Source organism: Erythrobacter sp. (assembly GCF_038133525.1).
Taxonomy (GTDB): domain Bacteria; phylum Pseudomonadota; class Alphaproteobacteria; order Sphingomonadales; family Sphingomonadaceae; genus Qipengyuania.
This window is the reverse complement of record NZ_JAYPTL010000019.1, coordinates 1-54,622: the sequence shown is the minus strand read 5'-3', so window position 1 is coordinate 54,622 and position 54,622 is coordinate 1. Positions and strand designations below refer to the sequence as shown.

At 62.4% G+C, this 54,622-nt stretch carries 60 protein-coding genes and 1 tRNA gene (1 of these 61 cut by a window edge); 19 read left to right on the top strand and 42 right to left on the bottom strand.

Annotated elements, in window-relative coordinates; genetic code table 11:
- The 8 genes in view from AAFM29_RS06940 to AAFM29_RS06905 are tightly spaced (at most 37 nt apart) and all read right to left on the bottom strand, a layout consistent with a single transcriptional unit that may run on beyond the window.
- Positions 1-849 carry the 5' portion of a glycerophosphodiester phosphodiesterase family protein gene (locus AAFM29_RS06940; protein WP_341712074.1) on the bottom strand. It extends 204 nt beyond the left edge of the window, so the window shows 849 of its 1,053 coding nt (coding positions 1-849); the start codon lies at positions 847-849; the stop codon falls past the left edge of the window.
- Entirely contained in the window at positions 846-1,772 is a 927-nt protein-coding gene (locus AAFM29_RS06935) for a bifunctional riboflavin kinase/FAD synthetase (protein WP_341712073.1), read from the bottom strand. The genes AAFM29_RS06940 and AAFM29_RS06935 overlap by 4 nt, the downstream gene beginning before the upstream one ends.
- Complete coding sequence (locus AAFM29_RS06930; protein ID WP_341712072.1) at positions 1,769-2,950, bottom strand: dipeptidase; 1,182 nt, start codon at positions 2,948-2,950, stop codon at positions 1,769-1,771. The genes AAFM29_RS06935 and AAFM29_RS06930 overlap by 4 nt, the downstream gene beginning before the upstream one ends.
- Complete coding sequence (locus AAFM29_RS06925) at positions 2,947-3,426, bottom strand: dihydrofolate reductase (RefSeq protein WP_341712080.1); 480 nt, start codon at positions 3,424-3,426, stop codon at positions 2,947-2,949. Before AAFM29_RS06925 ends, AAFM29_RS06930 begins: the two co-directional genes overlap by 4 nt.
- Positions 3,427-3,442: 16 nt before the next feature.
- Entirely contained in the window at positions 3,443-4,498 is a 1,056-nt protein-coding gene (locus tag AAFM29_RS06920) for a 5-(carboxyamino)imidazole ribonucleotide synthase (protein WP_341712071.1), read from the bottom strand.
- The gene (gene purE, locus AAFM29_RS06915) at positions 4,498-4,980 is read right to left on the bottom strand and encodes a 5-(carboxyamino)imidazole ribonucleotide mutase (protein WP_341712070.1); all 483 of its coding nucleotides are present in this window, start codon (positions 4,978-4,980) and stop codon (positions 4,498-4,500) included. The genes AAFM29_RS06920 and purE overlap by 1 nt, the downstream gene beginning before the upstream one ends.
- Position 4,981: 1 nt before the next feature.
- Positions 4,982-5,668: a 2,3-diphosphoglycerate-dependent phosphoglycerate mutase gene (gene gpmA / locus AAFM29_RS06910; protein WP_341712069.1), complete on the bottom strand. Its 687-nt coding sequence runs from the start codon at positions 5,666-5,668 to the stop codon at positions 4,982-4,984.
- Positions 5,669-5,705: 37 nt separating this feature from the next.
- Positions 5,706-5,849, bottom strand: a complete 144-nt coding sequence (locus AAFM29_RS06905) for a hypothetical protein (protein WP_341712068.1) — start codon at positions 5,847-5,849, stop codon at positions 5,706-5,708.
- A gap of 112 nt (positions 5,850-5,961) precedes the next feature.
- On the opposite strand from AAFM29_RS06905, the gene AAFM29_RS06900 reads away from it, so the two are divergent.
- The 3 genes from AAFM29_RS06900 to AAFM29_RS06890 all read left to right on the top strand — a co-directional run bounded on the left by AAFM29_RS06900 (position 5,962) and on the right by AAFM29_RS06890 (position 8,654).
- Positions 5,962-6,036: transfer RNA gene (locus AAFM29_RS06900), tRNA-Thr, on the top strand.
- 80 nt (positions 6,037-6,116) lie between these two features.
- Entirely contained in the window at positions 6,117-7,643 is a 1,527-nt protein-coding gene (locus AAFM29_RS06895; protein ID WP_341712067.1) for a tyrosine-type recombinase/integrase, read from the top strand.
- Between the two features lie 84 nt (positions 7,644-7,727).
- Positions 7,728-8,654, top strand: a complete 927-nt coding sequence (locus AAFM29_RS06890) for an STM4504/CBY_0614 family protein (RefSeq protein WP_341712066.1) — start codon at positions 7,728-7,730, stop codon at positions 8,652-8,654.
- A gap of 4 nt (positions 8,655-8,658) precedes the next feature.
- Here AAFM29_RS06890 and AAFM29_RS06885 read toward each other — a convergent pair whose 3' ends face one another.
- Together AAFM29_RS06885 and AAFM29_RS06880 are read right to left on the bottom strand one after the other, a co-directional pair.
- Positions 8,659-9,348 carry a recombinase family protein gene (locus tag AAFM29_RS06885; RefSeq protein ID WP_341712065.1) on the bottom strand — a complete coding sequence of 230 codons (690 nt, stop codon included), beginning with the start codon at positions 9,346-9,348 and terminating at the stop codon, positions 8,659-8,661.
- Positions 9,349-9,855: 507 nt separating this feature from the next.
- Positions 9,856-10,152, bottom strand: a complete 297-nt coding sequence (locus AAFM29_RS06880) for a hypothetical protein (protein ID WP_341712064.1) — start codon at positions 10,150-10,152, stop codon at positions 9,856-9,858.
- Between the two features lie 206 nt (positions 10,153-10,358).
- Here AAFM29_RS06880 and AAFM29_RS06875 point away from each other — a divergent pair, with 206 nt between their 5' ends.
- Positions 10,359-10,565, top strand: a complete 207-nt coding sequence (locus AAFM29_RS06875; protein WP_341712063.1) for a hypothetical protein — start codon at positions 10,359-10,361, stop codon at positions 10,563-10,565.
- 121 nt (positions 10,566-10,686) lie between these two features.
- Here AAFM29_RS06875 and AAFM29_RS06870 read toward each other — a convergent pair whose 3' ends face one another.
- From AAFM29_RS06870 to AAFM29_RS06850, 5 genes are all read right to left on the bottom strand, one after another.
- Entirely contained in the window at positions 10,687-11,148 is a 462-nt protein-coding gene (locus AAFM29_RS06870; protein ID WP_341712062.1) for a hypothetical protein, read from the bottom strand.
- 224 nt (positions 11,149-11,372) lie between these two features.
- Entirely contained in the window at positions 11,373-11,702 is a 330-nt protein-coding gene (locus tag AAFM29_RS06865; protein WP_341712061.1) for a hypothetical protein, read from the bottom strand.
- On the bottom strand, positions 11,657-11,929 hold the full coding sequence (locus tag AAFM29_RS06860) for a hypothetical protein (RefSeq protein WP_341712060.1): 273 nt from the start codon (positions 11,927-11,929) through the stop codon (positions 11,657-11,659). The genes AAFM29_RS06865 and AAFM29_RS06860 overlap by 46 nt, the downstream gene beginning before the upstream one ends.
- A 44-nt stretch (positions 11,930-11,973) precedes the next feature.
- A complete protein-coding gene (locus tag AAFM29_RS06855; RefSeq protein ID WP_341712059.1) occupies positions 11,974-12,762 on the bottom strand; it encodes a hypothetical protein in 789 nt (262 codons plus the stop codon).
- A 644-nt stretch (positions 12,763-13,406) separates the two neighbouring features.
- Positions 13,407-14,726 (bottom strand): hemolysin family protein, encoded by a 1,320-nt coding sequence (locus AAFM29_RS06850; protein WP_341712058.1) that lies wholly within the window; start codon positions 14,724-14,726, stop codon positions 13,407-13,409.
- Positions 14,727-14,912: 186 nt separating this feature from the next.
- Between AAFM29_RS06850 and AAFM29_RS06845 the strand changes: the two genes are divergently transcribed.
- Positions 14,913-15,611 (top strand): OmpA family protein, encoded by a 699-nt coding sequence (locus AAFM29_RS06845; RefSeq protein ID WP_341712057.1) that lies wholly within the window; start codon positions 14,913-14,915, stop codon positions 15,609-15,611.
- A gap of 62 nt (positions 15,612-15,673) precedes the next feature.
- Here AAFM29_RS06845 and AAFM29_RS06840 read toward each other — a convergent pair whose 3' ends face one another.
- Entirely contained in the window at positions 15,674-16,453 is a 780-nt protein-coding gene (locus AAFM29_RS06840; RefSeq protein ID WP_341712056.1) for a 3'(2'),5'-bisphosphate nucleotidase CysQ, read from the bottom strand.
- A gap of 120 nt (positions 16,454-16,573) precedes the next feature.
- Here AAFM29_RS06840 and sucC point away from each other — a divergent pair, with 120 nt between their 5' ends.
- From sucC to AAFM29_RS06825, 3 genes are all read left to right on the top strand, one after another.
- On the top strand, positions 16,574-17,773 hold the full coding sequence (gene sucC / locus AAFM29_RS06835; RefSeq protein WP_341712055.1) for an ADP-forming succinate--CoA ligase subunit beta: 1,200 nt from the start codon (positions 16,574-16,576) through the stop codon (positions 17,771-17,773).
- A gap of 191 nt (positions 17,774-17,964) precedes the next feature.
- Entirely contained in the window at positions 17,965-18,711 is a 747-nt protein-coding gene (locus AAFM29_RS06830) for an electron transfer flavoprotein subunit beta/FixA family protein (protein WP_341712054.1), read from the top strand.
- 28 nt (positions 18,712-18,739) lie between these two features.
- Complete coding sequence (locus AAFM29_RS06825) at positions 18,740-19,669, top strand: electron transfer flavoprotein subunit alpha/FixB family protein (protein ID WP_341712053.1); 930 nt, start codon at positions 18,740-18,742, stop codon at positions 19,667-19,669.
- A 58-nt stretch (positions 19,670-19,727) separates the two neighbouring features.
- On the opposite strand, the gene AAFM29_RS06820 is transcribed toward AAFM29_RS06825, so the two are convergent.
- The 6 genes from AAFM29_RS06820 to AAFM29_RS06795 all read right to left on the bottom strand — a co-directional run bounded on the left by AAFM29_RS06820 (position 19,728) and on the right by AAFM29_RS06795 (position 26,992).
- Positions 19,728-20,936, bottom strand: a complete 1,209-nt coding sequence (locus AAFM29_RS06820; RefSeq protein ID WP_341712079.1) for a DUF445 domain-containing protein — start codon at positions 20,934-20,936, stop codon at positions 19,728-19,730.
- Positions 20,937-21,001: 65 nt separating this feature from the next.
- The gene (locus tag AAFM29_RS06815) at positions 21,002-24,463 is read right to left on the bottom strand and encodes an efflux RND transporter permease subunit (RefSeq protein ID WP_341712052.1); all 3,462 of its coding nucleotides are present in this window, start codon (positions 24,461-24,463) and stop codon (positions 21,002-21,004) included.
- Positions 24,464-24,477: 14 nt separating this feature from the next.
- The gene (locus tag AAFM29_RS06810; RefSeq protein ID WP_341712051.1) at positions 24,478-25,671 is read right to left on the bottom strand and encodes an efflux RND transporter periplasmic adaptor subunit; all 1,194 of its coding nucleotides are present in this window, start codon (positions 25,669-25,671) and stop codon (positions 24,478-24,480) included.
- A 249-nt stretch (positions 25,672-25,920) separates the two neighbouring features.
- Positions 25,921-26,187: a GlsB/YeaQ/YmgE family stress response membrane protein gene (locus AAFM29_RS06805; protein WP_341712050.1), complete on the bottom strand. Its 267-nt coding sequence runs from the start codon at positions 26,185-26,187 to the stop codon at positions 25,921-25,923.
- 137 nt (positions 26,188-26,324) lie between these two features.
- The gene (locus AAFM29_RS06800; protein WP_341712049.1) at positions 26,325-26,624 is read right to left on the bottom strand and encodes a DUF1153 domain-containing protein; all 300 of its coding nucleotides are present in this window, start codon (positions 26,622-26,624) and stop codon (positions 26,325-26,327) included.
- Positions 26,621-26,992, bottom strand: a complete 372-nt coding sequence (locus AAFM29_RS06795; RefSeq protein WP_341712048.1) for a hypothetical protein — start codon at positions 26,990-26,992, stop codon at positions 26,621-26,623. The genes AAFM29_RS06800 and AAFM29_RS06795 overlap by 4 nt, the downstream gene beginning before the upstream one ends.
- A gap of 26 nt (positions 26,993-27,018) precedes the next feature.
- Between AAFM29_RS06795 and mnmA the strand changes: the two genes are divergently transcribed.
- The 3 genes from mnmA (at position 27,019) to AAFM29_RS06780 (ending at position 30,240) form a co-directional block, all read left to right on the top strand.
- The gene (mnmA, locus tag AAFM29_RS06790; protein WP_341712047.1) at positions 27,019-28,173 is read left to right on the top strand and encodes a tRNA 2-thiouridine(34) synthase MnmA; all 1,155 of its coding nucleotides are present in this window, start codon (positions 27,019-27,021) and stop codon (positions 28,171-28,173) included.
- A gap of 82 nt (positions 28,174-28,255) precedes the next feature.
- Positions 28,256-29,302, top strand: coding sequence for a GDP-mannose 4,6-dehydratase (gmd, locus tag AAFM29_RS06785; RefSeq protein ID WP_341712046.1), 1,047 nt, complete (start codon positions 28,256-28,258; stop codon positions 29,300-29,302).
- A gap of 2 nt (positions 29,303-29,304) precedes the next feature.
- Entirely contained in the window at positions 29,305-30,240 is a 936-nt protein-coding gene (locus AAFM29_RS06780) for a GDP-L-fucose synthase (protein WP_341712045.1), read from the top strand.
- On the opposite strand, the gene AAFM29_RS06775 is transcribed toward AAFM29_RS06780, so the two are convergent.
- The gene (locus AAFM29_RS06775) at positions 30,237-30,581 is read right to left on the bottom strand and encodes a hypothetical protein (RefSeq protein WP_341712044.1); all 345 of its coding nucleotides are present in this window, start codon (positions 30,579-30,581) and stop codon (positions 30,237-30,239) included. The two genes, AAFM29_RS06780 and AAFM29_RS06775, sit on opposite strands and share 4 nt — an antisense overlap.
- A gap of 29 nt (positions 30,582-30,610) precedes the next feature.
- Between AAFM29_RS06775 and AAFM29_RS06770 the strand changes: the two genes are divergently transcribed.
- The gene (locus tag AAFM29_RS06770) at positions 30,611-31,741 is read left to right on the top strand and encodes a serine hydrolase (protein ID WP_341712043.1); all 1,131 of its coding nucleotides are present in this window, start codon (positions 30,611-30,613) and stop codon (positions 31,739-31,741) included.
- Here the strand turns inward: AAFM29_RS06770 and AAFM29_RS06765 are convergent.
- The 3 genes from AAFM29_RS06765 to pdxH are packed head-to-tail and all read right to left on the bottom strand — an operon-like array spanning position 31,738 to position 34,066.
- On the bottom strand, positions 31,738-32,535 hold the full coding sequence (locus tag AAFM29_RS06765) for a PhzF family phenazine biosynthesis protein (protein ID WP_341712042.1): 798 nt from the start codon (positions 32,533-32,535) through the stop codon (positions 31,738-31,740). The genes AAFM29_RS06770 and AAFM29_RS06765 overlap by 4 nt on opposite strands.
- The gene (locus AAFM29_RS06760; RefSeq protein WP_371830720.1) at positions 32,532-33,407 is read right to left on the bottom strand and encodes a cation diffusion facilitator family transporter; all 876 of its coding nucleotides are present in this window, start codon (positions 33,405-33,407) and stop codon (positions 32,532-32,534) included. Before AAFM29_RS06760 ends, AAFM29_RS06765 begins: the two co-directional genes overlap by 4 nt.
- 50 nt (positions 33,408-33,457) lie before the next feature.
- Positions 33,458-34,066, bottom strand: a complete 609-nt coding sequence (pdxH, locus tag AAFM29_RS06755; protein ID WP_341712040.1) for a pyridoxamine 5'-phosphate oxidase — start codon at positions 34,064-34,066, stop codon at positions 33,458-33,460.
- Positions 34,067-34,256: 190 nt separating this feature from the next.
- On the opposite strand from pdxH, the gene AAFM29_RS06750 reads away from it, so the two are divergent.
- The 3 genes from AAFM29_RS06750 to fabI are packed head-to-tail and all read left to right on the top strand — an operon-like array spanning position 34,257 to position 37,043.
- Entirely contained in the window at positions 34,257-35,210 is a 954-nt protein-coding gene (locus AAFM29_RS06750; protein ID WP_341712039.1) for a DnaJ C-terminal domain-containing protein, read from the top strand.
- A 4-nt stretch (positions 35,211-35,214) separates the two neighbouring features.
- Positions 35,215-36,237 (top strand): YihY/virulence factor BrkB family protein, encoded by a 1,023-nt coding sequence (locus AAFM29_RS06745; protein ID WP_341712038.1) that lies wholly within the window; start codon positions 35,215-35,217, stop codon positions 36,235-36,237.
- On the top strand, positions 36,234-37,043 hold the full coding sequence (gene fabI / locus AAFM29_RS06740) for an enoyl-ACP reductase FabI (protein ID WP_341712037.1): 810 nt from the start codon (positions 36,234-36,236) through the stop codon (positions 37,041-37,043). Before AAFM29_RS06745 ends, fabI begins: the two co-directional genes overlap by 4 nt.
- A gap of 3 nt (positions 37,044-37,046) precedes the next feature.
- On the opposite strand, the gene wecC is transcribed toward fabI, so the two are convergent.
- From wecC to AAFM29_RS06690, 10 genes are all read right to left on the bottom strand, one after another.
- A complete protein-coding gene (gene wecC / locus AAFM29_RS06735; protein ID WP_341712036.1) occupies positions 37,047-38,312 on the bottom strand; it encodes a UDP-N-acetyl-D-mannosamine dehydrogenase in 1,266 nt (421 codons plus the stop codon).
- 71 nt (positions 38,313-38,383) lie between these two features.
- Positions 38,384-39,505: a non-hydrolyzing UDP-N-acetylglucosamine 2-epimerase gene (gene wecB / locus AAFM29_RS06730; RefSeq protein ID WP_341712035.1), complete on the bottom strand. Its 1,122-nt coding sequence runs from the start codon at positions 39,503-39,505 to the stop codon at positions 38,384-38,386.
- 47 nt (positions 39,506-39,552) lie between these two features.
- A complete protein-coding gene (locus AAFM29_RS06725) occupies positions 39,553-40,119 on the bottom strand; it encodes a hypothetical protein (protein WP_341712034.1) in 567 nt (188 codons plus the stop codon).
- Positions 40,120-40,205: 86 nt separating this feature from the next.
- A complete protein-coding gene (locus AAFM29_RS06720) occupies positions 40,206-40,733 on the bottom strand; it encodes a demethoxyubiquinone hydroxylase family protein (protein WP_341712033.1) in 528 nt (175 codons plus the stop codon).
- On the bottom strand, positions 40,730-41,206 hold the full coding sequence (locus AAFM29_RS06715) for a disulfide bond formation protein B (protein ID WP_341712032.1): 477 nt from the start codon (positions 41,204-41,206) through the stop codon (positions 40,730-40,732). The genes AAFM29_RS06720 and AAFM29_RS06715 overlap by 4 nt, the downstream gene beginning before the upstream one ends.
- Before the next feature lie 16 nt (positions 41,207-41,222).
- Entirely contained in the window at positions 41,223-42,563 is a 1,341-nt protein-coding gene (locus AAFM29_RS06710) for a S41 family peptidase (RefSeq protein ID WP_341712031.1), read from the bottom strand.
- Positions 42,564-42,666: 103 nt separating this feature from the next.
- Complete coding sequence (locus tag AAFM29_RS06705; RefSeq protein WP_341712030.1) at positions 42,667-43,890, bottom strand: peptidoglycan DD-metalloendopeptidase family protein; 1,224 nt, start codon at positions 43,888-43,890, stop codon at positions 42,667-42,669.
- Between the two features lie 18 nt (positions 43,891-43,908).
- Positions 43,909-44,331 carry a 23S rRNA (pseudouridine(1915)-N(3))-methyltransferase RlmH gene (locus AAFM29_RS06700; protein ID WP_341712029.1) on the bottom strand — a complete coding sequence of 141 codons (423 nt, stop codon included), beginning with the start codon at positions 44,329-44,331 and terminating at the stop codon, positions 43,909-43,911.
- 95 nt (positions 44,332-44,426) lie between these two features.
- Entirely contained in the window at positions 44,427-44,846 is a 420-nt protein-coding gene (gene rsfS, locus AAFM29_RS06695) for a ribosome silencing factor (protein ID WP_341712028.1), read from the bottom strand.
- 57 nt (positions 44,847-44,903) lie between these two features.
- Complete coding sequence (locus AAFM29_RS06690; RefSeq protein WP_341712027.1) at positions 44,904-45,569, bottom strand: nicotinate-nucleotide adenylyltransferase; 666 nt, start codon at positions 45,567-45,569, stop codon at positions 44,904-44,906.
- A 324-nt stretch (positions 45,570-45,893) separates the two neighbouring features.
- Here AAFM29_RS06690 and AAFM29_RS06685 point away from each other — a divergent pair, with 324 nt between their 5' ends.
- Both AAFM29_RS06685 and AAFM29_RS06680 read left to right on the top strand, forming a co-directional pair.
- Positions 45,894-46,979 (top strand): M23 family metallopeptidase, encoded by a 1,086-nt coding sequence (locus AAFM29_RS06685; protein WP_341712078.1) that lies wholly within the window; start codon positions 45,894-45,896, stop codon positions 46,977-46,979.
- Positions 46,980-46,992: 13 nt separating this feature from the next.
- On the top strand, positions 46,993-47,382 hold the full coding sequence (locus AAFM29_RS06680) for a polymer-forming cytoskeletal protein (RefSeq protein WP_341712026.1): 390 nt from the start codon (positions 46,993-46,995) through the stop codon (positions 47,380-47,382).
- Positions 47,383-47,449: 67 nt separating this feature from the next.
- Here the strand turns inward: AAFM29_RS06680 and AAFM29_RS06675 are convergent, their stop codons facing one another.
- From AAFM29_RS06675 to AAFM29_RS06650, 6 genes are all read right to left on the bottom strand, one after another.
- Complete coding sequence (locus tag AAFM29_RS06675) at positions 47,450-49,159, bottom strand: long-chain fatty acid--CoA ligase (protein ID WP_341712025.1); 1,710 nt, start codon at positions 49,157-49,159, stop codon at positions 47,450-47,452.
- A 92-nt stretch (positions 49,160-49,251) separates the two neighbouring features.
- Complete coding sequence (locus AAFM29_RS06670; RefSeq protein WP_341712024.1) at positions 49,252-49,959, bottom strand: DUF1013 domain-containing protein; 708 nt, start codon at positions 49,957-49,959, stop codon at positions 49,252-49,254.
- 103 nt (positions 49,960-50,062) lie between these two features.
- Positions 50,063-51,124: a glycosyltransferase family 1 protein gene (locus tag AAFM29_RS06665; protein ID WP_341712077.1), complete on the bottom strand. Its 1,062-nt coding sequence runs from the start codon at positions 51,122-51,124 to the stop codon at positions 50,063-50,065.
- A gap of 11 nt (positions 51,125-51,135) precedes the next feature.
- On the bottom strand, positions 51,136-52,026 hold the full coding sequence (locus tag AAFM29_RS06660; protein ID WP_341712023.1) for a UDP-2,3-diacylglucosamine diphosphatase: 891 nt from the start codon (positions 52,024-52,026) through the stop codon (positions 51,136-51,138).
- A gap of 101 nt (positions 52,027-52,127) precedes the next feature.
- A complete protein-coding gene (locus tag AAFM29_RS06655; protein ID WP_341712022.1) occupies positions 52,128-52,742 on the bottom strand; it encodes a glutathione S-transferase family protein in 615 nt (204 codons plus the stop codon).
- On the bottom strand, positions 52,735-53,721 hold the full coding sequence (locus AAFM29_RS06650) for an NAD(P)H-quinone oxidoreductase (protein WP_341712076.1): 987 nt from the start codon (positions 53,719-53,721) through the stop codon (positions 52,735-52,737). Before AAFM29_RS06650 ends, AAFM29_RS06655 begins: the two co-directional genes overlap by 8 nt.
- Before the next feature lie 133 nt (positions 53,722-53,854).
- Here AAFM29_RS06650 and AAFM29_RS06645 point away from each other — a divergent pair, with 133 nt between their 5' ends.
- On the top strand, positions 53,855-54,055 hold the full coding sequence (locus AAFM29_RS06645; protein ID WP_341712021.1) for a DUF1192 domain-containing protein: 201 nt from the start codon (positions 53,855-53,857) through the stop codon (positions 54,053-54,055).
- 129 nt (positions 54,056-54,184) lie between these two features.
- Positions 54,185-54,622: Clp protease N-terminal domain-containing protein (locus AAFM29_RS06640; protein ID WP_341712020.1), on the top strand; the 438-nt coding region annotated here is incomplete at its 3' end.

Here is a 54,622-nt window from a genome sequence, read left to right as displayed (position 1 = left end):
CCCAAGCACGATGATCCGCGCTCCATGCTCCTCCATCCTGGCAATCATGCGGTTGGGCCAGCCCCAAAAAGCCCACTGGTAGTTGAGCGGAACGAAGACCGTGCCGTTCGCGCATGCCTCGGGGAAATATCCGCTCCAGCCGAGCGCGAGATAGGCCTTGGTGCAAGCCTTGCCCTCCTCGATACTGAACGCCCACGCATCGGGCGCGAGTTCGCGCATGCGGTCGACCGGACCCTGGCCGCCATAGAAGGCATCGCCGCGCGGGCCCAGATTGCGACCTGCCGCTGTGAGAGCCGCGAACAGAAGGTCTGCCTCTTCCTGATCCTTGCTCTTGAAATTGAACAGGATTCGCGCACGGCCCGCCGCCGCCAGCGCTTCTTCCAACGATGGGATCGCCCCGACGCCCTTACCACGGAAGGGGAAGGTCTTCCCGCCATCGGCAGTGTAGCCATACCCTGCGTCGAGCGCCTTGAGCTCGGCGAGGGTGAAATCGCGCGTGTTGCCGGTGCCATTGGTTCGGCAATCGACCGTCCAATCGTGGAAGACGGCAATCCTGCCGTCCTTCGTCGGCGCGATGTCGAGCTCGATCATGGTTGCGCCGAGCTTGGCCGCGCGCGCGATCGAGGGGACCGTGTTCTCCAGATAGTCGTGGATCGGTGGTTCAATTCGCGTGGCGGTGCAATCGTCCCGCCCTAGCCCCGACTTGTCATATTGCTGATACAGCGCGCGGTGAGCGATCAGCTTGACCGCGCCCTTGGGCTGCGGTGCCAGCCAGCTGGCATTGAGCACGGTCAGCGCGAGGAACCCCACCGCCGCCGCGGTGGCGAGGCGCAACAGCCATTTCTTCATGCAAGCAGCTCTCTCGCCCTGTCGCAGTCGCGCGCCATCTGTTCGATCAGCGCATCGAGCGAATCGAACTTCGCTTCGCCGCGCAGGAAGTGATGGAAGGCGACCTCGATCTCCTGCCCGTAGAGATTGCCGGAGAAGTCGAAGAAATAGGGTTCGAGCAGCTCCTTGGGCGGGTCGAACTGCGGCCGCACGCCGATATTGGCTGCGCCCTTGAGTACCTGGCCGGTGGCGAGGATCCGGCCGGTCACCGCATAGATCCCATATCGGGGACGCAGATAATGTTCGACCGGAAGGTTGGCGGTTCGATAGCCAATTTCGCGCCCGCGCTTGTCGCCGTGCTGGACCACCCCGCGGATGGCGAAGGGTCGGGTAAGCAGCCGCGCCGCTTCCTGCGGATCGCCCGCGACGAGAGCGTCGCGCACACGGCTGGACGAGACAGGCTGACCGCCGTCCATGACCGGGGCGACAGCGCGTGCTTCGATCCCGACCTCGCGGCCGAGCTCGACCAGCTTCTCGAAATTGCCGCCGCGCGCCTTGCCGAAGGTGAAGTCCTCACCTGTCACCACGCCCGCCACGCCGAGGTGTTCGGCGAGCAGGCGCTTGACGAAATCCTCCGCCGTGGTGCCCGCCAGTTCGCCGTCGAAATGGAACACCAGCATCGCGGTGGCCCCGGCGGCGAGGTAGAGTTCCTGCCGCTGTTCGAGCGTCGTCAGGCGGAATGGTGCGGCATCGGGCTTGAAGTGGCGCACCGGGTGGGGATCGAAGGTGGCGATGATCGCCGGGCGACCCTCGGCGCGGGCCCAGCGGATCGCTTCGCCCGCCACCGCCTGGTGGCCCAGGTGGAAACCATCGAAATTGCCCAGCGCGACGATCGCGCCGCGCAGGCTCTCCGGCAGGGGATCGCGGTGATCGAGGAACCTCATTGCGGCGTCCCTTGCGGCACCAGCCCCGCGCGGATCACCCGCAGTGCATTGCCGCCCATCGCCGCGCGGATCTCTTCGGGCGAGAAGCCTTCGTCAATCAGCGCCTGCGTCACCTGGACCAGCTGCGATGCATCGAAGCGCACCGTCGTCGCCCCGTCATAGTCGCTACCAAGCGCCACATGTTCGATCCCCACGAGATCGCGCACATGCTTCATCGCCTTGGCCGCAGCGCGCGGGCTGGTATCGCAGATGGCGGCGTCCCAGTAGCCGATCCCCACCACCCCGCCCGTGGCGGCAACACCGCGGATCTCTTCGTCGGTGAGGTTACGGTTGACCTTGCATGTCGCCTGCACCCCGCCGTGGCTCGATACGACCGGACGCTGTGCCATGGCGAGGATGTCGGCGACGCATTTGTGGCTGCAATGCGCGATATCGACGATCATGCCCATCCGCTCCATCCGCCGGACCGCCTCGCGCCCCTTGTCGGTCAGCCCGCCCTTCTCCAGCCCGTGCATCGAACCGGCGAGGTCGTTGTCGAAGAAATGCGTCAGCCCCGCCATGCGCATCCCCGCACCATAGAGCGTGTCGAGATTGTCGAGATTGCCTTCGAGGCTTTGCAGGCCCTCTGCGCTGAACAGCGCGCCGACCGGCTTGACCGCATCCTCCCGCGCTTTCAGCAGCCTGTCGACATCCGCCGGAGTCCAGACCTGGTACATCTCGAAGCGCGCGGTCTCGATCGCTGTTTCCAGCTTTTTCGCGTGCCACAGCGAACGTTCGAGCAGGCTGGTCCAGGTCCGCATCGGCTGGAGCTGGGCGAAGGCCAGCAGGGTTATGTTGTCGGTGTCGGCGCCATTGGCATCGTAGTTCTGGCCTTTGGGCGTCTTGGTCACGCTGGAGAAGACCTGCAGCGCGACATTGCCTTCGCGCAGGCGCGGAAGATCCATGTGGCCGCGATCCGAGCGCTCGAGCAGGTCGCGCTTCCACAGCAACGTGTCCGAGTGCAAATCGACGATCTCGAGCGTCGCATGCAACGCCTCCGCCTCGTCCGAAACCTCGATCAGCGGTTGTCCGTCGATCTTGTTCATGTCGCGCTCGATCATGCCGGGCGCGAACAGGAAGAAGCCGAAGATTGCCGCGAGTAACACGCCGCCCAGGCCGATCAGGATCTTGCGTTTCATCGTGTTCGCTCAAGCGTCAGGAAACTGTGGGCAGGCGCCTCACCCTGTGCATCATGATCTTCGCGCGCGGCAATTGTCCATTCGGGACCGAGCTCACCCATGAAAGTGTCGCCGGGATAGTCGGCATGAATCTGTGTGAGTTCGATGCGCTCCGCATGCGGCAGGAACAGCTCGAAGACCGCCGCCCCCCCGATCACCGCAGCATCGCCGCCGCCTGCGCGCTCGATCGCATCATCGATAGTGCCGACGACCTCAGCGCCTTCAGCCTGCCAGCCGATGCTGCGGGTCAGCACGATGTGGCGACGGCCGGGAAGCAGGCCGGGAAGGCTCTCGAATGTCTTGCGGCCCATGATCATCGGCTTGCCTAGAGTGAGCGCCTTGAAATGCCTGAGGTCGGCCGGAAGATGCCAGGGCAGGCCACCGTCCTTTCCGATGCTGCCATTGGCGGCGCGGGCATAGATCAGGAACAGGCCCATCAGTGCGCGATCCCCCTCACCGCTCCAACTGGGTGACGTGGCCCATCTTGCGTCCATCGCGCACTTCGGCCTTGCCGTAGTCGTGCAAGTGCGTGTCGGGTAGCGAGAGGCACTGCTGTGCACCCAGAATATCGTCGCCCACGATATTGGTCATTACCACCTTGCTGGCCACGGTATGGGTGTCGCCCAGTGGAAGGCCGGCAACAGCGCGAATGTGGTTCTCGAACTGGCTCGTCGCTGCACCTTCGATCGTCCAGTGACCCGAGTTGTGGACCCGCGGCGCCATCTCGTTGAAGATCGGTCCTTCGCGCGTGGCGAAGAACTCAAGCGTCAATACTCCCACATAGTCGAGCGCGCTGGCGACCTTTTCGGCCAGCCCGCGCGCCTCGCTCACCTGCGCCTCGATGACCGGGCCTGCCGGGAGCGTCGAGGTGGCGAGTATGCCATCGTCATGCGTATTGCGCGGCGAATCCCACACACGCATCTCGCCATTGTGATCCCGCACCAGGATGACCGAGAACTCGGCATCGAACTCCACGAAACCTTCGTAGATCAGAGGCACATCGGGGAGGCGCAGGGCGTCGGCATCGCGGGCGGACATGATCCGCCACTGGCCCTTGCCGTCATACCCATCGCGGCGCGTCTTGAGGATGCCAGGCGCACCCAGCCGATCGACTGCTGCCTCAAGCTCAGCAGTAGAGTCGACCCGCGCATAGGCAGCTGGTCTTCCGCCAAGATCCTCGACGAACCGCTTTTCGGCGAGCCGGTCTTGCGCGGTCTCCAGCGCACGCGGGTGCGGAAAGATCTTGTCGGCGGGGATGGCCCGGGCAGTAGCTACAGGGACGTTTTCGAACTCCCAGGTCACCACATCGCATTGCGCCGCGAATTCCGCCAGCGCTGCCTGATCGTCCCAGGCATTGGCGAAGAAGCTCTCGCACACCTGCTCGGCAACGGTATCGCCCTGCGGTGCATAGCCGATACAGCGGTATCCAAGCTGCGCCGCCGCAATCGCCATCATCCGGCCAAGCTGGCCGCCACCCAATATGCCGATCGTGCTCCCTCGTGCGAGCATCAGCCTTCGGGTCGCTCCGTCACTGCGGCGCTGCGCGCGGCACGCCATTCCTGCAGCCGCTGCGAAAGCGCAGTATCGTGGTTGGCGAGGATCGCCGCTGCGAGCAGGCCCGCATTGGTCGCCCCCGGCTTGCCGATGGCCAGCGTGCCGACCGGCACCCCGGCGGGCATCTGGACAATCGACAGCAAGCTGTCCTGCCCCGACAGCGCCTTGGACTGGACCGGCACACCCAGAACCGGAACATGGGTCAGCGCCGCAATCATGCCCGGCAGGTGCGCCGCGCCACCGGCCCCGGCAATGATCACCTCGATACCGGCATCGGCCGCACCCTTGGCGAAGTCATACATGCGATCGGGCGTGCGATGCGCCGAAACGATCCTGACGTCGGTATCGACACCCAGCTCGTCGAGGACCTCCGCAGCGCAAGCCATGGTCTCCCAGTCCGACTGGCTTCCCATGACGATGGCAACCTTTGCAGCCATATCACGCGTCCTTCAGGTAATAGCGTTCGCCCGCCACCCGCGTGCCGTCGAATTCATAGACGATCGGCTGGCCAGTGGGGATTTCGAGCCCGGTGATCTCTTCATCGGAAATGCCCGAGAGGTGCTTGACCAGGGCGCGCAGCGAATTGCCGTGAGCGGAGATGATCACCGTCTCACCCTTGCCAAGCTGCGGCAGGATCGCGTCTTCCCAATAGGGCAGCACGCGTTCGATCGTGAGCTTGAGGCTTTCAGTGCGCGGAACATCGATCCCGGCGTAGCGCGGGTCGGTCGACAGGTCGAACTCGCTGCCGGGTTCGAGCTCGGGCGGCGGGACGTCGAAGCTGCGCCGCCATATATGCACCTGCTCATCGCCGTGGCGTTCGCGCGTCTGTTGCTTGTCGAGGCCGGTCAGCCCGCCATAGTGACGCTCGTTGAGGCGCCAATCCTTGGTTTCCGGGATCCACAGGCGTCCACAGCCCTCGAGCGCGAAATGGAGCGTCTTGATCGCCCGGGTCTGCAGCGAGGTGAAGGCCACCGTCGGCAGCACGCCCTTTTCTCCCAACAGGTCACCGGCGGCGCGCGCCTCGGCTTCACCCTGCGTCGTCAGGTCGACGTCCCACCAGCCGGTAAAACGATTGGCGAGGTTCCATTCGCTCTGGCCGTGGCGGACAAGGACAAGCTTGGACAATCGGAGGCTCCCGTAATTCCTCTAGGAGCAAGGCGCGTTAGCCGCCCTCATCGCCCTTGGGAAGGCTTGTCGCTTGCGATTCGCGCATTTCCCGCCCCTGCTCCTTGCGGCGGCGCAAATTCTCACGGAGTTTCGCAGCAAGCCGCTCTTCTCGGCTCATCGGTTCGTTTGCAGCGGACATCGCGCAAGCTTTCGCCAAAATCGCCCCGCACCGCAAGCTGCAGGTTGACATTCGCGCCGGTCCTGCCAATAGCGCGCGCCTCCACCCCGCGAGCGTCTCGCGGAGGATCCGTGCTGCTGTAGCTCAGTGGTAGAGCGCACCCTTGGTAAGGGTGAGGCCGGGAGTTCAATCCTCCCCAGCAGCACCATTATTTCCCTTGAAATCTCAGCATATTGGCGCATTTCCAAGGACTTCTGACCGCCTCAGGTACAAAGGGGTGGTACAAAAGTGAGGATCGCAATGGTCGCGCTGAAGCGCACTGAGACCGGACTTTGGGCAGCTCGCAAGGCGATTCCTGCCGATGTGCGTAGTGCCTACGGCAAGCGTGAAGAGAAGAAGACTTGGGCAGCTGACCTCTCGGCAGGTCAGGCAAAAGCCGAGCTTGCGGCATGGCTGACCCCCATCGAAGGGCGCATTGAATTGCTCAGGGCGATGGCCACTCAGACCCCTGTCAGTCTCTCGAAGCGGCAGGGCCGCGCCCTCGCTGCCGAGTGGTACAAAGCCCAAGTGGCCCGCTTTGAGGATGACCCTGGCAAGCCTGAGGATTGGTGGTTCACCCGCCAAGAGCTTGAGCCGAGTGACCCCGTTGAACGGGAAGAGGGGCGGATCAATCCCACGGCTTGGCTGACCGAAGAGCGGGACCGCCTGTTGAGCGACAGAGGCCTCCAGTTGAGCACTGGCTCTGCTGAGGCGCTGTTGCAGGAGATGGGCGACCTCTGGCTATCGCTCTGCGATCTTATGGAACGGCGGGCACAAGGGGACTACGGACGCGACACGCTGGAGGAGACCCTGCCCGCGTTCGATCCCGCCCCAGCGAAAGCCGCTGGGGTGTCCCTCACCGAACTCTTCGAAGACTACGCGAAGACTGGGACAATGGCGGCGCACACAACCAAGAAGTGGCGCAAGGCGATACGGTCATTCGTCGATCATCTCGGCCATGACGATGCCACAAAGGTGACCCGCTCGGATGCCCACGCTTGGTTTGATGCACTGTTGGCCGAGGGGCTTTCTACTCGCACCATTGGGGCGACTTACAGGGCAGCCCTCGCCCGCGTCTTCAAGGTCGGTCACGACAGGGGGAGGCTGAACAGCAACCCAATGGAGCGGCTCGAGGTCTTTGGCCCCAAGGAAGTCCAGACGCGCCGCAGGGATATCTCGGATGGTGAAGCAGAGACGATCCTCAGGGCGGCCCTAGGGGAGCAGCCGGAAGGCCTAAGCGCCCACCACGCTCGCGCTCGCCGCTGGGTGCCGTGGATATGTGCCTACACTGGCGCGCGGGTGAATGAGATCACCCAGCTGCGGGCGATGGACATTCGGCAGGTCGATGGGGTCTGGGTGTTCCACATCACGCCAGAGGCTGGCTCAGTGAAGACCCGCAAGGCTCGCTCAGTGCCGATCCACTCTCACCTGATCGAACAGGGCATCACCAAGCTGGCCAAGGCAAGCGATACCACCCCCCTCTTCTACGACCCAGAGGGCGTCAGGAAGGGATCGCAGAGCCATCCCCTTCACACTCAGATAGGGTCGAAGCTGGCCAAGTGGGTGCGCGGCTTGGGCGTGACCGAGGTGCAATCCCCGAACCACGGCTGGAGGCATCGCTTCAAGACGCTAGCGCGCCGCGTCGGGATGGATGCTGAGGCGAGGGATGCCATTCAGGGGCACGCACCGAAGACCGAAGGGCAGGCCTATGGGGAATGGCCAATGGATGCCCTAAGGGCGGAGGTGGAGAAGTTGCCCCAGCTGAACGTCCAATAGTAAGAACTTGTTGAAAGATTTTCAGAGACACCCTTTGCCTGACTAATGCCGCCCCTTATATTTGGTCTCAAAGGGGAGTAAGCAGTGGGTATCTTCGATCTATTTTCAAAGCGACAGGCTGATGCTGAGAAATCAGGCGATGCCGATACTTATCAGTACGACAGTATCCCTATGCCGCTTCGCGTACAGGTGCATCAGATTGCACTTGAGGCGCTTGGTCGTGTTGGCGAATACTCAGGCCATTGGGGCGGAAAAGAGGACAATGACCTCTGGGCTGAAATGGAACGAATCTACCTGCGTGAGAGGGGTCGTGATGGCGTAGCCAATGGGGACTTCGCGGGTGAACGGATTCTTCAATTCATGCGCGCCTGTTCAACGGAAGAATGGTTGGACCTTCTTGACCTCATCGCGGTGGGTTTGATGATTGCCGGAAAAAAGAACGAGTACTGGCGAGAAACTTGGCAAGTCAAACAGGATGCAGGTCAGGCACGCGAAGAGCTTAATTACCGTCTCCGCCAAGCGGGGGTAGGCTACCAAATAGAGGAAGCTCGCCTGATGCGGGTGGACAGCGAATATTTACATGCCGAGGTTGTGAAGCCAGCATTGACCCTGTTGTCTGGGAAGGGCTTTGAAGGCCCAAGGCAGGAGTTCCTATCCGCCCACAAGCATTATCGGGAAGGGGAACACCGGCAAGCTGTAGGGATGGCAGCCAATGCAGTCGAAAGCACCTTCAAGGCCATCTTTGACCAGAAGGGATGGGCTTACAACAAGGGCGCACGCATTTCAGATCTCGTCAAAGTAGCCCGCGAGAGAAAGCTTTGGCCGGACTACCTTGATGCGAGCTTTGACCAGCTGGTGGCAACGCTCCAAAGTGGCCTTCCAAAAATCCGCGATAACGACGCGTCCCACGGCCAAGGGGCATCGCCTAAGAACGTCCCAAGCTATGTTGCTGCCTACGCCTTGCATCTTGCCGCAAGCAAGATCGTCTTCATCGCTGAGGCCGCAAAGTAAAAAATCAGACCGTGCCGGTTGAGGATATCCGAGCGAGAATATTGCGAACGCTAGACGGATGCCACTGGCCACCCCTGCGGGTCTGAATGTGGCGGGCATTGAGTTCAGCCGCGATGGCCCCCAGTGAGGCAGCCCCGTGGGCCTGAATGTCGGCAATGATTGGGGCAAGGTCGCGAGCGTGATCGTCCGCCCCTGCCTTCACCCTCGCTATCGCCGCTAGGTTCCCCTTTCCGGCACGCGTCAGGGCGTCCGCCCCGTTGGGGTTGCCCAGCTTGCGGCCTGCCGCTTTGGCTGCCCTGAGGGCTTCCTTGGTGCGTCTGCTTATCGCCTGCCGTTCGGCCTGCGCTACGGCTGCCATGATATGCACTGTGAGTTCGTTGGCCTCTGGCATGTCCGCAGCGATGAACTTGGCCCCGCTGTCCTGCAGGGCAGAGAGGAAGGCAACAGAGCGGCTGAGGCGGTCCAGCTTGGCCACCAGTAGAGTGGAGCCGGTCACCTTGGCACGGTGGAGCGCAGTGGTCAGTTGGGGTCGGTCATCGACTCTCCCGCTCTCTACTTCGGTATGCTCGGCTATCACCTCCCAGCCACGGCTCTGACAGAGTGCCAGGACGGATTGGCGCTGGGCCTCAAGGCCAAGCCCAGAGCGGCCCTGCTCGGCAGTCGAGACACGGTAGTAGGCAACCACGCGGCACATATCACTCTCCGTACAAAAGTGCGTAACGTTCGTTAGGCAGTTGTGTATGGCATGGACAGCAGAGCGGCAATGGGGTGCCAACTCGCTTCATCGCGGTTCGGACTCGGCTGGACTCAAAGCCCGTACCTGTTGGTACGCATGTACTTACGCGGGGATTCACTGCGCGATAACTGGCAGGCCTCACTGCAAAGGAGAGCATTGAATGTCGGTTGTCTTTTACCCAGCCAGCCTCAGCCCGTATCCCTCGGACAGCCCTCTGGCAGTCGGGAGGGTCGACCCTCGGGACTACCCCAAGTGGGATGGCCTGTGCTTCAAGCTGGGGCCTGTCGGGTTCTCGCTGAACTGGCGGCGGCGGTCATAGCGGGGTGAAGAGGGAAGGAGGCTCGCCGCATTGACGGGCCTCCCCCTTTGCCGCCTAAGGCACCCCCTACGGGGGAAACTGGCGCGATCCGATCTATCAATCCCTTCACGGATTTTTGCGCCATATATTCTCAGACGCGAGGCAGTCTACTCAGCCGAAGCCGATGCCTCTGCCCGCATATCGAAGCCCCTCTTTGCGGCCAATGCGCCGACGATCAGCGCGGGAATGAGGTAATCTGCAAAAGCGCCCCAATAGTAGGGACCGCCATCAGCGCCGCCGAAGCCAGCTAGAGTTGACCCAGTGACGTAGGCGGATGCCACAGAGGCGACTTTCCCTGCAAGGGGGTCATTCATCACCCGCTTGAACAGCGCCCATTCCCAGAGCGCGTAGAGCAGATAAATGGCGATTGTCCCGCCCACGATTGCGCCAAGAGTAAATGCCATTTCCAGGACCCCCTACCTAAATACGATGGTGATCATTGCGCGTGGAACGGTGGGATAGTCAACAAGTTGAGCGCCTAAGACCATGCGGGCGCTTGAAGGCAGCGATGGCTTGGAAGGGATCACGGGCGCGCAGCGCAATGAGGGCGAAGCGGTCGCGCTGTCCTGCAGGCAACGTGCTGGCGTAGGCAGCCACTGGGAACTTACCCATGGGCATCACCATCGGCGATCTTGAGGGCAGCGTTGAAGGCACCGTGCAGGTCAGTCATCAGGGCATGGAGGCGGGCATCGCTTGCCTGCCGCTCGATGAACTCGCGTTCGATCCGTTCAAGGGTGAGAGATTCTTCTTCGGTGAAGGTCATGGTTTCTCCATGGTCTTGGGGGCATCCGTGGGGGAGGCTCAGGGGCAGACCTAAGGTCTGCAAAAGTGGCCTCTCGCACCCACGCATTTCTGCGGGTTTCAGCAGGGCTTATTGGGTCGTGTTTGACAAAGTGGGGTGTAGGTACCTTCCCTGTCGAAACGACCCAATAAGAGCCTCAGGCGCGGAGCCGTTCCATACGGCGGCGGGTCTGTCTGCGGTTGAGGTCAACAGCCTCTGGCGAACGAGCGTGGAAGTCCTCCACACCATCGGCCCTGAGCGCATCGGTGAACTCTTCGCGGCTGACGTAGCCCAAGCCCTTGCGGTTGAACTGGAAAGACAGCTCGTCCAGCGCGTGTTCGAAGGGGACCGTCAGGGCGTAGGCAGGGGCGTCCTTGCTGCGGCTGGAGATGGGGCCGATGGAGCCGACATAGCCAACGGCGATGAGCGCCTTGGTGATGACAGTGAAGCCAGCTGGGCCAGCCCTAGGGGCAGCCTCAGGGACGGTCCCACGCTTGGCCTTCATGCGGCAGGCATTGGAGCAGTAGTCGCGCTTGCGTGGTGAGCGGAAGGTAGCGCCGCACTGGGTGCAGGTCCGCTCTCGGCCCACGCGGGCCGGTGTGTTCGGTGTAGGGGTCATGATCCTTTCATCTGGGTGATCATGGTCTTTGCAGGGGGTAGCCCCCGCTGGAGGACCATGACGAAAACCAGCGGGGGCATTGAGACAGGGCCGCTAGCTACTGCGGCACTGGTGCTAGCTCAGGGCTATGGCAGCGATGGCCGCAAGGGCGGTGATCGTCTGCGACAGGGCGAGCATGGCGACCATGGCAACCAGCGCCATGGTGGAGAGACGGGGCATGGTGATTACCAGCCAGGAACGCGCTGGACGCGGCCCTTGCTCTCGAGTTCCTTGGTAAGCTCGGCAAGGCGAGCGCGGTCATCTTGGGCTTGGCGCACGGCGGGGGCAGCGGCCTTGCGCCAGCGGCGCTCGTTGAGTCGCTTCTGGTTCACAATGCCAAGGCGAAGCTGCCTTATCTGCTTGTCGTACTGGGTGCGCTGGGCTTCCGAGTGGACATAGCGGGGATTGCCCTCGGTGTCGTAACCGGTGATCTGGTCACGGCGGTCGACCAAGGTCTGGAGGTTACGCTCTAGTTGGATAATCTCGCCATTGGCCGCTGCCTGAGCGCGGGCCACGGCTTCCTCTTCGCGGGACTGTAGGGCGACCCCATTGCGGACGCGGGCCACGGGCTTGCCATCGGGCCGAAGGTGACCGAGTTGTAGCTCTCGGTGTTGACCTTGACGCGCTGGCCGGTCTCTCGCTCGATCTCGCCGAGGATGCTCTGGGCCTCCGCTGCCAGTGCCTTGTCATGGGCGATGTCGGCTGCGGTCGGCTGGAGGCTGTCGGGTAGGGTGTCTGACATTGTCAGGGTACTTTCATCTGGGGGTGGGTGGTGTCCAAGACGGACTAGGCGGCTAGTGCCCAGTCTGCCGCTGGGGCAGTCTCTGGGTCTTCATCGGCATCAACCAAGCCAAAGGCCTCCTCGTAGGTGAGGGGTGGCGGCTCGGTGAATGCGATCTCGGTGATACCGGCTGGGAGGTCGTAGCGACGGAAGCCGCAAGGCAGCACGGTGAGGGTGGCTCGGATGGGGCAGCGGCGCACAGCACGGATGATCTCAAGCTTGCGTAGCTGGGAAGGATTGAGGTCGACCCAGCGAGGTTCGTCGGTGAACCATCGATCGATCTGGCCTTTGAACATCCAAGGGAGACCCAAGGACGGGTCTCGGGGCAGCGGGTAGGTTTGGATCTGATAGACCTCTTGCGCCCACAGGATGCGCTTACCCAGCTTGAGGGCACCGACACTGCCTTGCCTCTTGGGCGGCCCTAGGTCGGGATCGCGCCAAGTATCATTGCTGTCGGCTTCCTTGAGGTGGTGCGGATTGACGCACCTTGGGTTGCCGCAGCGACGGTAGAGGTTAGTGCCCTTCTCCAGCTTTCGACCGTGTCCCGCTCGCCACGCAAGGTGGGCGGCTTGCCAAGAGCCGAACTTGGTAGCGATGGGCTTTGATACCCGACCACTGCCTTCCTTGTTGAAGGGGCCAACCCAGAGCAGACAGCCACTGGCTGGATCGTACTCGGTCTTCTCGTTGAGGTACTCGGCAAGCTCTGGGTGCTTCCCCGCTGGGAAAGCGTAGGGCGTTGCGTGGGGGTTGGCGATGGGATGACTCCTTGCAGGGACAGCCCCGCCATGGGGCATCCCTTGAGGGTGTCAGGTGATGATGGTGGAGGCTGGGGAAGTACTGAGTAGTAGGACTGAGTAGCAGTACTGCTATTCACCCTTCTATCTCATCCCTACTATGTCAGTCCTAGGTCGGTCCTAGAGGCAGTCCTAAGGACAGCCCTTAGGGTAGTACTACTACCCCCTTACCCCCATCGTGGTCGTCACTGAGCGAAGCTCATTGAGTCGGTCGGTTGGGTTGCCCTTCGGCTATTCCGGTTCAAGGTGCTTAAGGCAGTAGTTGGTGATCCCCCGCCGAACAGCGCACAGCACCTGATTTTCAGGTTGTTGCTATAGGTCGTGTTTTGGGGATGTCTCCGGCGTCCATTGGTGGACGGTGCCATCGGCGTAGTGACCGTGGCGTAGGATGAAGGCACAACGGGCCTGCGTGAGGGCATCCTCAGCGGTCAGACCCTTGGCCTTCTCTACTAAAGGTCACCTTTTGGGGATGCCCCCCTTGTCTCAGGTACAAAGACTAGGTACAAAAGGCCATCATTAGCGCGGGCAGAAACCCCAGAAATCCGCCATTTTTTAGGCTGGGATCGAGTTTTCAATCCTCCCCAGCAGCACCATTTTCCTTCGATCCCGCAACACGCCAAAGCCGGACGGTGCGATCCTGACGGCTAGGCCTCGTCCGCGACGCGCTCAGGGCCTTCTTGCGACGCGAGCAGCTTGTCGATCCTGCGGCCGTCCATATCGACCACCTCGAAGCGCCAGCCTTGATCATGGAAATGCTCGCCTTCCATGGGTAGGCGCTTGAGGACATGCAGCGCATATCCTGCTGCCGTCCCGAATTCGCGATCGTCGCCGTATTCGAGCCCAAGCTTGTCGGCCAGCACATCCGCCGAGAGCGATCCGGCCACCAGCAGGCTACCATCCTCGCGCTCGACAATACCCGGGGCATCACCGGGGTCCTGATCGCTCACGAAATCGCCAACCAGTGCGGTCAGCAGGTCGACCGGGGTGACGATCCCATCGAGATGACCATATTCGTCATGCACCATGGCCATGGCCACTTCGGCCTGCTGCAACACGCGCAGCGCATCGACTGCATCGAGCTGGTCGGGCACCACCTCGGGCTTCTTCATCAGCGCGGCGACATCCACCGCATCACCCGCGACCATTCGCGAGAGGATTTCACGCACCCTGACGACGCCCAGGATCCGGTCTGGTGATCCCTCGGCAACAGGGAGCAGCGAGTGCGGGCTGGCATCGATCGCCGCCCGGACCGCGGCTTCATCGGCCGCAATGTCGATCCAGTCGATCTCCGTGCGGGGAGTCATCAGCTCACGCACGGGACGCTGCGCCAGCCTGACGACGCCCTGAAGCATCTGGTGCTGCTCATGCTCGATCACCCCGGTGCGCGTTGCTTCGGCGAAGAGCATGTGAAGCTCTTCTGCGGTAACCGAACCGTGTCCCGCCGGTCGTACGCCCAACAAACGGATCAGTACGCCCGAAGATACGTCGAGCAACCACACCAGCGGGGCCGCCACCCGGGCTAGCACGGCCATGGGGCGCGCCATGACCATGGCGATCGGCACCGCTGCGCGCAGCGCCACCTGCTTGGGCACCAATTCGCCGACTACCAGGCTGAGGTAAGTGGTGACCGCGATCACTGAAGCGAAGCCGGCCTGGTCGGCCCAGCGCACGGGGAAGCCCAAAGCCGCCAGCCGCTCGCCCACAGGGGCACCCAGGCTGGCGCCGGAATAGGCGCCGGCGATAATGCCGATCAGCGTAATCCCGATCTGAACGGTCGAGAGGAACTTGCCCGGCTCGGCCGCCAGCGCCAGCGCTACCCTTGCACCGCCATTGCCCTTTTGCGCCGCGGCACGCAGCCGCGCGGTTCGCGCAGAGACGATCGCCAGTTCGCTCATGGCAAATACGCCGTTGAGCACGATCAGCCCGGCGATGATCAGCAGGTCGGTCCACGGGAAGGGTGTCACAGGCTTGCGCTAGCACAATTGCATGGCCGTGCCAGCGCCCACCGACACTTATATGCGACTCGTTCAGGAACGGGCTAGGCTTTGGAAGGTTAGTACCCGTGTGATGCGAGCGGGTGCATCCCATGAGAATCAGGCTAGAAAAGGCCGGGAATGGCAAAGTCTCGCTGCAGAAAGAGGAAAGACCCTATGAAGAAGTCACGTATCCTGACCGCAAGCCTCGCCAGCATTTCCCTATTGACGGTATCGGCCTGCGTTACCGACCCCAATACCGGCGAGCGAAAGGTCTCTCGCACAGTACTCGGCGGCGCGGGTGGCGCGATCGTCGGTGGTCTGCTTGGCGGCGTGATCGGCGGCAAGACCGGCCGTATTGTCGGCGCCGTGGGCGGTGCAGCAGCGGGCGGCTATGTCGGCTATCGCATGGATCAGCAGATCAAGGAGTTGAAGGAGCAGACCGCCGGCTCAGGCGTCGACGTTACCGAAGTCGACGGCGGTGACGCGATTCTGGTGAACCTACCCGACGGCGTAACCTTCTCGACCGGCAGCTACACCATTTCGCCCGGTTTCCGCGACCTGCTAGACCGCGTTGCGGCAAGTCTGGTCCAGTACCCCAACAGCTTGGTCGACGTATACGGACACACCGATACGACGGGCTCGGCAGAAACCAACCAGCGCCTTTCCGAGCAACGCGCGCAGGCTGTGGCCAACTACCTGATCAGCCGCGGGGTCAGTTCTTCACGCATTCGCTGGATGGGCTTCGGTGAAACCCGGCTGAAGGTGCAAACGGGAGACGGCGTCAACGAACCGCTCAACCGTCGCGTCGAGATCAAGATCATCCCGTTCGACCAGCAGGATGTCGAAGCCGCACAACGCTCGCAGGGCTACTGACGCCAACCGCGAGTATTCGTGAGATCGAAGGGGTCGGCCGCGAGGTCGGCCGCTTTCGGTATCTAGGCGCCCAGTTCGGCGGCGCGGGGGGCAAGACGGGCAACCGCCGCGTCGTGGATCAGCGGCGCACAGGCCAGCACCCCGAAGGCGCGGGGATCGCGCTTGTTATAATCGAGCTTGTTGCCATAGGCGTCGGTCACCGCTGCCCCGGCTTCCCGCGCGATCATGCCTGCAGCGGCGATATCCCATTCGAAGCCCCAACGCAGGGTAGCCACAAGATCGGCCTCATCTGCGGCGACCATGGCGATGCGCAGGGCGATCGAATTGGGCTGGTCGACAGTGACAAGGTCGCTGTCGGTCTTTGGCAGGGATACGGCGGGGACCCGCGAGCCGGAGAAGGCCGTACGGGTCGAAGCCACCAGCCGCTGGCCGTTGCGCCACGCGCCCTGGCCCGCGACGGCCTGCCATGTCTCGCCGCGCGCCGGGGCCGAGAGGATGCCAATCAGGGGACGACCCGCACTGATCAAGGCGACTGAAACCGCCCAGCCGCTGCGCCCCCTGATGAAATCGCGTGTCCCATCGACCGGATCGACCAGCCAGATCAGGTCGCGCCCCAGCCGCGCGGGATCATCGGCCGTTTCCTCGCTCAGCCAGCCGGCGGCCGGCAACAGCGCACCAAGTTCGCGCTTGAGGAAGGTGTCGACGGCGATGTCCGCTTCAGAAACGGGGTTGTTTGGCGACTTCTCCCAACTGCGCAGCGAATTGCCCGCTCCAGGCCACAGGCTATGGGCGATCCGCCCCGCTTCGGAGACGATCGATTCGAGGCGGGCGCTGTCTATCATCGGAAGGCTGCGGGCCCTGCACGCGAACGACGCACTTTTCAAGCGGGCCCAGACATGCTTATGCGGCGCGCGACTCCCTTTCCCTACCAGACGCGCGATACGCGAAGGACAAGCCCACCCATGAACATCCATGAATACCAGGCCAAGGAATTGCTCGCCAAGTTCGGCATTGCGGTGCCCGCAGGTCACGCCGCACTGAGCGTTGAAGAAGCCGTTGCGGCGGCGAAGCAGCTCCCCGGCCCGCTCTATGTGGTCAAGGCGCAGATCCACGCCGGCGGCCGTGGCAAGGGCAAGTTCAAGGAACTCGGACCCGACGCCAAGGGCGGTGTCCGCCTCGCCAAGACGCTCGAAGAGGTCGAGGCAAATGCCAAGGAAATGCTCGGTAATACGCTGGTGACCATCCAGACCGGTGAGGCCGGCAAGCAGGTCAATCGCCTCTATGTCACCGATGGCGTCGACATCGCCAAGGAATACTACCTGTCGCTGCTGGTCGACCGCGCCACGGGCCGCGTTGCCTTCGTCGTGTCGACCGAAGGCGGCATGGATATCGAGGCCGTCGCGCACGACACGCCCGAGAAGATCACCACCTTCACTGTCGATCCTGCCCAGGGCTTCCAGCCGCACCATGGCCGTGCAGTGGCCTTCGCGCTCAAGCTGACCGGCGATCTCAACAAGCAGGCGCAGGTGCTGGCCAAGCAGCTCTATGAGGCCTTCATGGCGACCGACTGCTCGATGCTCGAGATCAACCCTCTGGTCGAAAGCACCGATGGCAAGCTGATGGTGCTCGACGCCAAGATGAGCTTCGATTCGAACGCGCTCTATCGCCACAAGGATATCGAGGCGCTGCGCGACGAGACCGAAGAAGATCCGGCCGAAGTCGAAGCCAGCGAATATGACCTCGCCTACATCAAGTTGGACGGCAACATCGGCTGCATGGTCAACGGCGCGGGCCTCGCCATGGCGACGATGGACATCATCAAGCTCAATGGCGCCTTCCCGGCCAACTTCCTCGACGTGGGCGGCGGCGCCACCACCGAGAAGGTGACCGCAGCGTTCAAGATCATTCTCAAGGACCCGGCGGTCGAGGGGATCCTCGTCAATATCTTCGGCGGGATCATGAAGTGCGACGTGATCGCCAATGGTATCATCCAGGCGGCAAAAGACGTGAACCTCTCGGTTCCGCTGGTCGTTCGCCTGGAGGGCACCAACGTCAACGAAGGCAAGGCGATCCTCGACAATTCCGGCCTCGCCATCGTCAGCGCCGACGACCTAGGCGATGCTGCACGAAAGATCGTGGCCGAGGTGAAGAAGGCGGCGTGACAGCCCTGATCGCCTTGCGATGAAGTGATTTGGAAGGCGGGCCCTGCAGAGGGTCCGCCTTCTGCTTTCCGGGGTGTGATTTCACGCATTCCGGACCGAAATTTGAAGATCGTTCGTCGGTTGGCTCGCTTGACGTTTACGTAAACGCAAGCTAGGCGGGCCGCAGATTCATTCGAGAGGAAGGAAAGCCCATGAAAATCCTCGTGCCCGTCAAGCGGGTGATCGACTACAACGTGAAGCCGCGCGTCAAGGCGGACGGCACCGGCGTCGACCTCGCCAACGTCAAGATGAGCATGAACCCCTTTGACGAAATCGCCGTCGAAGAGGCCATTCGCATCAAGGAAGCGGGCAAGGCGAGTGAGATCGTCGTTGTCAGCGTCGGCCCAACCAAGGCGCAGGAAACGCTGCGCACCGCGTTGGCCATGGGCGCCGATCGCGCGATCCTGGTGCAGACGGACGATGAAGTCGAACCGCTGGCGGTCGCCAAGATCCTCAAGGCGATTGCCGAAGCGGAAGAGCCGGGCCTGATCCTGCTGGGCAAGCAGGCGATCGACGACGATTCGAACCAGACCGGCCAGATGCTCGCCGCCCTCATGGGCCGTCCGCAGGGCACCTTCGCCAATACCGTCGAAGTCGATGGCGACAGCGTTACGGTGAAGCGCGAAGTCGACGGCGGCCTCGAGACCGTGAAACTTTCGCTGCCCGCGATCGTCACCACCGACCTGCGCCTGAACGAGCCGCGCTATGCTTCGCTGCCGAACATCATGAAGGCCAAGTCCAAGCCGCTCGATACCAAGAGCCCGGCCGACTATGGCGTCGACACCGCACCGCGCCTCAAGACGCTCAAGGTCACCGAGCCGCCGGTACGCCAGGCCGGCATCAAGGTTGCCGACGTCGACGAGCTGGTCGCCAAGATCAAAGCCCTCGGCATCGCCTGAGCAACCCGGACACGAAAGGAATCACGACATGAAAACTCTCGTCTGGGTGGAACACGATAACACCCACATGAAGGACGCCACGCTGGCTGCGGTTACCGCCGCATCGAAGCTTGGTGAAGTGCACCTGCTGGTCGCCGGCAAGGGCTGCCGCGGCGTCGCCGAAGAAGCCGCCAAGGTTGCCGGTGTCAGCACCGTCCATTGTGCCGACGATGCGGCTTACGAGCACGGCCTCGCTGAAAACGTCGCGCCGCTGGTGGCTTCGCTGATGGCCAGCCACGACGCCTTCGTCGCGCCCGCGACCACCACTGGCAAGAACATCGCACCGCGCGTCGCTGCGCAGCTCGATGTCATGCAGATTTCGGACATCCTTTCGGTCGAAGGCGACAAGACCTTCACCCGTCCGATCTATGCCGGCAACGCGATCGCTACCGTGGAATCTTCGGACACCAAGCTGGTGATCACCGTGCGGGGCACGGCTTTCGACAAGGCCGCGACCGAAGGTGGCTCGGCCAGCATCGAAGACGTCGCCGCGACTGGCGATGCCGGTACCTCGAGCTTCGTCTCGGCCGAGATCGCCAAGAGCGAACGTCCGGAACTGACCAGTGCCAAGGTGATCGTATCGGGCGGCCGCGCGCTGAAGGATTCGGAGACTTTCCAGGAAGTGATCATCCCGCTCGCCGACAAGCTCGGTGCGGGCGTTGGCGCCAGCCGTGCGGCGGTCGACGCGGGCTACGTCCCCAACGACTACCAAGTCGGCCAGACCGGCAAGATCGTCGCCCCCGAAGTCTACATCGCCATCGGCATTTCGGGTGCGATCCAGCACCTCGCCGGCATGAAGGATTCGAAGACGATCATCGCGATCAACAAGGACGAAGACGCCCCGATCTTCCAGGTCGCGGACATCGGACTGGTTGGCGATCTCTTCAAGATCGTGCCGGAGCTGACCGGTAAGCTGTAACTGCTTGAGATAAAGCAGGGGGTTTGAGGGCGGGCTGAAGAGTCCGCCCTTCTTCGTTTCAGAGCAGCCGATCTATCGCATGGATCGTCACGCCAACCAGCCCGCCGACCAATGTGCCGTTGATGCGAATGAACTGGAGGTCCCGGCCCACGGCTGATTCCACTCTGTCCGTGATCGTCTGCGCATCCCAGCGCCGCACGGTTTCCGAAACCAGGCGTACGATCTGGTCACCATAGCGGGTGGCAATCCCCACGGCCGTCCGGCGGGCGAAGCGGTTGACCTGAGCCTGCAGGCGTTCGTCATCACGCAATGCGGCACCGAGTTCACCCAGCGTCTCGCCGATATAGGCTCCGCCCACTCCGCCCGATGAGCGGATCGATTCGATCAGATTGCCGCGCAGGCGCTCCCACACGCCCTGCCACCAATCGCTGATCGCGGGGTTGTTGAGCAATTCGCGCTTGAGCCGCTCTACCCGCTCCTGAAGCTCGGGATCTTCTCGTAGCCCATTTGCGAACTCTTCCAGACCCTCTTCGATCTTGGCCCGGATAGGGTGTTCAGGATCGACGAGCACTTCGGCAAGCAGCTTGTAGAGCCCGTCGATCACCGAATTCGCCAGCCGTTCATCGAGCCCGGTGAAACGTAAGACCGCGTTGGCACGGCGATGGACGATATCGCGCACCATCTCCTCATTGTCTTCGAGTACGAGGCCGGTCCAACGGATGATCTTGTCGATCAGCGGCTTGTGTCGGCCGTCGGCGATCATCGCCGAAAGCATGCCGCCTAGCAGTGGTGCAATGTCGAGTTTTTCAAGCTGGGATTTGATCCCGCTGCGGACCTGCCCACCCAGCCTGTCAGGATCGAGCGATTCGAGGACTTCGACCGCCAATTCCCCTGCGCCCGCACGAATGCGCGAGTCATTCGCCGCTTTAGGATCCGCGAGATAGGTGCCGAGTGCCTTGGCAAGGTTCATCGCGCCCATGCGCCGGCCAACGACAGCGGGGGTGAGGAAGTTGTCGCGCAGGAACCCGGCCATCGTTTCGGCGATGCGATCCTTGTTGACCGGAATAATAGCCGTGTGCGGGATCGGCAGACCGAGCGGGCGCCGGAAAAGTGCCGTCACGGCAAACCAGTCGGCAAGGCCACCGACCATCGCCGCCTCCGCGAAGGCGTGAACGTATCCGATCGACGGATGCAGGCCGAGGTAGCGCCCCGAAACGATGAATAGGACCGCCATCGCGACGATCAATCCCGTCGCGGTCCTGCGCATCGCGCGCGCGCGGTCTGGCGTTACCGGCAGCCGGGCTTGCGCCCGGCCTGCAGGGGGGAAGCCCGTCACTCCGCCGGCTCGGCCTCCAGCGATCCACCGACCAAGCCGCGGCTGTCATCACCATCCTTGTAGGTGAGCAGGCGCGTGCGGAGCCAGGGTCCCGCACGCTTCTCAAAACCGTCCGCAAGGCTGAAGCCCGCCGGAACAATGAGCAACGTCAACAAAGTGGAGAGGATCAGTCCGCCAATCACGACAGTGCCCATCGGCGCGCGCCAAGCACCATCACCCGAACCGAGCACACCAGACAGAGCGGTTGGGACCATGCCGGCAGTCATCGCGACGGTCGTCATCACGATCGGCTGGGCGCGCTTGTGACCGGCATCGATAATCGCGTGGAGCTTGCGCGTACCCTTGTCCATCTCTTCGATCGCGAAGTCGATCAGCAGGATCGAGTTCTTGGAAACGATACCCAGCAACAGCAGGATGCCGATATAAACGGGCATCGATTGCGGCTGGCCGAACACCCATACGAGCAGGATGCCACCGAGCGGTGCCAGGGCCAGGCTGGTCATATTCACCAGCGGACTCATCAAACGCTTGTAGAGCAGCACCAGCACCGCGAACACCAGAAGCACGCCCGAGATGATCGCGATCAACAGACTGGTCATCAGCTCAGCTTGCCACTCATCTTCGCCGACGACGTCGCGAATCACGCCCTGCGGCAGATCCTGAAGGATCGGCAGTGCGTCGATCTTTGCCTGTGCTTCACCCTTGACCACACCTTGGGCAAGGTCCGCACCAACCAGCACGCGGCGGTTCTGATTGTAGCGCTGGATGCTTGTGGGGCCCGAACCGAAGGATACGTTCGCAACGCGCGACAGCGGCACCGACCCACCGTTTGCAGTCTGGACCGGCAGGTTCTTGATCGTTTCGAGGCTTTCACGCGAGCTCTCGGGCAGCTTCACCCGGATCGGGATCTGCCGGTCCGAGAGGGAGAATTTGGCCGCATTCTGTTCGATCTCGCCCATGGTGGCGATGCGGATCGTCTGGCTCAGCGCAACCGTCGTCACGCCAAGTTCGGCAGCGAGGTCTTCGCGCGGTTCGATGATCAGCTCAGGCCGATTGATATCGGCGCTGATACGGGGAGCCACCAGCAGGTCGACGCCTTTCATCTGCTCGACCAACGTCGCTGCTGTCTGATTCAGAAGTTCGGGATCGGAACCGGCCAGCATGATCGTCATGTCGCGACCCGAACCGAAACCACCCGACTGCGAGGCGAACCGCACGCGCGCATCAGCGATCTGGGCGAAGCGCGGCGCCAGGCCGCGTTCGAACTCGATCGATGTCCGCTCACGGTCGGGGCGCAAGGTAATGTAGATCGTCGCCTGCCCCTCGCGCACTCGCTCGAGCGCCCGCTCCACTTCCTGTTGTTCGTAGAGGATTGCCGCGACTTCGTCAGCGACGCGCTCGGTCGTCTCGAGCGTCGTGCCGGGCACCATCTCGATCTCGATCCGGCTGTTGTCGTCATCGATGACCGGCTGGAACTGGGCGGGGACGACGCCGAACAGCAGGATGGTAAGCAGCAGCGAGAAATAGCCGACGCCGAGCATCCAGACGCGGTGATCGAGGAAGCGCGCGAAGAGGTATTGCCATGCCTGGCGCATGTGAGCCCCAAAGCGGGCCACGATGAACGCAAGGCCCTTGAAGAAGATAAGCAGCGACAAAGCACCTGCGGCAAGCGCGATCGCCAGCTGCGCGACGCCCACGATCTTGGCAAGAATTTCGGCCGGAAGATTCGCATCGGGACCGGCGATCATCGCAGGAATTCCGAAACCCTGGATGATCCCGGAGGCCATGAACGTGGCGACCGCGGACACAACGAGCGCGCCGATTACGACGAGCAGCAGGGACAGGACATAAAGCCAGCGATGGCGCGGCCCTTCGATACCTTCGCGTGCCGCATACATCTTGCCGCGGTCGAGCGACCAGGCCAGAATCCTCATATAGCGGTCCATCAGCCAGCCCTCGCCATGGCTTGCCTCGCCATGGGCCTTCAGGAAATAGGCGGCGATCATCGGCGTGATCAGGCGCGCCACGGCCAGGCTCATCAGCACCGACACGACCACGGTCATGCCGAACTGGATGAAGAACTGGCCCGAAATACCCGGCATCAGCGCGACCGGCAGGAACACCGCGACGATCGCCATGGTGGTCGCCAGCACGGCCAGGCCGATTTCGTCGGCCGCGTCGATCGATGCCTGATAGGCCGATTTGCCCATGCGCATGTGGCGCACGATGTTCTCGATCTCCACGATCGCGTCATCGACCAGCACGCCCGCAACCAGTGCGAGTGCCAACAGGGAGAGCTGGTTGAGATTGAACCCCAGCAAGTCCATGAACCAGAAGGTCGGAATCGCCGAGAGCGGGATCGCAACCGCCGAAATCGCGGTCGCGCGCCAATCGCGCAGGAAGAAAAACACCACGACAACCGCCAGGATTGCACCTTCGATCATCGCCGCCATGGCGCTTTCGTATTGCTGCTTGGTGTATTTGACCGTGTTGAACAGCGGAATGAACTTCACCCCGGGATTCTCGGCCTCGATTTGCTCGATCTTCTTGAGCGCCTCCTCATAGACGGTAACGTCGGAAGCGCCCTTGGCGCGGCTCATGGCGAAGTTGACGACTTCCTTGTCGCGCACCTTGCTGATCGACGTGCGTTCAGAGAAGCCGTCGCGAACCTTGGCCACTTCGGCCAGCTTGACCGTGCGGCCACCACCGAGCTGGATCTGCCTCTGGCTGAGGGCATAGGCATCGTCGCTGTTGCCAAGAACGCGGACCGATTGCCTGGTGCCGCCAACCTCAGCCGCACCGCCGGCGGCGTCGATGTTGCTCTGACGCAGCACGCTATTGATCTGGCTTGCGGTGACGCCAAGCGCCTGCATCTTGGGCAGATCCAGGATTACCTCGATTTCACGGTCGACGCCGCCGAAGCGGTTAACCTCTGCCATCCCCTCGATGCCGAGGAGTTGCTTCGCGACAGTGTCGTCGATGAACCAGCTCAACCCTTCGATCGTCATGTCGTCGGCTTCGACCGCGTAGATCGCCAGGAAGCCACCCGAGATCTCCTCCTTGGTCACGCGGGGCTCGATGATCCCATCGGGCAGCGAGCCACGGATCTGATCGACTGCATTCTTGACCTCGGCCACGGCATCGTTCGGATCGGTTCCGATCTCAAATTCGATGAAGGTGTTCGAGTTACCTTCGCGAGCGGTCGAATTGATCGAGCTAACGCCGTTGATCGAACGGACGGCCGCTTCCACGCGCTGCGTGATCTGGTTCTCGATCTCGGTGGGCGCTGCGCCCGGCTGCGAAATCGAAACGTTGACTGCCGGGAATTCGATGTCCGGGTTGTTGACCACGTCCATCCGGGCGAAGCTGATCAGCCCGGCCAGCAATAGCGCGGCAAAGGCGACCAAAGGAATGACCGGGTTGCGGATCGACCAGGCAGAAATATTGCGGAAGTTCATCGGGCTGCCTTTGTTCAGTCGATCTTCGTCATCTGGGGATTGACGGTCTCACCCGGCGTCAGGAAGCCACCGGCTCGCAGCACCACCTTCTCGGCACCCGAAAGGCCCTCGGCAATAACGATGCCCTTGGCTGTGACTGCACCAGTCTTGACCGCCCGGCGTTGTGCCTTGTTCTCACCATCGATGATGAGCACGAAGGCCCCTTCGCGATCCGAAAGCACCGCACTTTCGGGCAGGATCGGTGCGACTACCGTACCGCTGCTGATCCGTGCTGTGGCGAAGCCGCCTGGACGCAGTTCGGGTGCGTAGGCGAGCGCGATACGCGCAGTGCCTTGGCGGTCCTGGGTGTTGATCGTGGGAGAAAGCAACCAGACCTTCCCGGTAAATGTCTTGCCGCCGTCGACCGGAGTAACTTCGGCCGTCACGCCGTTCGAAAGGTTTGCCAGTTCGGTTTCACCGACACGCGCAAGCATCTCCATTTCGCCGTTGCGGGCAATGCGGAACAGCGATTGCGCGCCGCCCGACACGGTCTGGCCAATTTCGACGTTGCGTTCGAGCAGCAGGCCCGAGGCGGGAGCAACAATGTTGAGGCGGGCATTGCGGGCCTGGAGCTCACGCAGCTGCGCCTGGGCCACACGAACTCGCGCATCGGCGGCATCGCGCGTGGCAGTCAGGCGATCAATATCCGCAGTCGAAACGAAGCCGCGTTCGACCAGCTTGAGAGCGCGGTCGAGATTGGCCTGGGCAAGGTTGGCATCGGCCTGCGCGACATGGACCTGGGCAGCAGCGCTCTGGGCCTGCTGGGTCTGAACCGAACGGTCGATGACCGCCAGCACTTGGCCCTGGCGAACCCAGTCACCGGCTTCCACCGGTATCGCGATCACGCGACCGCCTTCTCCCACTGCACCCACCGGCATATCGCGGCGTGCGGCGAGCGTACCGGTGGCGACAATCTCGCCTTCAACGGTAGTTCGCCCCGGGGCGACCACGGAAACCGTCGGCAGCTGGGCGGTTTCGTCAGGCGTGGCATCTCCACCGCCTGAGCCGAAGGCAAAGAAGGCGACGATCGCTACCGCGAGCGCGACGAGCGCAATGACGATGATTCGACGACGCATGGAGCCAGGCGCTTCGGCTCCGATCATGTCGTCATCGCCGACGGACTCCATCACCTGTGCCCGCTGGGCCTCGAAACCTGACTCGTACTTCATTGCCATAATGCCCCAGAATGCGACTTCGGACCTGAGTGTGTTACATGACTAGGTCACTAAGCGCAAGAAATAAGCAATGGCCGGATAGGCGGCCTGTTCTTGGGGGGCAATGCAGCTATCGACCGGGGCCTCCCAGCAACGGACGAACGTCGGGAAATGTTCGTGCTCGCCTGAGATAAGGTAAAGATAGAACGAGAAAGGCCGGGACTCAGATTATCCCGGCCTTTCTATTCGATCTACACGATGAACTTACCTCAGCCGACCCCGCTGGACGAGGTTTGCAATACCCAGAAGGACTATCGCACCAAGGATTGCGATCACAAAGCCGGCAGCATTGAAGCTTTGAATGCTACCGCCAAAGCCGAGCAGCGGTGCGATAAAGGCATTGCCCAGCAGAGCACCCAGGATGCCGACGATGACATTCAGGAAAATGCCCATCGATGCATCCCGCCGCATGACCATGCTCGCCAGCCAGCCGGCAACACCGCCCACGATGATTGCAACAATCCATCCCATAACGAATCTCCTCTTTTCACCGTCCACCCGATGCCCGCCAAACGGACGAGCACGGCCAACAGTTCCCCCATGCCGGAAGAAGAGCCGAGAAATCGCGGAATTTCAGATGTATTCCTGACGCCTGCCGGGAGCAGATGTCAGTACTTCAACTGACGCTCGTAGAGGTCGCGATAATGCTGGATGCGCGTTACGCGCAGCCCCTGCATGCCCGAACGATCAACGGCACGCTGCCAGGACGCGAACTCTTCCAGACTGAGGCTGTAGCGCTCAAGCACCTCATCGATTGTCAGCAGTCCGCCATTCACGGCAGCAACCACTTCCGCCTTGCGACGCACAACCCAGCGCTTGGTGCTGGGCGAAGGCAGGTCGTCAAGCGTCAGCGGCTCCCCAAGGGGGCCGATCACCTGTGCAGGGCGGATATCCTGGTTTTCAATCATTCTTTCTCTCGATCGCCATGCACCGCGTCATTGGCGGCTTCACCGATCCCTAGCCCGTCCGCTTTGCCATGTCCTGAACCATTATGGTAAACAGCCTCTTTACCTTTTTCGCCACCTTCGCGGCGGACTTCGGTAAAGGCGCTGAAGCCACCCTCGACCCGCGCGATTTCGTCACGCAGATCGCGAGTCGCAGCGAGCCGTGCGACTAGGTCCGTCCAACGGAAACGCTGCAAATCTGCCGATTCACGCGCTTCGGGAAGACCCGTTCTGTTGAATTGCCCCTCAAACATGCTCTTGTGGATAAGCCAGCATGGTAAACGATCCGTGAAACATCGATCGCGAGGCTTTACGGGGGCTACTGGTGACAAGCCCCTCTAGCGTGTATGGGGCCACCATGCCCGCCAGCATTACCCTTTCCCCGGCCAAAGCCGCCGGCCTGTTCGATTTGCCGAAGCCTGCGGCAGAATGTCGCATCGTCGTGGCGATGTCGGGTGGAGTCGATAGTTCCGTGGTCGCAGCCCTCGCCGCCCGAAGCGGGGCGGAAGTCATCGGCGTCACGCTGCAGCTCTACGATTACGGTGCCGCCAGCGGCCGCAAGGGCGCCTGCTGCGCGGGCGACGACATCCGCGACGCCCGAGCCGTGGCGGACCGCCTTGGCATTGCGCATTACGTGCATGATCACGAGAGCGCATTTCGCGAGGAAGTGGTCGAAGCCTTTGCCGACGCCTACCTTGCCGGCCAGACACCGGTCCCCTGTATCCGGTGCAATATGGGTCCCAAGTTCACCGATCTGTTTGCCATGGCACGCGAGCTGGGTGCGGATTGCCTTGCGACCGGTCACTACGTGCGGCGTATCCTGGGCCTTGCCGGACCCGAGTTGCATCGTGCGATCGATCCAGCACGCGACCAGTCCTATTTCCTGTTCGCCACGACGGAAGAACAACTCGCCTACTTGCGCTTCCCATTGGGTGGCATGGCCAAAAGCGAGGTTCGCCAAATCGCTGAGGAGGCTGGCCTGCGCAATGCGGCAAAGCCCGACAGCCAGGATATCTGCTTCGTGCCCGATGGCGACTATGCCAAAATTGTCCGCAAGCTGAGGCCGGAGGGCGCACGCGAGGGCGCCATCGTGCATGCGGCGACCGGCGAGGAGCTTGGTCGGCACCGCGGTATTATCCATTACACCGTTGGGCAAAGGCGCGGCCTGGAGATCGGGGGGCAGGCCGAGCCGCTATATGTGGTCGGGATCGATGCCGAGCGAGCCGAAGTCCGCGTCGGCCCTCGCGCCATGCTGGCGGTATCAGCCGCAAAGCTGGTAGAAACCAATCGCATCGGCCCGCTGCCGGACCTTCCCCTGACTGCCAAGGTACGAAGCCTGGCGCGACCGGTCCCGGTTACCCTCGAAGGTCCGCTTGGCGAGGGGCGCACGGTCACGATCCGCTTTGCGCAAGCCGAACTGGGTGTCGCCCCAGGGCAAGCCGCTGTGCTCTATGCCGGGGAGCGCGTCGTCGGTGGCGGCTGGATCGCAGAAACCGAGCGGCAGGCGGCCTAAATCGGGGCATTTCACTCGAATTCACCTTGCCTCCCACCGGCGATTGGCTGATCCGTAGGCTCAGAGAGAGAATGAGGTCGACGTGCCGACGAAACGGGCGCTCATTACCGGTGTGACGGGGCAGGACGGTGCCTACTTGGCGCGATTTCTGCTGGAAAAGGGTTATGAGGTACATGGCGTGAAGCGCCGGTCATCCTCGTTCAACACAGGTCGGATCGAAGATATCTACGAGGATCCGCACAATCCTGATCCGCGTATGTATCTGCACTTCGGTGATGTCACCGACGCGACGAACCTCATCCGGGTGGTGCAGGAGGTCCAGCCACACGAAATCTATAACCTTGCAGCACAAAGCCACGTGCAGGTCAGTTTCGAAACCCCCGAATATACAGCAAACGCCGACGGATTGGGCACGCTTCGCTTGCTTGAGGCGATCCGCATCCTTGGCCTTGGAGAGTTCACTCGCTTCTTCCAGGCATCAACCATCGAAATGTTCGGCCTGGTGCAGGAATGTCCACAAAACGAGAAGACCCCGTTCTATCCGCGTAGCCCCTATGCCGCAGCAAAGCTCTACGCTCACTGGATAACGGTGAACTACCGCGAAGCCTATGATCTGCATGCAAGCTGCGGGATCATGTTCAACCATGAAAGTCCCGTCCGCGGCGAAACCTTCGTGACACGCAAGATTACGCGCGCCGCAGCGGCCATTGCACTTGGACGGGAAGAGCGTCTGTGGCTTGGCAATCTCGATGCCAGGCGCGATTGGGGCCATGCGCGCGAGTACGCTGAAGGCATGTGGCTGATGCTGCAACAGCCGCAGGCTGATGACTACGTCCTTGCGACCGGCATCTCTACCAGCGTTCGCGACTTTACTGCTTGGGCTTTCCAAGACGCCGGAATTGCGATCGAGTTTCGTGGTGAGGGCATCGAAGAGAAGGGCTATTGCGTCCAATCTGGCCGCTGCATGGTCGAGATCGACCCGCGCTATTTTCGGCCGACAGAGGTGGACTACCTGCGCGGTGATGCAAGCAAAGCACGCGAAAAACTTGGCTGGGCGGCGACCCTTCCGGTGCGTGACCTCGCACGTGAGATGGTCGAAGCCGATCTGAACCTGCTTCAGCGTCAGTGACCATGCTACCATTCGCGCTCGAGGGGAAATCCGTCTGGGTCGCCGGGCATGGCGGCATGGTCGGGAAGGCACTGCTCCGACGACTCGAAGGTGAACCCTGTACGGTTTTGACTGCACCCAGGTCCGTTGACCTGCGCAACCAGGCTGCGGTCGATGACTGGTTCAGCACACACCGTCCTGACGCCGTCGTAATGGCCGCGGCTCGCGTAGGGGGGATCATGGCCAATGCCACGCGTCCTGCCGAGTTCCTCTACGACAATCTGACCATTGCGACGACCGTTATCGACGCTGCGCATCGGTATGACGTGGGAAAGCTGCTGTTCCTCGGATCATCCTGCATCTACCCGAAGCTCGCGGCCCAACCGATCGGGGAAGCTGCCTTGCTCACGGGCCCGCTCGAACCGACGAACGAAGCCTATGCGATCGGCAAGATCGCTGCGCTCAAACTGGCCGCGGCATATCGGCGTCAGTACGGTCGCGACTTCATCTCTGCCATGCCGACGAACCTCTATGGGCCCGGAGACAATTGGGATCCCGACAGTAGCCATGTAGTTCCCGCCCTGATCCGCAAGGCACATGAGGCAAAGATTGCAGGAAGCGAAGCGATGTTAGTCTGGGGCAGCGGCTCGCCACAACGTGAATTCCTCCATGTCGATGATCTTGCCGATGCCTGCATCAAGCTGCTGGTCGACTACTCGGATGAAGCGCCGATCAATGTGGGCTATGGCGAAGACATTACGATCGCCAGGCTCGCCAGCCTGATCGCGGGAATCGTCGGATTCAATGGGCACATCGTATTCGAAACGAGCAAACCTGACGGTACGCCGCGCAAAGTACTCGATTCCTCTCGAATGATGGCGTTGGGCTGGCGCCCGGAGATCACGCTCGAAGACGGTTTGCGCAGCGCCTATGCAGCCTTCCTGCGCGAAGCAGCCTAACCTTCCCACTCCCTGAGCACGCAACCGTAGCCTTCGCGCCAGATAGCTGTATCGCTGGCAACGAAGGGAACCGTCGCAGTTATGCTCTTGGCTTCGGGATCCTCGCTGAAGCGGACGAATTCCATGCCCTCGACCTTGTCTTTTGTGCAATCGTCGAGACTGCGTCCCTCGATGTAGCGGCATGAACATGTGACATGGGCCCCATAGGCGGTTCCGGCGCCGGCATTTCGGCGCACCCCTTCGCCCCAGATTACCCATGCAGTGGCCAGCGAGGCCACAAACAGGATCAGCAACAAGAGTCTGCGGCGCAATTTCGAGGAGCGGGTTTTGGCCGTTGCCAAGCGGGATTCCTTCATGCGAGTGACGCCGCATGATCCTGCGGCCCGCACCCCTTATCGCGCTTCTCCTTTCCGCCACAAGCCTTGCATCCTGTGGATCGTCGGGCCCGGCAGAACCGCCTCCGCTTAGCGAAGAGGCTCTCGCAGCCGTAGGCAAGGAGCCCGGCGCGCCGACCAAGGCGCTGGCGCGCGAAACCGACGACCTGTTCACGCTCGACGAGCTGGGCGAGACGCGCGCGCTGGTAGTCATGCATGGCGGCGAGATCGCCGCCGAACGTTACGCACCCGGCTACAGCGAGAGGACCCGTTTCGTCAGTTGGTCTATGGCGAAGACGGTCACCGCCGTAATGATCGGCATGCTGGTGGCCGACGGACAGCTGCGTCTCGACGCCCCGGCGCCGGTGCCGCGCTGGCAGCGGCCTGGCGATCCACGCGCCGAGATCACCCTGCGCCATCTCCTCCAAATGCGCTCGGGCCTCGAGCATACCGAGGCAGGTGACCCGCTCTACGACAGTGGCGAAGTGCGGATGCTGTTCCTCGACGGACGCGACGACATGGCCGATTACGCCACCGCCCAGCCGCTCGAAGCGGAGCCGGGGTCGAAATTCGAGTACTCCACGAACACTACAGTCATCCTCGCGGATATCGCGGCACGCGCCCTGACCGAGAGCCGCAATCCCGACGTGCGGCGCAAGGCCGTGGCTGACTATATGCACGCCCGACTGTTCGGGCCCATTGGCATGACATCAGCGGTGCCCGAGTTTGACCGCTCAGGCACGCTGATCGGCGGCAGCCTGATCCACGCCACTGCGCGCGACTGGGCGAAGTTCGGCGAGTTGCTGCGCAACAAGGGTTCCTTCCGCGGCGAACAGATCGTTCCGCGTCAGTGGGTTGAGGAGATGATCACCCCCAGCCCGAAGAGTCCACAATACGGACTGCAGACCTGGCTCAACAGTCCTGTACCCGAAGGGATGGAACAACCACTGTTTCCGGATCGCGCGCCGCACAGCGCCTTTTCTGCAATCGGGCACATGGGCCAATATGTCTTCGTCTCGCCCAGCCAGAAGCTGACGGTAGTACGGCTGGGCCATTCCAATGCGAAGGAGCGCAAGGCCATGCTGCAACAGTTGGCCGACGTGATCGAGCTTTATCCCGCCAGCTAAGCGAGGAAGTAGCTCCCCTCGACGACGGTGGCGCAACGACCGCCCAACCAGACCCGATCGCCCTCGCGACGACAGGTCAGCGAACCGCCACGTTGGGAGGCCTGATAGGCGGTGAAGCTCTCGCGCCCCAATTGCGAGCACCAGAAGTGGGCCAGCACAGCGTGGGCCGAACCGGTCACGCTATCCTCGTCAACGCCGCCACCCGGGACGAAGACGCGGCTGACGATATCGGTCGCCGTCCCTGGTGCCGTGCAGATAAACTGATCGTCGCCCAGTGCCGCCAGGGCACGCAGGTCCGGCACCAGCCCCCGCACGCTCGCCTCATCGCGAAAGAGGAAGAGGTTGTAGCCGGACTCGTTACGCCACACTTCGAGGGGCTCAGCGCCCAGGAGCGCGACCGCTTCCGGCCAGGGTTGCGGCGTGGTGCCGATCAACGGCAGGGCGAGTTCGTAGCCGGCTTCACTCCGCCACACCTCGAGCAGACCGGCCTGGCGCGTGCGGAAAATTACTCGATCACCGCTTTCGCGGCCCAGGATGACGTGCCCGCTGGCCAAAGTCGCATGGCCACACAGGCGCACCTCGCCCGCAGGCGAAAACCAGCGCAATTCCCAATCGGCCTCGCTCATCACATCGCGGACCAGGAATGCGGTTTCGGCAAAGGCGTTCTCTTCGGAGATGGCGCGCATGGCGGCATCGTCGAGCCATTCCTCAAGGAGGATTACCGCCGCCTGATTCCCGGAAAAGGGACGATCGGCGAATGCATCGACGTGCCAGTAAGGCAACGCGCGCGTCACGCCTGGTCCTTAAGCTCTGGGAGCAACTCCTCCGCAGCATCGCCCACCTCGTTGACGAGGCCCTCCGGGTCCGGGTGGATCAGCACCTCCACGCCCGGAAACTCCGATTCGATCCGCGCCTCGAGCTCGTCCATGATCTGATGCACTTCGCGCAGCGGCTTGGACCCATCCATGGCAGCATGGAACTGGACAAAATCGACCGCACCGCTGGTGCGGGTGCGCAAATCGTGGACCCCGCGCAGCTCCGGGTGGCGGGCCAGGACGGCAAGGAACTCCTCGCGCCGTTCTTCCGGCCACTCCTTGTCCATCAGGTGGTCGACCGCTTCGCTGGCCGCATTGAATGCACCCCATCCTAGCCATGCCGCGATGCCAAGACCGAACAGGGGATCCGCTTCGGAGAAGCCGAGGTACTGATCGAAAACCAGTGCAGCGATGACCGCCAGGTTGAGCAGCAAATCCGATTGATAATGGATATTGTCGGTCTTGATCGCCACCGAACCCGTGCGCGAAATGACGTGACGCTGCCACGCGACCAATGCCAACGTGGCGAGGATGGCGATCACTGACACGCCGATCCCCTCTGCGGCGGCGGTGGTTTCGCCCCCCGACATCAGGTGGCCGATCGCGCGCACCGCGATGCCGAATGCCGATATCGAAATCAGCATGACCTGGACGATCGCCGCGAGCGCTTCGGCCTTGCCGTGGCCGAAGCGATGATCTTCGTCGGCCGGCATCGCGGCGATCCAGACCCCTACGAGCGTCGCAAGGCTGGCAATCAGGTCGAGCCCGGAATCGGCGAGGCTGCCGAGCATGGCGGTTGAGCCGGTCTTCCACGTTGCCCAGGTCTTCAACGTGACCAGGAAGACTGCCATGGTGATCGACGCAAGTGCAGCCGATCGAGTCAGCCGGGTGCGCTCGATACTCACGGATAGAGTAGCGTGTTGGACCACGCTTCCCCTTCCTTGTCGCGAGTGAACAGCCGCCGGTCATGCAGGCGGAATTCGCGATCGCGCCAGAATTCGATTCGCCGTGGGCTCAAGCGGAAGCCGGTCCAATGCGGCGGACGCGGAATATCTCCTTCGGGGAAGCGCGCCTCAAGCGCGGCGACCCGATCAAGGTAGATCTGCCTTTCCGGCAGCGGGCGTGACTGGTCGGATGCCGCCGAGCCGATCTGCGATACGCGCGGGCGCGAATGGAAATAGGCATCCGCTTCACCGTTGGTCACCTCCACCAGGGGGCCCTCGATACGGATTTGGCGACGCTGACTCTTCCAGTGGAACAACAGGGCAGCGCGCATGTTGCTGCGAATCTGTTCACCCTTGCGGCTTTCGGCATTGGTATAGAACACAAAGCCATCGGGTCCGTGCCCTTTCAGCAGGACCATGCGAACCGAAGGAAACCCATCAGGCGTTGCCGTAGCCAGGGCCATGGCGTTGGCATCGTTGGGTTCGCTTGCCTTGGCTTCGCCGTACCACGCTTCGAACAGCGCGAAGGGATCGGTTTCGGGGATGGCGCTCTGTTCAGCTTGCATCGGTCGATCCTGAAACTTGGAACACATGAAACACGGTTCTGCGGATAAGAACCGCAGCACCAGCGTTAGGCGCATGGCAGGATCGCAGGCGGGGAGCAACGCTGGACATCGCTGATGGCTACGCCCGGCTACAGGCGTAGGAAACCGTCGACGCTTGCACGCGCGAACCGTTGCACCTAGCTAACACGCCATGGCCGATCCCTATTCCATCCTTGGCGTTGCCCGCACCGCGTCCGAGAAGGATATCAAGAGCGCCTATCGCAAGCTTGCGAAGGAACTCCATCCCGATCGCAACAAGGACAATCCCAAGGCCGCCGAACGCTTTTCCGAAGTGACCCAGGCTTACGACCTGCTTTCCGATGCAGACAAGCGCGCGCGCTTTGACCGTGGCGAGATCGATGCCGAGGGCAATCCGGCCAACCCATTTGCCGGAATGGGCGGGGGCTTCGGTGGCGGCGGGTTTCGGGGCGGCGGATCCGGGCGCGGCGCACGGCCCGAAGATTTCCAGGGCTTTGGCAGTGAAGACATCGACCTGGGCGATATCTTCGACGGCCTGTTCGGTGGCGGCTCGCGACGCGGCGGCAGCCCGTTCGGCAATGCCGGACGCAGGCCGCCTCCACCCCGCACGGGCGCCGACATAGCCTATCGCTTGCGGGTTCCCTTTGTCGAGGCGGCAACGCTCAAGGACCAGCGGATTACCTTAGCCGACGGCAAGACGATCGACCTCAAGCTGCCCAAAGGCCTCGAAAGCGGCACGCAAATGCGGCTCAAGGGTAAGGGGGAACCGGGCCCCGGTGGTGCGGGCGACGGACTGGTCACCATCGATATCGACAAGCACAAGCTCTACCGCCGCGACGGTGACGATGTGCGCTTCGACCTCCCGATCACCCTCGACGAAGCCATCAACGGGGGCAAGGTTCGCGTGCCCACAGTCGATGGCCCGGTGATGATGACGATCAAGGCCGGTACCCATGGCGGGACGGTTCTGCGACTGAAGGGCAAGGGTTTCAGCAAGAAGGACGGCAGCCGCGGCGACCAGCTGGTGACGCTGCAGATCCAGCTCCCCGCAGACCTCGATGCGCTTGCCAAGCGGCTTGAAGGGTGGAAGGACGAAAGCGACCCAAGGGCAGATCTCGGGGTGTAGCCATTTGACCAGGTACGATCTTTCGGCGGCGGAAGAGCACGAGATCGTCTCGCTCTCCCCTGAAGCCCGCCGCAAGGCTGCACAGGACCTTCGCGGGCGGATCGAATACCACCTCGGCCCGGGCACACGGATCTGGCAGGTGACCAAGCGCACCGCGATCGGTGCATGGAATGATGGCTTCATCCACGCCGGGAACCTCGCCTACCTTTCGATCCTGGCGATTTTTCCCTTCTTCATCCTGGGCGCCGCGGTTTTTTCGCTGTTCGGCGAACAGGCGGAGCGCGCTGCGGCGATCGAAACGGTACTGATGGCTGTACCGCCAATGGTTGCCAATGTCATCGAGCCGGTGGCCCTGAATGCTGTCGACGCCCGCAGTGGCTGGCTGCTCTGGATCGGTGCCCTGGTCGCACTGTGGACCGTCGGCAGCCTCGTCGAAACGATCCGCGATATCTTGCGGCGCGCCTATGGCACCCAGCCGACGCGTGCATTCTGGAAGTACCGGCTGGTGTCTACAGGGGCGATACTGGGCACTGTCCTATTGCTGATGCTGGCCCTGCTGGCACAGGTCGCACTCGGCACAGCGCAAGAGGTAATCTCCGCCTATTTCCCTCAACTGGTTGGCCGAGTTGCCGAGCTACGACTTAGTCAGGCAATCCCTGGGCTGGTCGTATTCGCATCGCTTTACGCAACCTTCCTGGGCCTGACACCAAGGCGCTATCGTCGTCGGCGCTACCCCAAATGGCCAGGAGCGTTGGTTACAACGCTGTGGTGGATGGCGGCAACTACGCTCATGCCGCCGCTGGTCCGGCAGTTCTTTACCTACGACCTGACCTATGGTGGTCTGGCTGGCGTCATGATCGCCATGTTCTTTTTCTGGCTTGTCGGGCTCGGTGTCGTTATCGGCGCGGAACTCAACGCTGCCCTAGCGGAATCGCCCGAGGAAGAACTGACTCACATCGGGCAGGACGACGAACCCAGGCGGGTAGCCTTGACCAAGGAAGTGGAAGAAGAGGAGCACGCTGGATGAGCGGGTTGATGGCAGGCAAGCGTGGGCTGATCATGGGCCTCGCCAATGACAAGTCGCTGGCATGGGGCATTGCCCGCAAGCTGGCCGACGAAGGTGCCGAGCTGGCCTTTTCCTATCAGGGTGAGGCGCTGAAGAAGCGTGTGGAGCCATTGGCGGCCGAGCTTGGCAGCGATTTCACCTTCGATTGCGACGTATCCGACATGGGCGCGCTCGATCGCGCGTTCGAGACGCTCAAGGCGCGGTGGGAGACCATCGATTTCGTGGTCCATGCCATTGGCTTTTCGGACAAGAACGAGCTTCGCGGAAAGTATGTCGACACCAGCCTCGACAACTTCCTGATGACGATGAACATTTCCGCCTACAGCCTCGTGGCGGTTGCGCAGCGCGCGGCGGCGATGATGCCTCAAGGCGGTTCAATCCTGACACTGACCTATTACGGGGCGGAAAAGGTCATCCCGCACTATAACGTGATGGGTGTGGCCAAGGCGGCGCTGGAAACCAGCGTGAAATACCTGGCCAACGATCTTGGCCCGCAGGGTATCCGGGTCAACGCAATCAGCGCTGGGCCAATCAAGACGCTGGCCGCCAGCGGGATCGGCGACTTCCGCTACATCCTCAAATGGAACGAGTATAATTCGCCACTGCGCCGCAACGTCACCATCGAGGACGTGGGCGGATCGGGGCTCTATTTCCTGTCGGACCTGTCGAGCGGCGTGACCGGTGAAACACACCACGTTGATGCCGGCTATCACGTCGTCGGCATGAAGCAGGAAGACGCGCCCGACATCGCGCTCGACAAGGGCTAGGCGTCAGGCGACATCCGGCCAGATGCCGCGAGTGTCATAGACGGCTTTCCCACTACGTTCTTCGGCCGGGATGACCTTGAATACATCGTGGTCGACGAGGACGATGATCGCGCCGCATTCTTCGAGTGCGGTATCGATATCGACCAGTTCGGCCCCGGTGCCGTCGAACTCGAGCGGCAGCTCGCCGGCATAGGGCTCCACCACCTGGACGCGTGGCCCGAATTCCCGTGCGAGGCTGGCCGCGACATAGCGCGCGGGGCTTTCGCGGAAGTCGTCGATATTGGCCTTGAAGGCGAGCCCCAGGCAGGCGACCTTTGCCCCTGGATGCGCCTCGACCAGCGCCTTCGCGCGGGCCAACACGTGATGCATCTTGGCATCGTTGGTTTCCCGCGCCTGGCGAATGATCTTCGCCTCTTCCGGCGCACCGTGGACGATGAACCACGGGTCGACCGCGATACAGTGGCCGCCCACACCCGGACCGGGCTGGAGGATGTTCACGCGCGGGTGGCGATTGGCGAGGCGGATCACTTCCCACACGTCGAGGCCTTGCCGGTCCGCGATCATCGACAATTCGTTGGCGAAGGCAATGTTCACGTCGCGGAAGGCGTTTTCGACCAGCTTGGTCATTTCGGCGCTGCGCGCATCGGTGGTGACGCACTCACCCTTCACGAAGCGCTTGTAGAAGGCGAGCGCCTTGCGCGCGCAGCGGGGGGTGATGCCACCGATCGATCGGTCGTTGTGGGTCAGTTCCTCGAGAATCCTGCCGGGCAGTACGCGCTCCGGGCAATAGGCGATGCACACATCGGGCTGGCCATCGGTCCGGCCCGGCATGGCGAGATCCGGTCGCAATCGCGCAACGGTGTCACGCAGCGCTTCGGTTGTTCCGACCGGCGAAGTCGATTCGAGGATGACGATGTCGCCCTTCTTGAGCACCGCCGCGACCCTTCCGGCAGCGGCCATGACATAGGAAGTATCGGGCGTGTGGTTGCCGTCCTTGGCGAAGGGAGTGGGTACGGCGATCACGAAGACATCGGCCGGAGCGATTTCGGTCGAGGCTTTGAGCAGGCCGCGCTGGACCACCGCCTGCACCAGCCCGTCGAGATCGACCTCCTCAATGTGGATTTCGCCTCGGTTGATGGTGTCGACCACATCCTGCGTGACATCGACACCATGTACAGGGCACCCCGCACGCGCAATGATCGCGGCGGTGGGTAGCCCGATATAACCGAGGCCGATGACGCAGACGGCGGGCTTGGTATCACCACGCATGTAGATCGTTTCCCGTAAATCCTTGGCGAGGGTTTAGCGGCGGAGGGTAAATTTAGCAGTAACGCCGTTTGCTAACCGGCAAGGAGATCGACGATACGGCTGGCCGCATGCCCATCACCGAAAGGGTTGTGCGCCCGCGCCATTGCCGCATAGGCGGCTTCATCGTCGAGCAGGCGCTCGGTCTCGGCCACGATCCGATCCGCATCGGTGCCGACGAGTTTCGCGGTTCCTGCGGCGACACCCTCAGGGCGCTCGGTTGTCTCGCGCATGACGAGGACCGGTTTGCCCAATGCGGGCGCCTCTTCCTGAACCCCGCCGCTATCGGTCAACATAAGGTGCGAGATAGCGAGGAGACGCGCGAAATGGGGATAATCCAGCGGCTCAATCAGCGCGACATTGTCCAGGCCCGCCAGCGCATCGTTCATCACCGCACGAACGTTGGGATTGAGATGTACAGGGAAAATCACCGCAACATCGGGTCGCGACGCAATCCGTTTCACCGCATCGGCGATGTTTAGCATCCCGCCGCCGAAGTTTTCGCGGCGATGGCTGGTCATGCCTATGATCCGCTTGCCCGCGAAGCGCGCCTCCAGCTGGGTCAGGCCAGAGGCGAGCGACGGGTCCTGTTCGATCCGCCGGGTTACCCATTGGAGTGCATCGATCACCGTATTGCCCGTGACGTGGACAGTCGCCGGATCGACGTTCTCGCGCAGCAGGGCATCCCGCGCGGTCGTAGTCGGCGCACAATGCAGTGCGGCAAAGCTTCCGACAATGCGGCGGTTGCCCTCTTCCGGCCAGGGATGATGGAGATCGCCGCTACGCAGCCCGGCTTCCACATGGCAGACTGGAATCTGGCGATAATAGGCGGCGATGGCGCCGGCCATCACCGTAGTGGTATCGCCCTGCACCACCACCCAGTCGGGTTTCTCCGCGTCGAGCACCTTGCCAACCTCGATCAAAGCCCTGGCAGTCAAGGCATCGAGCGTTTGGCCGGGCGTCATCAAGTCGAGGTCATGATCGGGCGTGATGTCCGCGATGGCGAGCACCTGGTCGAGCATCTGACGATGCTGCGCGGTAATGCACACGCGGCTGTCGAACCGTCCGTCAGCTGCCAGCGCATGCACCAGCGGGAACAGCTTGATCGCTTCCGGCCGGGTGCCGAAAACGGTTAGGATCTTGCATTTGGCGGCCATGCCCGCCCTAGTAACCGCAAATGGTTAAGTAGCGATAGAGCGAGGGTTCAGCCTTCGGGCTGGGGCAGTTCCTCGGCGGTTTCGGCAGGCCCCTCACCAGCGCGCTCACGTTCCAGCCGCTGCTGATACTCGCGCTCGATCATCTCGACGCGTTCCTGCTCGGCGGCCGCTTCTGCATCGATCGTGGAGAGGCGTTCGGCCCGTGCCGCTTCAACCAGCTGACCGAAACGGACATCCGAACCGGCAGCCTTGTCGGCATACGCCGCATCGATCAGTTGCTGGGTGCATCCGGTGAAGCCACCGGCGCCGGTGGGCGAGCATGACAGGGCGCCAAAGCTTCCGACCGTCTCGAACCGCTCGACCCGATCGGCCCAAGGCCTGTTTTCAGGACTATCCGAAAGGCGGAGCCGTTCGGGAATACGATACCGCTCGCTTTCGGCCTTGCGTGCGCAAACCACGATCTGGTCCACAGTCGACTGCGGGCATTCATCGTCGCCGTAAACGATGACCATATTGTAGCTGTCGTCACCGGTATCGACGGTTTCCTGCGCCGACACGGGGGCGCCGAAAGCCGCGCCGACGAGCACTGCAAGAAGCGGGAATGTCCTGGTCATCGAAAGCCGATCCTTATCTGGTTGGCGCATTAGGCGCCTGCACCGGTGAACCACCCATGAAGCACGCACGAATGGGTTTAATCCTGTCAGACGCGTTCCGAAAGCCTGATCGCGGCCCGACAGCCGAGCCTGATCAGTCCGGACAGCAAAGGGTAAGCCGGCGCACGTTCCGCACCCGCTGCCAGTGCCGCGTCGCGGTGCTCGCGTTCGTCTTCGCGGAATTCCTCGATCATCCCGGCAAGTTCGGGATCTTCGCCACTGGCGTAGAGCTCGTCGAGCTGGCGCGTGTAGTGGTTGTCGATCTCGGTTTCGATCGCCGCAGTACAGGCCATTGCCGCCTCTGGCCCGATAAGCGCGGTAGCTGCGCCCAGCGCAAATCCCGCGCGATCCCAGAATGGCTGCAATGCAGTGGGCCGAACGCCGCGACGCGCCATCAATGCATCGAACTTCGCGCGATGATCGGCCTCCTGCTCCGCCATCCCCGCGATTTCCGCCGCATGCGGACCACGATTGCCCAATACCGCGAGTTGGCCCGCGTAAATGCGCGTCGCACCGAACTCACCAGCCTGATCAACCCGAATCATGCGCGCTATATGGTCGGGAACCTTGCTCATGCGGTGGGTCGCTTGCGCAATAATGCCAGGATTGCGAACCCAGCGGCGGTAGAGATCAGGAAGTTGAACCCGGCCAGGCTGATGCCGAACAGGGTCCAGGCTGGTTCGTCACAGCGGATCAGCGGGGTATTCATGATGTCCTCGAGCGCATTACCGCTCCCTTCGGCAAATACCGCGGCGCAAGAGGTTATGCCGGGCCACCAGTCGTACTCGACCCCCGCATGGAAAAAGCCGATCGCACCTGAAACGAGAATCGCCAAGGCGGCGAGCGCCACCCAGAACCGTTGCGGCGCAACGACAAATCCCAGCGTGGCCAATCCTACCGCCGCAAAATGCGGATAGCGCTGCCACCAGCACATTTCACAGGGATACAGGCCGAAGCCATATTGCGAAACATAGGCTCCGGCGAGCAGCAATGCGGGAACGGCAAGCGCAAGCGCGCGGGCAGTCCGGAAAGGGTGCGTCACATCCATCTCGCGGGGGTTTAGCCTATCGGGACCGTGCGGCAACCTTGTTCGGGGCGGTTCGGCGCAGGGTTTCGAGCGCATAATGGAGCTGGAAGTCCTTGATCCCTTGCTTCTCGAGCTGTTCCGCGGTGAGCTGGAAACGCGGATCCTGGCGCTGGTCCTTTTCCAGCGCTTCATCGGCCAGACCCGCTTCGTTGATCAGGTGGCCGCGCAGGTCGGATTCGCGCAGGGTGAACTTCGCCCTCTTGGCCAGGTCAGGGTCGCTGAGCTGTGGCACCGCGATGTCGGGCTTGATCCCGCCTTCCTGCACCGAATGGCCCGAGGGGGTGTAATAGCGCGCCGTCGTAAGCTTGAGCGCGGCATCCCGGCCTAGTGGCAGCAGCGACTGCACACTACCCTTGCCGAAGCTGCGTTCCCCCATGACCACTGCGCGACGGTGGTCCTGCAGGGCACCTGCCACGATCTCCGACGCGGAGGCCGAACCGGAATCGATCAGCACGATGATCGGCAGGCCTTCGGCGATATCGCCGCGGAACACCGTCTCGGCATCATAGGTGATGTTCTCGCCACGCGCGCGTCCGCGCTGAGAAACGATACGTCCGTCAGACAGGAACAGGTCGGACAGGGCGACGGCCTCGTCGAGGCTTCCGCCAGGGTTCGAACGCAGGTCGAGCACCAGCCCATTCATTCGTCCGGTGGCCTTTTCGCGCAGCTCTTGCCACGCGGAAAACACGTCGCTGCCGACATCGCGTGAGAACTCGTTGATCATGATGTGGCCGATGTTGCCGTCTTCAAGCTCCCAGGTAACCGGCTCAAGCTCGATCACGCCGCGGGTTACGGTCACATCGAACGGTTCCTCGCGCCCGGTCCGGAACACGGTCAGCTTGATCTGCGTGCCTTCCTTGCCGCGCATCTGCGCCACGGCCTCGTCGAGACTGCCACCGTAGATCAGCTTGCCATCGAGATGAGTAATGAAGTCGCCGGCCTTGAGCCCTGCTTTCTCGGCTGGGCTACCGCGGAATGGCGAGATGATCTTCACCGCACCGTCTTCCATGACCACGGAGAGGCCAAGGCCCGAGTAGTTCCCGTCGATCATGGTTTCGAGCCGCTGGAGGTCGCCCCCGTCAAGGTAGGCCGAGTGGGGATCGAGCGCCGAAAGCATCCCATCGATCATCCCACGCATCAGCACATCGTCTTCGACCGGCTCGACATAGCTCGCCTTGATTCGCTGGTAGACCGCAAGAACCTTGGCAAATTCGGGACCTGCGCGGCCTTCGACCTGGGCGACCCCCGCAGTCGTCGCGGGAATGATCGCCACAGCCGTCACAAGGGCGGCCGAACGAAGCAGGTTGGCGATTTTCATCGGCAGTTACTCTCCAATACGCGAGCGCAGTTTATCGCGGGAGCGCGGTGAACACCAGATGAGCATTGGAAGTACGTCCCGAAAGGGGAAATCGACGGAGCGACTACTGGAGATAGTCGAGCGGGTTCACCGGCATGCCTTGCTGGCGAAGCTCAAGTGTCACAGCAGACCCATCGAACGGCGCGAGACCAAGCGGCGATCCTGCCGTTACCGCCTGCCCGACTGCGGCATCGAGCGATCCAAGGCCGGTAATCAGGCTGGTCCACCCATTTTCGTGCTCGACAATCACGATCTGGCCATAGCCGCGATAGGGGCCGGCAAAAGCGATCCGTCCGGCAGCGGGGGAGACCACCTGCGCCCCGGGGCGGGGCAGGAGTTCGATGCCAGCGTCGCGCGCACCACCCGATCCACTCTCGCCGAATCCACGCGCAACCCGGCCGTTCACGGGGAGCTGGTAGCGGGCAGGAGGCGCGGTTTCACTTGGTGTCGGCACAGGGGCCGCCACAACGGTTGCCGTCGCTGGATTCTCGGGTCGGATGATCGGCCCTGGAAGCGCGGCGAGCCGCATGCGCAGCGAACCGGCCGCTTCGAGCTGGCCAACCAGACCGTCCAGGTCGCGCGCCTGCTCTGCGAGTACCAGCACGCGCTGCGCCTCCCGATTTGCCCCACCCGATGCGCTCTGCGCGACCTGGCGTTGGCGCGCAGCGGCAGCGATCAGCTGCTTGCGGCGCTCCCCCAGCACCTTCTCGCTTTCGCGGCGATCGACCAGTGCAGTTCTTGCCTCGTTTTCGAGTGAGCGAGCGCGTATCAGCTCGCTCCGCAAGGCGGCGGTGCGTTGGCGCACCAAGGGAATTGTGCTGTCGAGAACCGCCCGGGTATGCACCAAATCGCGCAGCGAACCTGGTTGAAACGCCGAGAGCGTCACGGGGCGGCGAGACATGCTCTGTAGCGCACCGGTAAGGCGAACGAGCGGCTCGCGGCGCTGGGCAAGCTGCTGATCCAGCGCACGGCGCTGGCGGCTGGCAATATCGAACCGTGCCTCCGCCGCCGCGATTCCCGCTTCGGCCTGTTGCACGCGTGCCGCCAATGCGGCGGCCTGTTGCACTGCTTTGTCTACAGCTTCTCGCGCAGCGGCGGCCTGTTTCTCGAGGCGCTCTCCACGGGCCCTGGCGTTGCGTTGTTCCTGGCGGGCGGCGTCCAGCGCTTCGCGTGCGTCGCTCGCATTGGCGAAGCGCGAAGGCGATTGGGCGTCGAGCGGCGTCAGAGCCGGCGCGAACCCCGCGATGGCGATGATGCAAAGGGCAAGGACAACAAGCCGACGGACCATGGCGTCATTCCTGCCCGATTATCCGCTGCGGTGATAGGGGTGTCCGGCGAGGATCGTCGTCGCCCGATAGAGTTGTTCGGCGAGCATGGCGCGGGCCAGCAGGTGCGGCCAGGTCGCCTTGCCGAAAGCCAGAAGCAGGTCAGCGCCAATGCGCTCCTGCTCCGAATGACCATCTGCTGCCCCGAGCAGAAACCGACATTCGCGCACACCGTCGTCACGCCAGCGGCCGAGTATTCGGGCGAGTTCCTCCGATGAGAGGTCCTTGCCGCGCTCGTCGAGCAGCACGGTCTTGGCGGGCGTTTGCGGATCGGGAACGCGACCGCCAGAATCAGGGAGTTCGGTAAACTTGGCCGGCCAGGTCAGGCGTTTCTCATAGCGCGCGACCAGCTCAGCCTCAGGCGAGCGGGCGATCTTTCCGCGGGCGATGACGTGCAACAGCATCGGCCCGCTCTATGGCTATGCCTCGTCTACGTCCAGCGAATGGCGTGGACGAGGGAGCCGGATGCCACGCGCACCTTGTCGCGGCCAGTCGTGGGTTAGGCCATCCCCGCTACGGGCGGGGCGTCGCCGAACGCCCACATGCGCTCGAGGTTGTAGAAGCTACGCACCTCAGGGCGGAACAAGTGGACCACCACATCGCCTGCATCGATCAGGACCCAATCGGCCGCGGGAAGCCCTTCGAGCTTCACCGAACCAAATCCGTCCTGCTTGATCTTTTCGGCGAGCTTTTGCGCCATGGCAGCGACCTGGCGAGTGGAACGTCCCGATGCGATGACCATGTGGTCGGCAATCGAGCTTTTCCCTTCGAGCGGGATGCAAACCACATCCTGCGCCTGGTCGTCGTCGAGCTGCTGCAACACCAGGGCGAGCAGCGCTTCTGGGTCAGCCTTGGCCAAGCGGATAACCTGTGCCGAGGCCGGCCCGGCATTTGCCGGGGTTGTGTGCGCCTGTGTCATAGGCGGGTATCGTACTCCTGGATCGAGAGGCGTGGGCCGTTGGAGAAACAGGGCGCTTCATGGCGCGGTCGTTTCCTCCCCCGCCACTATTCGTCGATGTGTCAGCTGGTCCCTGGGAGGCGGCCCGGCGAAGCGTGCGGCCCAATCGGGATCGGCGCGGCGGATGGCCGTGGCCGATCTTGGATCGGGATCGAAACGCAAAGTCACCAGTGCCGGTGCACTCCATTCGCCCCCGTTGACAAAGCTGGCCAGCGGCACTCGATAGCGCCTCAACCAGGCCATCGCGGGGCTTGCGACGACAGCGTCATCATAGCCCGGCCGCGCAATGACTGCAATCGGCATGGTGCGTGCGATTCCCCGCCAGTCGCGCCAGCGGTGGAATTGGGCGAGGTTATCGGCACCCATCAGCCACAGGAAATCGTAGGCGGGATAGCGTTTGCGTAGCGCCCGCAGGGTATCCACCGTGTAGCGCGTCCCTAGCTCGCGCTCGATCGCGGTTGCCCGGATCGGTGCGCGCCGGGCCTGCTGAACAGCTGAGGAATAGCGCCGTGCAAGCGGGGCCATATCGTCCGACGGCTTGAGAGGATTGCCCGGCGAGACGAGCCACCACACCTCCCTCAATCCCAGCGCGCGCTGCGCGAACAGCGAAACTCTCCGGTGGCCGTTGTGCGCCGGGTTGAAGCTGCCGCCCAACAAGCCGATTCGGGGCCGGCGAGGGCTCATGACGACCCCCTCTCAATTTTGTCGTATATATACAATGGGTTGCCCGCCCATCTCAGAACGAATCGCAAGTTATTGGTAAACCTCGACTTAATCTTTGGTTCCCGGTCGCGAACGAAAATTTTCAACATTTGAAACGGTTCATCGCATCGCTGCTTCGACTCATGGATTCCACGGGAACTGCGATTCGATTTCAACACAAAGCTTTGTTAGCGCGCTTGACCAGGGACGTAAGACCAAAAGGGACGGGTCGTTTTGCGAAAATTGATCGCCAACACCGGCTGGGGGAGTCGTGTGCTCAGCTGGTTCCCGGACCGGGAATTCTTCATGCGGTCCGAAGGCCAGGTCCGCTTCATCACTATTTCGTCGCGCGTCCAGATGACGGCTGCCGCGATCACCCTCGCCGCGCTTGTGATCTGGACCCTTTCGGTCGCCATCGCCGGATGGACCCAATATCGGGCGACCGCCGATCGACTTTCCCTGCTTGATCGCGAGGCCAAGGTCGCCACGGCCGAAGAGCGGGTCGATGCCTACCGCGACGATATTGATGCGGTAGCCAGCGATCTCGTCAAGCGTCAGGATTTCATCGAAGACATGGTCGCCTCATTGCCCGAGGACGCCAAGGCAGTCGCCAATGTCAGCGACTCCAGCGGCGAAGCGGCAAAGACGGTCGACAAGGTCAGCGTTTCGATCCCCGAGGCTGCCGCACTCGCCCGCATCGAAGCACGACAGCTAGCTTTCGTTGAAGGCCTCACTCGCTATGCCGATTGGCGCGCACAGCGTGCTGCCAATGCGCTCAAGCAATTGGGCCTTGATCCCCGCTCGATGTTGATCCGTGCAGACCGCACCGCCATGGGTGGTCCGCTCGAAAAGCTGGCGACATCGCGCGACGGCTCGATCGACCCACGGTTCGAACGCCTGGGGCTTTCGATTGCCCGCATGGCAGCTTTGGAGAACGGCCTCGCCGGAGTTCCGCAGGTCGAACCCGCTGCGCTTGAGTATATTTCTTCCGGCTTCGGGTATCGGCGCGATCCTTTCACGGGCGCAGCGGCGATGCACAAAGGCCTCGACTTCCGTGGCCCGACAGGCGCGCCGATTTATGCGGCTGCCAAGGGTGTCGTCAGCTTTGTTGGGCGCAAGTCGGGCTATGGCAAGGTCGTAGAGGTCAGCCACGGCAACGGCCTGATGACTCGCTATGCCCACATGTCGGCATTCAGGGCCAAGGTTGGCCAGAAAGTTGTTGCCGGGCAAACCATCGGCGCAATCGGCAGCACTGGCCGTTCCACAGGGCCACACTTGCATTTCGAAGTGCGCATCAATGATCGCGCGGTGAACCCGCGCACCTTCCTGGAGACCGCTCCGCATGTTCTCGAAGAAATCCGGCGAGCCCCGCAGCTCGCCCACGCCCAGTAATCCGGAGCGCACCATGGCCAGCAAAAGCAGTTCCACTTTCTCGGTTCTCGGTTCCGATCTCGCAATCAAGGGCGATATCCAGGCCTCTGCCGATCTGCATATCGATGGTTCGGTCGAGGGTGACATCGCCTGCGCCTGCCTGGTGCAGGGAGAAACCAGCTCGGTGACCGGTGCCGTAAAGGCTGAAAGCGCGCGCCTGGCGGGGACCGTCAATGGATCGATCACCGCGCGGGAACTGGTGATCCTGAAGACTGCCAAGATTACGGGTGACGTATTCTATGACGCGCTGACCATCGAACAGGGTGCGCAGGTCGAAGGCCGCTTTGCCCATCGCGATGCACGCAAGTCTGCAAGTGCTGCCGCCACTCAGCCCGTCAAGTCCGAGATCCCAGTCGCCAATTGAACCTTTGGCGGCGGGAAAAGTACAGCGCCGCCCACCAGAGCGCGGAAGCGGCGCCTATTGCGTAGCCTCAGCCCAGAACCTCGGCGCGCAGCGCCTTGCGATCGAGTTTGCCGATCATCGTCTTGGGTAGTGATTGCCGTACCACCACCTCCTCGGCGCGCTCGTGCTTGCCGATACGACCATTCAGCCACGTCTTGAGTTCGTCTCCGGAAATGGTTGCGCCCTCATTGAGCGTGACATAGGCCGCAGGTGCCTCACCACGGTAGGTATCGGGGCGGCCGATCACCAACGCTTCCTTGACCGCTGGATGTTCGAGCAGCACCGCCTCGACCTGGCTAGGGAACACCTTGAATCCGCCGACAGCGATCATGTCCTTGATCCGATCGACAATAGTCAGGAACCCATCCTCGTCGATCGTCGCGACATCGCCAGTGCGCAACCATGCTTCGCCATTGTGATCCGCAAAGGTCGTCGCCTGTGCTTCGGGCAGGTTCCAATACCCCCGCATGACCTGAGGACCACGCACCGCCAGCTCACCCGCCTCGCCATCGGGGGCCAAACTATCGGGGTCTTCCTTGTCGAGAAGCAGCACCTGTGTTGCCGGGATGGGTTGCCCGATCGTCCCCGGCTTGCGAAGCCCTTCATAGGGATTGGTCGATACCACCCCCGAACTTTCGGTCAGGCCATAGCCTTCGATCAGGCGTACACCCGTCGCCGTTTCGAACTTCTCGCGGAGAGGTCCCGGCATGGGTGCGCCGCCGGAAATGCAGACCCGCATGGCCGACCAATCAGTCTTCAGGAATTCCGGGTGATCGAGCAGCGCCTGAAACATTGTGGGGACGCCGGGGAAGGCGCGCGGCTGGGTTCGCGTAATCGTCTTTAGCACCTGCCCGGCTTCAAAACGTGGCAGCATGACAATGCATCCGCCGCGAACGACCGTGCGATTCAAGACACATGTGTTGGCGAAGACATGGAACAGCGGCAGCGCACCTAGCACGATATCTGGTTCGGTCCGGTCGAAGGGATCGAGCATGTCGACCTGGATAGCATTGCTCGACAGGTTGGCATGCGTCAGCATGGCACCCTTGGGCGTGCCGGTGGTGCCGCCCGTATATTGAAGCAAAGCGAGATCCGTGACCGTGCTGGCAGGGAGCTCGGCTTCCCGGCCATCGAGCCAGTCCGCCCAATTCCAACTCCCCAGGACTGCCCGCCAGTCGAGAACATCGGCGCGCCGAGGCACGGGAGCGATCCGGCCGCGCCCAACAGTCTTCAGCGCGAGCGCCTTCAGACGGGGCAGCGAGGGGGCCAGCCTAGCGACTACGAGATGGGCAAGCGACGAACCGTCGAGAACATCGATTGCCGTCGGCAAGAGCAGCGGCGAGTCGAGTGTCACCAATAGCTTCGTGCCAGAGTCTTCGACCTGATGGCTGAGCTCTTCCGCGGTATAGAGTGGCGAGAAATTGACCACCACGGCCCCGGCCATCATCGCCCCATAGTAGGCAGCAACGTATGTCGGGACATTGGGAAGGAACAGGCCGATACGATCGCCCTTGGCAATTCCCCGTTCGACCAGACCGACCGCAAAGCGGCGCGCCTGAGTATAGATCTCGCGATAGGTGAAGCTTCGGCCGAGAAACTCGACCAATATTGCATCGGGAAGTTTGCGCGCCTGTCGTTCGAAAATGGCATGGAGCAGTTCCGGCTTAATGCTGGAATTCCATGGTTTTGCGTGGCCATAGGCCGCCGGAGGCAAGGGGAAGCGCTTATTTACAGCCATGTCAGTAACATGGCGGGTGCGCTCCAGTCGCGCAAGAAAAAAGCGGGCGAGACACAAGCCCCGCCCGCCCCGGATTCATTGCTTGCTTCGGCTTATTCTTCGCCGGTTTCCTCAGCCGCGCGCTTGGCTTCGAGCCAAGCTGCAGCTTCGGCTTCCTGAGCAGCCTCAGACGCAGCCTTTTCATGCGCATCGCGTTCGGCCCGTAGCTCTTCGATCAGGCGCTCGCGATCAGTGCCGCCAGTTGCTTCGACAGGTGCGGCCTCGCCTTCAAGGCCGGCCTTCTTTGCCGCCTTGGCAACAACGGCATCGAGTTCGCGCTGCGAGCAAAGGCCCAGCGTAACTGGGTCCTTCGGTTGAATGTTCTGGATGTTCCAGTGGCTCCGTTCGCGGATCGCGGTGATGGTGTTGCGGGTGGTGCCAATCAATTTCGAGATCTGCGCGTCGGAGATTTCCGGGTGGTTGCGGATCAGCCAGGCGATGCCGTCCGGCTTGTCCTGACGCTTAGAGACCGGGGTATAGCGTGGCCCCTTGGTACGGCTTACGGCGACCGGCGCGCGCTGCATCTTCAGCTTGTACTCCGGATCGGCCTGGCCCTTCTCGATCTCTGCGAGGTTGAGCTCACCCGAGTGGACGGGGTCGCGACCGGTGTATTTGCTGCCCGCAAGATCATCCGCCATCGCCTGCACTTCAAGGATATGCAGGCCGCAGAACTCAGCAATCTGTTCGAACGACAAGCCGGTGTTGTCGACCAGCCAGGTAGCGGTCGCATGCGGCATGAGCGGTTTGGGTTGGTCGGCCATGGAAGTGCCTTCTCTCAGCTCTGAAAATAGAAGGGCCGCCCCTCGCGGAGCGGCCATTGCAGCGGTCATGTAGGCCAGATACGCGGATTCGGCAAGCCAAAGGCTAGGCGGCGGGCAAGGCCTCGCTATCGAGGGCCGAAAGTCCGCTCAGGAACTGACTGGTCGCCGCCTCCCAGCTGAATTCGGACCCATAGTTGGAGCAAGCGCGACTTTCGCAAAAAAGGGCCGCGGCTATGGCCCGGTCCAGGTCATCGCACAGCGCCCCGACCTCTTCCGTCACGATATCGAGTGGACCGGCGACGGGGTAGGCGGCGACCGGTGTGCCGCAGGCCAGGGCCTCGATCATGACCAGGCCGAACGTGTCGGTCCGGCTCGGAAAGACGAAAACATCCGCCCCTGCATAGCACCCGGCCAGTTCGCGACCCGTCCGCCGGCCGAGAAAATGGACTTCGGGATAGCGCGCCTTGAGGTCGGCCAGGGCCGGACCGTCCCCAACCACAACCTTGCTGCCTGGATAGGCCCCCGAAAGGAAAGCCTCGATATTCTTCTCTACCGCGACCCGGCCTACATAGAGCTGAATCGGCCGAGGCAGATCATCATACACGGCGGGCTGGGGGGCGTCGGGTGTAAAGCAGGACAGATCGACGCCGCGGCTCCAGTGATGCAGGCGATCAAGGCCATGTGCGCGCAACTCTTTGCGGATGCTTTCCGTGGCGACCAGGACTCGTTGGGCGGGCGCGTGGAACCAGCGGATATAGCGCCAGAACCAGTCCGCCGGCAGGTGGGTCCGGCGCGCGACATATTCGGGAAATTGGGTGTGGTACGCGGTAGTGAATGGGACGCCGTGACGGGAACAATAGCGCCGTGCCGTCATGCCCAGCGGCCCTTCGGTGGCAATATGGATCGCGTCGGGCGCAAACTCACGCAGCAGACGGGCAACCTTGCCGGGAGGGGCCAGCGCCAGGCGAATTTCGGGGTAGGTCGGGCACGGGAAGCTGCTGAATTGATCGGGCGAGACCACCAGCACATCGTGACCCTTCGCGTAGAGGATATCGCGTGTGGTATAGAGTGTGCGAACCACCCCATTCATCTGCGGCATCCAGGCGTCGGTAACGATCGCGATGCGCTGGGGAAGCCCGTGCGCAGCGCGATCTAGCGGGTGCATCAGTTCCGCCGTCACGCCGCCTGTAGCTCCCGCGGGTCGCCGGATGGCTTGTCGCGCCGCGCAACTTCATCGGCCCAATGAAGGATCTCCATTCGGCCATCGAAATGCTCAACAAGCGCATTGCAGCCTTCGACCCAGTCACCATCGTTCCAATATTCGACCGGCTTTCCATCGTGGGCAAAGCAACGGAATTCAGCGGTATGGATATGCCCGCAGACGACACCATCAACCCCGCGCTCACCAGCGGCCCGCGCCACCACCTCCTCGTACTTGGAGATGAACTCGACCGCGTTCTTGACCTTGTGCTTGGCCGCCTTGGAGATCGACCAATACGGAAGCCCGAGGGCCGAGCGGACACGGCTGACCCAATTGTTGAGCTTCATCATCAAGTGGTAGGCCGCGTCGCCGACGAAGGCCAACCAGCGGTGCGCCAGCATGACCGTATCAAACTCGTCACCATGCAATATCATCAGGCGGCGACCATCGGCCGTATCGTGGAATGCGGCACGGCGGATCTCGACCCCGCCGAAGTCCATTCCACAGAAGGGCCGCACCATTTCGTCGTGATTGCCCGGGATATAGACGATCCGCGTACCGCGCCGGGCACGCTTGAGAATGCGCCACACGATATCGTTGTGTTCTGCTGGCCAGTAAAACTTCTTCTTAAGCCGCCAGCCATCGATGATGTCGCCGACAAGGTACATTGTTTCGCTGTCGGTATGGTCGAGGAAGTCGATCAGCAGTTCGTGGTTGCACCCCTTGGTGCCGAGGTGGACATCGCTGATCCAGATCGTACGGAAGCGCCGCCGTTCGCCCACGATGCGTTCGGGTACGGCAGGCTTTACCGACGGGAAGTTGGCGACGTTGTGGAGTGCTTCGAAGCCGCTGGGCAGTTCGGTCATGGGTACAATCCCCGCTGCATATCGGGGTCTTCCATGGCGCAAGATTGTTACGCGGTGCGCACAGTCCGGTTACCGAACAGAGACTTTGCTACCATTGTGAGTCAGGACATGGGCACGTAGCGCGGCAGCGCCGCAACCCGCGCCAGCCACACCTCGACCGCTGGATAATCGGCAAGCCCGAAGCCGCCTTCTTCCGCGACATGGGTATAGGCGTAGAGCGCGATATCAGCGAGAGTCGGTCCACCGCCGACGAACCAGTCACGGTCCGCAAGGTGGCGGTCCATAAGTGACAGCGCATCACAACCGGCAATGCGCTTGGCCATCAACTGCGCGCGCTGCTGTTCGGACAGATTGGCTTCACCAACGAAATGCAGCCAGAACCGCAGCGTCGCGACATTCGGTTCATGATTGTACTGTTCGAAGAACATCCAGCGCAGCATATCAGCCCGATCGAAGCGATCATTGGGGATCAACGCGCTGTCTTCGGCAAGGTACCAGCACGCAGCATTGCTTTCAGGCAAGAAGCGATCGTCGATCTGGAGAACGGGGATGCGCCCGTTGGAATTGACCTTGCCAAGGAACTCGGGCGTGCGTGTTTCACCGGCCATGATATCGTACTGGCGGATTTCCAGCGGCACTCCGACGAGCGCGGCGGTCAGCTTGATCTTGTAGCAATTGCCGCTGCGCGGGTCTTCGTGAAGAACGTACCTAGCCACCAGCCACCTCCAGGACGATTTTCCCGATATGATCGCCCGCTTCCATCCGAGCATGCGCAGCCGCAACCTCGGCCAGCGGAAAGGCCCTGTCCATCACGGGACGAATCGTTTCGTCTTCGAACAGCGGCCAGGCGTGATTGTAGATCTCATCCGCTAGCAGCGCCTTGAACCGATCCGAGCGCGGGCGAAGCGTGGAACCCGTCAGGGTCAGCCGCTTGCGCATGATGGTCGCCATATTGATTTCCGCCTTCAGCCCGCCGAGCACGGCGATCGTCACGTGCCGGCCATCATCGGCAAGACATTCGATGTTACGCGCCACATAGCTGCCCGAAACCATGTCGAGAATTACGTCTACGCCCTTCCCGCCAGTGAACTCCTTTGCCACTTCGACGAAGTCGGATTCACGATAATTGATGGCCAGATCAGCGCCCACCGACCGCGCGGCTGCACATTTGTCCTCGCTGCCTGCGGTCGTGATCACCGTCAGCCCGAAGGCTTTGCCCAGCATGATCGCCATGGTCCCGATACCCGATGTGCCGCCATGCACCAGCAGCGTCTCACCATCTCGGGCAAATCCGCGCTCGAAGACATTGTGCCATACGGTGAACAGGGTCTCAGGGATCGCGGCAGCCTCAGCCATGTCCATGCCATGTGGAACGTGCAGGCAGTGTCCAGCGTGGGCGAGGCAGTATTCGGCATAGCCACCACCCGAGACCAGCGCGCAAACCTGGCGATTGAGCATCTCCGGCGCAACACCATGGCCAACCGCCACGACGGTACCCGAAACCTCAAGCCCCGGTATGGGCGAGGCACCTGGGGGTGGCGGATAGAAGCCCTGTCGCTGGATCACGTCTGGCCGATTGACCCCGGCCCAGGCAACCTTGATCAGCAACTCTCCTTCGCCGGGATTAGGCACAGGCAACTGTTCGGCGCGGAAAACTTCGGGTGCTCCAGGAGCGTCGAAGCCCATGGCAATCATCGTCTCAGGTATCTGATCAGCCACGAATTCCCCCTGTCGCGCACCTCGCCAGCGTAGCGGGTCAGCCACGCCGCGGTGCATTAACGCGAGGCCCCGTTGACAGCAACCGCCGAGAATTGCGAGATTGCCGGCGATGGATGACGACGACCGTCCGCGCCCACGGGGCGATGCAGCCGGCAGGCTCGCGACAGAAGATCTCGCCCCCTATTCTCAGGACGAGCTTGCCGAGCGTATCGCCCTGCTCGAAGCTGAGATCGCCCGCGTCGAGAAACACCGCTCCAAGGCAGCCGCACACCGTGATGCGGCGGAGGCCTTGTTCGGGCGAAAGGAATAGTTGGAAATGCGGGGGCTGCACATTCTCGTCTCCGCACCCATATCGACTGCTCATACAGCTTCGGCTAACCTTCGGCCGATAGTCTGTTCCCAATTCGCCCCTGGCGAGTCCATTGGAAAGACCACCTGAATGCCCAGTTTCGCAGCCAACCTCGAGAAGACCCTCCACGCAGCGCTCAGCGACGCTGGCCAGCGGCGGCATGAGTATGCCACGCTGGAGCATTTGCTTCTGGCGCTGATCGATGATGAGGACGCGGCGCAGGTGATGACCGCCTGCGGCGTCGATCTTGACGAACTGGGCAATGTGGTACGCCAGTACCTTGAGCAGGAATACCAGTCGCTCAAGTCGGACGACAGCTCTGATCCGCAACCGACGGCGGGATTCCAGCGGGTAATCCAGCGCGCAATCCTGCACGTGCAATCGTCGGGCAAGGACACCGTTACTGGCGCCAACGTGCTGGTGGCGCTGTTTTCCGAACGCGACAGTTACGCGGTCTATTTCCTCCAGCAGCAGGATATGAGCCGGCTCGATGCGGTGAGCTTTATCAGCCACGGCATCGGCAAGGGC

What these genes read in the sequence shown, in the direction of transcription:
- AAFM29_RS06780 (WP_341712045.1), top strand. Translation starts at nt 29,305, where the DNA reads ATGCTACCATTCGCGCTCGAGGGGAAATCCGTCTGGGTCGCCGGGCAT.
- rsfS (WP_341712028.1), bottom strand. Translation starts at nt 44,846, where the DNA reads ATGACACAGGCGCACACAACCCCGGCAAATGCCGGGCCGGCCTCGGCA.
- AAFM29_RS06760 (WP_371830720.1), bottom strand. Translation starts at nt 33,407, where the DNA reads ATGGCAGTCTTCCTGGTCACGTTGAAGACCTGGGCAACGTGGAAGACC.
- AAFM29_RS06840 (WP_341712056.1), bottom strand. Translation starts at nt 16,453, where the DNA reads ATGATAGACAGCGCCCGCCTCGAATCGATCGTCTCCGAAGCGGGGCGG.
- AAFM29_RS06700 (WP_341712029.1), bottom strand. Translation starts at nt 44,331, where the DNA reads ATGCTGTTGCACGTCATCGCCCGCGGAAAGATCGCCCGCTCGCCTGAG.
- mnmA (WP_341712047.1), top strand. Translation starts at nt 27,019, where the DNA reads ATGCCCGCCAGCATTACCCTTTCCCCGGCCAAAGCCGCCGGCCTGTTC.
- AAFM29_RS06800 (WP_341712049.1), bottom strand. Translation starts at nt 26,624, where the DNA reads ATGATTGAAAACCAGGATATCCGCCCTGCACAGGTGATCGGCCCCCTT.
- AAFM29_RS06860 (WP_341712060.1), bottom strand. Translation starts at nt 11,929, where the DNA reads ATGTCAGACACCCTACCCGACAGCCTCCAGCCGACCGCAGCCGACATC.
- pdxH (WP_341712040.1), bottom strand. Translation starts at nt 34,066, where the DNA reads ATGCAAGCTGAACAGAGCGCCATCCCCGAAACCGATCCCTTCGCGCTG.
- AAFM29_RS06750 (WP_341712039.1), top strand. Translation starts at nt 34,257, where the DNA reads ATGGCCGATCCCTATTCCATCCTTGGCGTTGCCCGCACCGCGTCCGAG.
- AAFM29_RS06705 (WP_341712030.1), bottom strand. Translation starts at nt 43,890, where the DNA reads ATGGTCCGTCGGCTTGTTGTCCTTGCCCTTTGCATCATCGCCATCGCG.
- AAFM29_RS06925 (WP_341712080.1), bottom strand. Translation starts at nt 3,426, where the DNA reads ATGGGCCTGTTCCTGATCTATGCCCGCGCCGCCAATGGCAGCATCGGA.
- AAFM29_RS06855 (WP_341712059.1), bottom strand. Translation starts at nt 12,762, where the DNA reads ATGCCCCATGGCGGGGCTGTCCCTGCAAGGAGTCATCCCATCGCCAAC.
- AAFM29_RS06690 (WP_341712027.1), bottom strand. Translation starts at nt 45,569, where the DNA reads ATGAGCCCTCGCCGGCCCCGAATCGGCTTGTTGGGCGGCAGCTTCAAC.
- wecB (WP_341712035.1), bottom strand. Translation starts at nt 39,505, where the DNA reads ATGGCCGCCAAATGCAAGATCCTAACCGTTTTCGGCACCCGGCCGGAA.
- AAFM29_RS06710 (WP_341712031.1), bottom strand. Translation starts at nt 42,563, where the DNA reads ATGAAAATCGCCAACCTGCTTCGTTCGGCCGCCCTTGTGACGGCTGTG.
- AAFM29_RS06830 (WP_341712054.1), top strand. Translation starts at nt 17,965, where the DNA reads ATGAAAATCCTCGTGCCCGTCAAGCGGGTGATCGACTACAACGTGAAG.
- AAFM29_RS06935 (WP_341712073.1), bottom strand. Translation starts at nt 1,772, where the DNA reads ATGAGGTTCCTCGATCACCGCGATCCCCTGCCGGAGAGCCTGCGCGGC.
- AAFM29_RS06805 (WP_341712050.1), bottom strand. Translation starts at nt 26,187, where the DNA reads ATGGGATGGATTGTTGCAATCATCGTGGGCGGTGTTGCCGGCTGGCTG.
- AAFM29_RS06930 (WP_341712072.1), bottom strand. Translation starts at nt 2,950, where the DNA reads ATGAAACGCAAGATCCTGATCGGCCTGGGCGGCGTGTTACTCGCGGCA.
- AAFM29_RS06825 (WP_341712053.1), top strand. Translation starts at nt 18,740, where the DNA reads ATGAAAACTCTCGTCTGGGTGGAACACGATAACACCCACATGAAGGAC.
- sucC (WP_341712055.1), top strand. Translation starts at nt 16,574, where the DNA reads ATGAACATCCATGAATACCAGGCCAAGGAATTGCTCGCCAAGTTCGGC.
- AAFM29_RS06815 (WP_341712052.1), bottom strand. Translation starts at nt 24,463, where the DNA reads ATGAACTTCCGCAATATTTCTGCCTGGTCGATCCGCAACCCGGTCATT.
- AAFM29_RS06905 (WP_341712068.1), bottom strand. Translation starts at nt 5,849, where the DNA reads ATGTCCGCTGCAAACGAACCGATGAGCCGAGAAGAGCGGCTTGCTGCG.
- AAFM29_RS06715 (WP_341712032.1), bottom strand. Translation starts at nt 41,206, where the DNA reads ATGGATGTGACGCACCCTTTCCGGACTGCCCGCGCGCTTGCGCTTGCC.
- AAFM29_RS06875 (WP_341712063.1), top strand. Translation starts at nt 10,359, where the DNA reads ATGGGCATCACCATCGGCGATCTTGAGGGCAGCGTTGAAGGCACCGTG.
- AAFM29_RS06820 (WP_341712079.1), bottom strand. Translation starts at nt 20,936, where the DNA reads ATGCGCAGGACCGCGACGGGATTGATCGTCGCGATGGCGGTCCTATTC.
- AAFM29_RS06920 (WP_341712071.1), bottom strand. Translation starts at nt 4,498, where the DNA reads ATGCTCGCACGAGGGAGCACGATCGGCATATTGGGTGGCGGCCAGCTT.
- AAFM29_RS06685 (WP_341712078.1), top strand. Translation starts at nt 45,894, where the DNA reads ATGCGGTCCGAAGGCCAGGTCCGCTTCATCACTATTTCGTCGCGCGTC.
- AAFM29_RS06885 (WP_341712065.1), bottom strand. Translation starts at nt 9,348, where the DNA reads ATGTGCCGCGTGGTTGCCTACTACCGTGTCTCGACTGCCGAGCAGGGC.
- AAFM29_RS06845 (WP_341712057.1), top strand. Translation starts at nt 14,913, where the DNA reads ATGAAGAAGTCACGTATCCTGACCGCAAGCCTCGCCAGCATTTCCCTA.
- AAFM29_RS06675 (WP_341712025.1), bottom strand. Translation starts at nt 49,159, where the DNA reads ATGGCTGTAAATAAGCGCTTCCCCTTGCCTCCGGCGGCCTATGGCCAC.
- purE (WP_341712070.1), bottom strand. Translation starts at nt 4,980, where the DNA reads ATGGCTGCAAAGGTTGCCATCGTCATGGGAAGCCAGTCGGACTGGGAG.
- AAFM29_RS06650 (WP_341712076.1), bottom strand. Translation starts at nt 53,721, where the DNA reads ATGATTGCCATGGGCTTCGACGCTCCTGGAGCACCCGAAGTTTTCCGC.
- AAFM29_RS06645 (WP_341712021.1), top strand. Translation starts at nt 53,855, where the DNA reads ATGGATGACGACGACCGTCCGCGCCCACGGGGCGATGCAGCCGGCAGG.
- AAFM29_RS06665 (WP_341712077.1), bottom strand. Translation starts at nt 51,124, where the DNA reads ATGCACCCGCTAGATCGCGCTGCGCACGGGCTTCCCCAGCGCATCGCG.
- AAFM29_RS06670 (WP_341712024.1), bottom strand. Translation starts at nt 49,959, where the DNA reads ATGGCCGACCAACCCAAACCGCTCATGCCGCATGCGACCGCTACCTGG.
- AAFM29_RS06770 (WP_341712043.1), top strand. Translation starts at nt 30,611, where the DNA reads ATGATCCTGCGGCCCGCACCCCTTATCGCGCTTCTCCTTTCCGCCACA.
- fabI (WP_341712037.1), top strand. Translation starts at nt 36,234, where the DNA reads ATGAGCGGGTTGATGGCAGGCAAGCGTGGGCTGATCATGGGCCTCGCC.
- AAFM29_RS06680 (WP_341712026.1), top strand. Translation starts at nt 46,993, where the DNA reads ATGGCCAGCAAAAGCAGTTCCACTTTCTCGGTTCTCGGTTCCGATCTC.
- AAFM29_RS06725 (WP_341712034.1), bottom strand. Translation starts at nt 40,119, where the DNA reads ATGACCAGGACATTCCCGCTTCTTGCAGTGCTCGTCGGCGCGGCTTTC.
- AAFM29_RS06660 (WP_341712023.1), bottom strand. Translation starts at nt 52,026, where the DNA reads ATGACCGAACTGCCCAGCGGCTTCGAAGCACTCCACAACGTCGCCAAC.
- AAFM29_RS06870 (WP_341712062.1), bottom strand. Translation starts at nt 11,148, where the DNA reads ATGACCCCTACACCGAACACACCGGCCCGCGTGGGCCGAGAGCGGACC.
- wecC (WP_341712036.1), bottom strand. Translation starts at nt 38,312, where the DNA reads ATGCGTGGTGATACCAAGCCCGCCGTCTGCGTCATCGGCCTCGGTTAT.
- AAFM29_RS06810 (WP_341712051.1), bottom strand. Translation starts at nt 25,671, where the DNA reads ATGAAGTACGAGTCAGGTTTCGAGGCCCAGCGGGCACAGGTGATGGAG.
- AAFM29_RS06720 (WP_341712033.1), bottom strand. Translation starts at nt 40,733, where the DNA reads ATGAGCAAGGTTCCCGACCATATAGCGCGCATGATTCGGGTTGATCAG.
- AAFM29_RS06880 (WP_341712064.1), bottom strand. Translation starts at nt 10,152, where the DNA reads ATGGCATTTACTCTTGGCGCAATCGTGGGCGGGACAATCGCCATTTAT.